This is a genomic window from Caballeronia sordidicola (assembly GCF_000729995.1).
GTDB classification, from domain to species: Bacteria; Pseudomonadota; Gammaproteobacteria; order Burkholderiales; family Burkholderiaceae; genus Caballeronia; species Caballeronia sordidicola_A.
This window is the reverse complement of sequence record NZ_JNFG01000006.1, coordinates 173,014-230,684: the sequence shown is the minus strand read 5'-3', so window position 1 is coordinate 230,684 and position 57,671 is coordinate 173,014. Positions and strand designations below refer to the sequence as shown.

Here is a 57,671-nt window from a genome sequence, read left to right as displayed (position 1 = left end):
GCTGGCTGATCGTGCATCTCGGCATGACGGGGACGCTGCGGGTATTGCGGAACGTGCCGCGTCCGCCGGATGCCGCGAAGCATGATCATATAGACCTGATCTTCGATGACTTTATTCTGCGCTTTCGCGACCCGCGGCGTTTTGGCGCGGTGCTCTGGCACGCGCGGGCAGACGGTGACGTGCTCGACCATCCGCTGCTGGCAGGCCTGGGCGTGGAGCCATTTACCGCTGAGTTTTCCGGCGCGCTGATGTTCCGTCAGACGCGCGGGCGCAAAGTGTCGGTCAAGCAGGCTTTGCTGGCTGGCACGATGGTCGTCGGCGTGGGCAACATTTATGCGTCCGAGAGCCTGTTTCGCGCGGGTATCCGGCCGACCGTCGCCGCCGGGCGCGTCTCGCTCGTGCGCTACGATCTTCTCGCCGACGCCGTGCGCACAACGCTTGCCGCAGCGATCGAAAAAGGCGGCAGCACGTTGCGCGATTTCGTGGGAAGCAACGGCGAGTCGGGCTATTTCCAACTCGATTATTTCGTCTACGATCGCGCGGGTTTGCCGTGCCACGTCTGCGGAACGGCCATCAAACAAATCGTGCAAGGCCAGCGATCCACGTACTTTTGCCCGCGCTGCCAGCGCTAGCCCCATGCTCCAGCTCACCGACTTCTCCACGCGCCTGATCGCATGGCAACGCGTTCACGGCCGTCATGACCTGCCATGGCAAAACACGCGCGATGCCTACCGGATCTGGTTGTCAGAAATCATGTTGCAGCAGACGCAGGTATCGACGGTGATTCCGTACTACGCGCGTTTTCTCGACCGTTTCCCCGATGTAAACGCGCTCGCTTTCGCCCCGCTCGATGACGTCATGGCGCTCTGGGCCGGACTCGGCTACTACTCGCGCGCGCGGAATCTGCATCGATGCGCGTTTGTGGTGTCGACAGAGCTCGGCTGCGAATTTCCCCGCAGCGTAGATGAGTTGGCCGAACTGCCGGGTATCGGGCGGTCGACGGCGGCGGCCATCGCGTCGTTCGCGTTCGGCGCACGCGCGACCATTCTCGATGGCAACGTGAAGCGGGTGCTCGCGCGGGTGTTCGGCATCGAAGGATTTCCGGGCGAAAAGCGCGTGGAAAACACGATGTGGACGCTCGCCGAATCGCTGCTTCCGGACGCCGCGCACAAGGACGAAGTCACCGCCTACACGCAGGGTTTGATGGATCTCGGCGCAACGTTGTGCGTGCGTGGCAAGCCGGATTGCGCGCGCTGCCCGTTTGCTGCCGACTGCGTAGCCAACGTGACCGGACGGCAAAAGGAGCTGCCTGCTTCGCGCCCGAAGAAGACCGTGCCGACACGCAAGACCTGGATGCTGGTGCTGCAGGACGGCGATAGCGTCCTGCTGGAAAAGCGCCCTCCGACGGGCATCTGGGGCGGTCTATGGAGCCTGCCGGAAGCAGGGGATGAAGACGCGCTCGCGGCAGTCTCACACAGCTTCGGCGGCTCGGCCGAGCTTCAGCGGCTCACTCCGTTCACGCATACGTTCACGCATTTCAAACTGGATATCGAGCCGCGTCTTGGGCAGGCGAACGGAGTGCCCGACGCTGCAGATAACCGGACCGTGTGGGCGCCGCTTGCGAATATCGATGCGTATGGGGTGCCTGCCCCAGTGCGCAAACTGCTTGATGCGCTGCAGGGTTCGCTGATTTGATATCAGGGGCTGCCAAGCGGCTTCAAAGCAATTGATGCTGCTGCATATAGTGATGCACGACATCGATTCGCGCGGCCGCGTCCTCAAGCTCCATCAGCTTTTGCCGGGCGCGCATGGGGATCGGCAGGATCTCGGATAACCGGTTGGATACCCACGTCGGATCGTCGAGAAGGAAGGGCTCGGTGAACGGCAGATCCTTCGGCTCGCGCGCCTTGATTGCATCGATGATCCGCTCCAGCACCTCCGCGCACGCACCAAACTTTATTAACGCTTGCGCGTCGTCCATCGGCGTGTCGTCGCCAATGGTTTCCGCTACGCCCACGAGCAAATTGCTCGGCCCCACACGATGCGACAACAGCCGAAAACGCGTCGTGCCGCGTGCCTGGACCAGCAGCATGCCAAACGTGTCCACGTCGCATTGCGTGATCTCGGCCAGGCAGCCAATGCTCTCGGGCACCGACGGTGCCCCCGGCGACGCAATCTCATTACCGCTTTTCAACAGGCACACGCCGAACGGCGTGCCTTCGCGCAAACACGCACGCGCCATGTCCAGATAGCGGGCTTCGAAGATTTTCAGGGGAAGATGGCCGCCCGGAAACAACACGGTGTGCAGCGGAAACAGCGGCAGGTCGGCGAGCAGGGGATTAGTGGACATCGCGCGCTTCTTTTAAAAGGCCGCCCGAAGGCGATCAGGTTTGCAAGGACGCGACGTGTCCATCCAGAGCGATGGGTGCGTCGCGATGCCGCACAATCACATTGGCCTTGTCACCGAAGCGCGCGGCGAGCGCCTGGGCGATGAATACCGAACGATGCTGGCCACCCGTGCAGCCGATCGCCACTGTCAGGTAACTACGATTATCGTCACGAAATTGCGGCAGCCATTTGGCGATGAACGTGCCCACGTCATCAATCATCTGGTGGACCATCGGCTGGGCGGACAAAAAGTCGATAACCGGCTTGTCCAGCCCCGTCAGCGGCCGCAGTTCGTGGTCGTAATAGGGATTCGGGAGCGTGCGGACATCGAAGACAAAATCGGCGTCGAGCGGCACGCCGCGCTTGAACCCAAACGATTCGAACATCAGCGTCAGCCCGGCCGTTTCCTGCTCGATGAAACTCTTCACCCACGCGCGCAATACGTTCGCCCGCAGATTGCTGGTGTCGATCTGATGGCCGAATTCGGCGAGTCCCGAGACAAGCTCGCGTTCACGTTCGATCGCTTCGCCGAGCGAGGTGAGCAGCCCGACGTCGGCGTCGTGACCCGGCGAACCCGACAACGGATGCCGGCGGCGGGTCTCGGAAAAGCGCTGGATCAGCGACTGCGTACTGGCGTTGAGAAACAGCACGCGCAGGTCGAACGCTTGCGACAGGTCTTTAATGATGGCGGGCACTTCGTCGAGCGAGCGGCTCGAGCGTGCGTCGATTGCAACAGCCAGACGCGGCTGCCCCTGACTGTTGAGGTACGCGGCGAGTTCGGGCAGGAAGCGCGGCGGGAGGTTGTCGACGCAATAGTAGCCGGCGTCTTCGAGCGCGTTCAGGGCAACCGATTTGCCGGAGCCGGAAATACCCGTAATCAGAATAATGCGCATGAATAAGGACTCGTTCGCTCGATGTAAAAGCACGCAAAAATTCGGGTCCGGGCGGCGGCTCAGTGCTCGTTGCCGCCGGTCTTGCCTGCTTAGTTCGTCAAATCAGCTTGCCGGGGAACTGGCTCTCGGGGTCCTGCATCGCAAGGCGTTGACGGTCCATGAAGTCGCGCAAGGTGTCGATACCCCGTAATTGCAGGATCGTGTTGCGCACCGCAGCTTCGACCAGTACAGCGAGGTTTCGGCCGGCAGCCACCTGGATAGTGACCTTGCTGATCGGCAGGCCGAGCACGTCGACCGCCTGGCTTTCGAGCGGCAGCCGCTGAAATTCACCGTCTGGACGACGCACCAGTTGAACGATCAACTTGAGCTTCATTTTCCGCCGAACGGCGGTTTCCCCAAAGATGGTCTTGATATCAAGCAGACCGAGGCCGCGGACTTCAAGCAGGTTCTGCAGCAGCGGCGGGCATCTGCCTTCGACAAAATCCGGACCGAGGCGCACGAAGTCTACGGCGTCGTCAGCGACAAGACCGTGACCGCGGCTGATCAACTCGAGTCCGAGTTCGCTTTTGCCGAGACCGGAGTCACCGGTCAGTAGCACACCCATGCCGAGGATGTCGAGGAACACGCCATGCAGCGTGGCGCGGGGAGCCAAAATCCGCGACATGTAGAGCCGCAGGCTGTCGATCACCGCCGCCGCGGACATGCGCGTGGTAAAAAGCGGCGTGGACGAGCGGGTGCAGCGTAGAACCAGTTCAGGCGGTGCGCCGACTTCGCCGGCAACCACCAGGAAGGGTGGTTCAAGCGCGATCAGTTCGGCCATGTTGCGCGACCGGTCTTCGTCGGACTGACGCTGGTAGTAGGTGATTTCGGCGTCGCCGAGTACCTGGATACGGTTGGGGTGAATCAGGTTCAAGTGCCCGACGAGATCGGCGCTTGAGGTTGCATTGGCAACGGTTTCGGTCGAGAAGCCGCGCTCCCAGCCTTCGTGTCCCGTGAGCCAGCTCAGTTTCAGCGCGGCTGCGTTGTCGTCAAAAATGCTCTGGGCGTTGATGCTGGACGTATCCATGAGGGCCGGAACTCCGAGAGAGGCCGCGAGCATGGCGCAATTGGAGAGCCGGGTTTGGTCTCTTCAATGCTCCGCTCAATAGGACTGATTGTGCGCTAGAAGGGCCGCCGGCGCGAGAGGGCCGTTCGGCCTGGTCTTCGCGCCGGATCTGGCATCAAGTCCAGCACAAGACCTGGCTCGGGAGAGCTCAGGGCTGCCATTGCGTGAGCACCTGATACAGCGCTTCACGGTTTTCTTCAGTATTCAGGCGTTCGCGTGCATCCCGGTCGGACAGCAGCTGCGCTATTTCCGAGAGAATTTCGAGGTGCTGTTGCGTGGCCTGTTCGGGCACCAGCAGGAAGATCAGCAGCGATACGGGCTGCCCGTCCGGCGATTCGAAAGCGATCGGCTCAGCCAGGCGCACGAAGGCGGCGAGCGGATGCTTCAGGCCCTTGATGCGTCCGTGAGGAATGGCGACACCTTCACCGAGACCGGTCGAGCCAAGGCGCTCGCGCGCAAAGAGATTGTCGGTGACGATACTGCGGCCAATGCCGTTCTGGTTCTCGAAGATCAGGCCCGCTTGCTCGAATACACGTTTCTTGCTAGTGACGGACAGTCCGAGGACGACATTTTCGAGGGGAAGAAATTTGGCTAAACGATTCATGTTGGCAGGCAGATGCGTGGCCTGAATTCTCCTCGTCGTGGCGGTTGCAGAACCTGCACGAAACGCTCACGGCGATTTTGGTAAGGAATGCGCGGGAGACCAAAGTCTCGCTTCACTCCGATTAACAACCCCGGTACCCGGTACTAAGCTCGGTACTGACCGACTGACCGGACCATTATAGAACAGCGCAATCAAACGATGGTGCGGCGCGCCATACACTGAACGCGTTTGTTGCTCATAACACAACGCTTGCTGCTGCGCGCCAGTTGACCCGTATTGCAGCAAAAAACCGCCCGAAATCGGCGGCGACAAAAAAAGCCGCCTGCTTACAGGCGGCTCTTCCAGGCGGCTTCAAGCGGCTCCTTCGGGCGACTCGTGCCGGCTATCGGACCGATGGATTCCGGTCCACATTGCTCCGGAATCCGACGCATCGATAAAACCTCCAGCCGATGCGTCGTTCAACCCATTTGAATCGTTCCTCTAACCGTTCACGGACCCTACGGGAACCCTTACGGCGCCGGAACTTCGCTCTCCTGCGGTTCGTGCCCGTATTTCATCGTGGCGTGTGCATGGCCCTGGATCTTGTCCTTGTGGCGGAGCACTTGCCGGTCCAGCTTGTCGACCATCAGGTCGATGGCCGCGTACATATCAACGTCACAACTCTCGATGAAAATGTCCTTGCCCTTCAGGTGCAAGTTGATTTCGACCTTTTGCCGCTTGTCCTTTTCCCTATGATTATCGACCGAGAGGACCACACTGCCATCGATCACCTGATCGAAGTGCCGTAGCACTCTATCCAGTTTGGTGATCACATATTCTCGCAACGCAGGCGTCAATTCGAGATGGTGTCCACTGATCTGCAGATTCATAGTTGCTCTCCAAGCTAATGGCCGCCTGGACGCTATCACGCTGCTCAAACCGGTCGCTGCTTGCCCGTACGTGCCCATTCAGTTGAACGGTGGTACAGATCGGGAATCGCATCGGCCGGCTCGCTCGCGCTTTCGCGACGCGGCCGGTAAAGGCCCGCCGCAACATGCAGCGGGCTACAGAGACTTTCGCAAATTCACTGCCGGGATTCTCAGAGCTTCGCGATATTTGGCCACCGTGCGGCGCGCGACCACGAATCCCTGTTCTGCCAGCAACTCTGCGATGCGGCTGTCTGAAAGAGGAGATTTTGAGTCTTCGGCTCCTATCAGTTGCTTGATGAGTGCCCGGATCGCCGTAGACGATGCCGCGCCACCCGTGTCGGTTGAAACGTGCGATCCGAAGAAGTACTTAAATTCAAGCGTCCCGAATGGGGTCAGCATGTACTTACCGGTTGTCACACGTGAGACAGTGGATTCGTGTAAACCCAGCGTATCAGCAATCTCCCTCAAAACCAAGGGCCGCATTGCAATTTCGCCGTGCGCAAAAAAGTTCTTCTGACGCTCCACAATGGCTTGTGCAACGCGAAGAATCGTCTCGAATCTTTGTTGAATATTCTTGATCAGCCAGCGCGCTTCCTGAAGCTGCTGACGCAACGAACCACTGCCCGGATCGCCGCGATTGTTGCGCAAAATATTCGCATAGAGGTGATTGATGCGAAGCCGCGGCACGATTTCCGGATTCAATTCTGCCGTCCAGCCGCTGGACATCTTGCGCACCAGGATGTCAGGAACCACGTAATCGGCTTCGCTCTTCCCGAATGCGGCGCCCGGGAACGGTTCCAGTGAACGAATCAGCAAATGGGCATCGCGCAAGGCGTCGTCGGACGCCTTGAGCTGCTTGCGCAAACGCGTGAAATCGCGCGCCGCCAGCAGTTCCAGATGATGCATCACAATATCGAGCGCCAGCGTGCGGATGGGCGATGGCTCCAGGCGCAGCAACTGCAGCTTCAGGCATTCTGACGCCGAGCGGCCGCCCACTCCCGGTGGATCGAAACTCTGCAGCAGCGCGAGCGCCGCGCTCAGTTCGTCGACATCGACTTCCAACTCATCTGGCAAATCCGCCTTCACTTCCTCGAGCGATGACGTGAGGTACCCGTCTTCATCGAGCGATTCGATCAGGAATGTGATCAGCGCACGATCGCGCTGATTCGCCTTCGTCATGCGCAGTTGCGAAGTCAGGTGGTCGCGCAGCGTAGTCGTGGATTCGTGGATCTGCAGCGGTGGCAGGTCGTCGTCGTCCGAACCGCTGTTCGAGCGGCCGTAATCTTCCAGGTTCCACGAACTCGAATCCGGTCCGTTGTCCGACGAACTCATGCCGTTGTATTCGTCTACACCCTGAGGCTCGCCGTTTTCGGAGCGGTCGGTAGTGGTCGTGCTGCTGCTACTGCTCGACGACGTGCCGTTGCTCATCATTGGATCGGGCGCGTTTACCGACGCCCCCGACGTGATCAGCGAGCCGTCCGCTGCCACGCGCAGCGGGCTGGTCGTCCAGTCGTCCTCGTTCTCGAGCAGCGGATTTTGCGCGACAGCCATCGCGACCTCCTGCTGCAGTTCAAGCGTCGACAGCTGTAGCAGCCGGATGGACTGCTGCAGTTGTGGGGTCAGCGCAAGATGCTGCGACAGGCGGAGTTGGAGGCTGGCTTTCATGGCAAGGTTTTAATCATTGTAGAGAGTTTGCCACGGGCGCGACACCTCGCGGGGATCGACCAAAAACAAGTGCCGCCTCGCGGGCGGCACGTAAGATTTGCTGGCGGCGCGGGACGCCGTCCACAACGGTGTTGCAAGGGACGGACGCCTTACCCCCGCGCTCACATGCGGAAATGTTCGCCGAGATAAACGCGCCGCACGCTCTCATTTTCGATGATATCGCTTGGCGCGCCTGCTGCGAGCACGCTGCCGTCGCTGATGATGTAAGCATGATCGCAGATGCCGAGCGTCTCGCGCACGTTGTGGTCCGTGATCAGCACGCCAATGTTGCGCTGCTTCAGGAACTTCACGATCTTCTGGATTTCGAGCACGGCGATCGGGTCGACGCCGGCGAAGGGTTCATCCAGCAGGATAAACGCCGGATTAGTCGCGAGCGCACGGGCGATTTCCACCCGCCGCCGTTCGCCGCCCGATAGCGACAACGCCGGGTTTTCACGTAGATGTGCGATCTGAAGTTCGTCCAGCAACGCTTCCGCGCGGTCCGTAATGGCCTGCTTGGAGAGCGGTTTTTCGCTTTCGTCCGTCTGCAGTTCAAGCACCGCACGAATGTTCTGCTCGACGGTGAGCTTGCGGAACACGGACGCTTCCTGCGGCAGATACGATAGCCCGAGGCGCGCACGCTTGTGAATGGGCAGCAGGCTGATCGACGTGCCATCGAGCAGGATTTCGCCTGCATCCAGCGGCACCAGCCCGACGATCATATAAAAGGACGTCGTCTTGCCCGCGCCGTTCGGCCCGAGCAGCCCGACCACTTCGCCGCTTTTTACATCGAGCGAGACGTCTTTCACGACCGTGCGCGAGCCGTAGCGTTTCTTCAGGTTGCGGACGGTGAGCGAACTGCTCGTGCCGGCCGGCTTACGGTGAGGCATGGCGGGCGAATTCACGGCTGCTGCGTTCCTTGCATCTTGGTGGACGGCGTCAAGGTGGCCGGCGCGCCGGTCAGCGGCGCGGCGCCGCCGTTACGCGGGGCGAGCATGGCCCGTACGCGGCCGGTCGGGTTACCCGGGCCGGCGACGTCAGGTCCGGCTTTCGCCGTGTAGAAGTCTTTCTGGCCGTCGTAGGTAATCACACTGCCGTGTACTTCGTCCTGGATTTTTGTGAGGCCCACGAGACGGCGCACCACGGCGCGCGTGGTCAGCGTGGTGAGATCCTGCTTGCCGTCGTAGTCGATCCGCACCGCATTACCTTCGATATATTCGTCAAGGCCATCGCGTTTCTGGCGGAAATAGGACAGGTTGCCGCCGGTGGACGTGCCGGTCGCGTACTGATACCCCTGCGGATCCTGCGTTACGTCGACACGGTCGGCCTTGATGATGATCGTGCCTTTGGTCGCGACAACGTGCCCGGTGAAAATGTTGACCTGCTTCAGGTCGTCATAGGTCATGTTGTCCGCTTCAATGTTCAGCGGCTTGTCGTTGTCGGCGCGTTCGGCGTGCGCGGCCGGGGCAAATATCGCCACGGGCAGCGCCACGCTTATTGCCGCGATCCCGAATTGCACGATACGTGCGGCGCGGCGCAAAAAAGCAGCGCGCGCTGCGCACAGACGGCCGGATTCGGGTCGGAGAAACGGTTTGTTCATGCAGTCACACTTGAATGGATTAAGCGCAATTCGTCGGAACTGCCGGGGTTATTTGGATGAGGTGCCGAGGGTATCGGAGGCGGCGATCTGGCCGCGTACCGTCCCAAACAGCTTCATTACCCGGGTCGCGTTGTTGTAGTTCATGCCGTCGCCCGTCATCACGGACGGACCGCGCTGAAGTTTAACCGGCTTTTCCGTTTCGATGACATCGTCGTTCACAAGGATGCGAAAGTGCACCGAATCCGCCGTCATCTGCGGGTCGCCGTAGCCCGCCACGCGCAAAATGTGGGCGTTCTCGTACAAGTCGACAATCGAGACATCGCCGTTCACCGTGCCGCGCTCGGACGTTGCCGTCACCGTGGGCCGCAGCGGCTGGAACATGCGCATCGCGGGTTTCGTGAGGTCGCTGACTTCATCGTCCTCGTAATGCACCATCGAAGTCGCGGTCAGCCGATATTGCGTCGTGCCGGTGGTGTCGAGTTCCGACACCGAAAAATTGGTCGCGAAATAGTCGGGCGCGTGTTCCTTCGGGCGCTCGGGTTCCTGGGGCTTGGGCATCGTAGCCTGCATCAGCCAGTAGGTAATGCCCGCGAGTACTGCCACCGCGACCACGGGCAGCGCCGACGTCAGTTTCTTGGGTCGTTGCATGGGATTCAGGTTCCGATAGCCGCGGCAAGCAGGCCGTCGTAGCGATTCTGCGCGCGCAGGATGGCGTCGCACACTTCGCGCACCGCGCCTTCGCCGCCGCGCTTTGAGGTGGCGAAATGTACGCGGTTCAGCACTTCTCCATGCGCGTTGGCGGGCGCCGCTGTGAAACCGCACAGCCGCATCACGGCGAGATCGGGCCAGTCGTCGCCCATGTAGCCGCATTCGGTTGCCGGGATACCGGTGGTTTGCAGCAATTCGGCGAGTGCAATGGTTTTGTCGGTGACGCCTTGATGCAGGTGAGTTAGCCCCAACTCGCGCGCCCGTGCCGCCACAATGCCGGAGTTGCGCCCGGTGATGATCGCCGTCTGCACGCCTGCCGACTGCAGCAGTTTCACGCCGTGGCCGTCGAGGGAATTGAAGGATTTCATGGCGTCGCCGTCGGCGTTGAAAAACAGGCTGCCGTCGGTGAATACGCCATCGATGTCGAAAATCATCAGCTTCACGCGGCTCGCGCGGTCGTGCGCGTTTTCCGTCACAGCAATATCCGGCGTGAAAGACAAGGTCGACATCAGATTACCTTCTTGGAAAAGAGGTCATGCATGTTCAGGGCGCCGATCAGGATCGCGTTTTCATCGACGACCAGCATCTGATTGATGCGATAACGCTCCATCAGTTCCACCGCTTCCACCGCGAGATGGTCCGGACCGATCGTGCGCGGATTACGTGTCATGACGTCGATCAACGGCAACGCGCGGAAATCGCCGTCGCGCTGAAGGATCCTGCGCAGGTCGCCATCGGTGAAGATGCCTTCCACGTGACGCTTTTCGTTGACCACGGCCGTCATGCCCATGCGCTTGGCGGTGATCTGGAAGAGGGCGTCGGAGACCGTGGCGTCCAGCGGCACTTCCGGCACTTCCGGCCCGACGCGCATCACGTCGCGCACGTAAGTGAGTAGCCGCCGGCCGAGTGCGCCGCCCGGATGCGAGCGCGCGAAGTCCTCGGGGCCGAAACCGCGGGCGTCGAGCACGGCGACCGCGAGCGCGTCGCTTAACGCGAGCACGGCGGTCGTGCTCGCGGTCGGCGACAGATTCATCGGGCAGGCTTCTTTATCGACGTGCGCATTCAGGTGCACGTCGGCCAGTTTCGCGAGGCTTGATTCCGGCCGCCCGGTGATGGCGATCAATTTTGCCCCGAGGCGCTTGATGATGGGCAAAATGGCAACGAGTTCGGAGGTTTCGCCCGAGTTCGACAGGGCGATAAACACGTCGTCGGCGGTGACCATGCCGAGGTCGCCGTGGCTCGCTTCGGCCGGATGAACGAAGAAGCCGGGCGTGCCAGTGCTTGCGAGCGTAGCCGCGAATTTGCGGGCGATATGCCCGGATTTGCCGATACCCGATACCACCACGCGGCCCTTGCATCCGAGCAGGAATTCGACGGCGCCGGTGAAGTTGTCGTCGAGATGGGCGGACAGGCCGCGCACAGCGTCGGCTTCAATTTCGAGCACGGTGCGAGCCAGCGCGAGTGCCCTGTCGCCATTGATTTTCGCTATCATGCGCGGAGTATAACAAAGGCATCTTTGCGCCGCGCCGGACACCGGGCGGCTTTCAGCCGCTCATCCGCCCCCGAAAGGCCGTGTGTTTTGTTGCGTGCATCGCTCGCACGCGTTAAAAAAACACAAGATCCGGATGTGCTCATCGAGCCGCCATCCGCCGACAAACGAGGACGCTAGACGGATGACTTCCCCGCTTGAAATGACGTTGCTATTGCTGCTGTGTTCAGTGGCAGGGGTCGTCGTATTCCGCTTTTTCAACCTGCCGCCCATGTTGGGTTACCTGGCGGTTGGGATCATCGTCGGACCGCACGCCGCGGGCATCGCCCCGGATAGCGATCGCGCGCAGCATCTGGCCGAATTCGGTGTGGTGTTCCTGATGTTCTCGATCGGGCTCGAGTTCTCGTTATCGAAATTGCGTTCAATGCGCCGGATCGTGTTCGGCCTCGGCGCTAGCCAGGTCGCCGGGACGATCGCGCTGGCGCTGTTGTTCGGGTGGATCGCCAACTTCTGGACGGACATGTCGTGGGAGGCGAGCATCGCGCTGGGCGGCGCATTGTCGATGTCGTCTACCGCCATCGTTTCAAAAATGCTCGCCGAGCGGCTCGAACTGGAATCCGAGCATGGCCGGAACATCTTCGGCGTGCTGCTGTTCCAGGATCTGGCCGTGGTGCCGCTGCTGATCATCATTGCCGCGTTTGGCAACGGGAATTCGAAGGAGCTGGCGTTCTGGCTCATGCTCGCGGCTGTCAAGATCGTGGTCGCGTTGACGGTGCTGCTGTTCATCGGCCAGAAGTTCATGACGCGCTGGTTCAATATAGTCGCGCGTCGGCGCTCCCAAGAATTGTTCATGCTGAACCTGCTGCTGGTCACGCTGGGCGCGGCGTTCATCACCGATAAATTCGGCCTTTCGCTCGCGCTCGGCGCGTTCATCGCGGGCATGCTGATCGCGGAAACGCCTTACCGGCATCAGGTGGAAGAGGACATCAAGCCGTTCCGCGACGTGCTGCTCGGGCTGTTTTTTGTCACCACGGGCATGCTGCTCAATCCGCGCGTGATCTGGGAACACCCGTTTCTGGTGGCGTCGTTTTTTGTGCTGCCGATCCTTCTGAAAGCCGTAATGATCACCGGCCTCGCGCGGCTGTTCGGTTCGCCGCCGGGCGTGGCGATGCGCACTGGCCTCAACCTCGCGCAGGCCGGCGAGTTCGGTTTTGTGCTGCTGAACCTGATCCTCGATAAACACCTGGTCGAGCCGGTGCTGCTGCAAGCCATCCTGTCGTCGATGCTGCTTTCCATGCTGGCCGCGCCGTTCATCATCCAGAACGCCGACCGGATCGTGCTCCGGTTGTCATCCACTGAATGGTTGCGGCAGTCGCTGCAAATGACGCGTATTGCAACGCAAAGCATCAAGCAGAGTGGCCACGTGATCATCTGCGGCTACGGTCGCGCGGGGCAGAATCTGGCGCGGATGCTGGAACACGAGGGGTTGTCGTACGTCGCGCTCGACCTGGACCCGGATCGGGTTTCAGCGGCGGCCGCAGCTGGCGAAAGCGTGGTGTACGGCGATGCCGGGCGGCGCGAGGCGCTGGTCGCAGCCGGCATACATCGCGCGGCGACCATCGCGATCACCTTCGCGAACACACCGTCCGCGTTGCGCGTGCTGCACAGCATCCACGAACTGGAGCCCACGTTGCCCACTATCGTGCGTACCGTCGATGACGCCGATCTGGAAAAGCTGATTGCATCGGGCGCGACGGAAGTGATTCCGGAAATCGTGGAAGGCAGCTTGATGCTGGCGTCGCATACGCTGGTGCTGATGGGCGTGCCGATGCGGCGCGTGGTCCGACGGGTGGAAGAAATGCGCGACGAGCGTTACAGCTTGCTACGCGGATATTTTCACGGCGCGGATGAAGACGACGATGAGCGGCGCGAGCAGGTCCGGCTACAATCGGTTCCCGTCGATGAAAACGCCGACGCGGTCGGCCGGACGCTCGACGAGCTTGGGCTGGTGGGCGACGGCGTGGAAGTGACAGCCATTCGCCGGCACGGCATTCGCGGCGTGGCGCCGGACCCTGACACCAAGCTGCGGGCGAGCGACATCGTTGTGCTGCGCGGTTTGCCCGAAGCGCTGCAGCAGGCGGAAGAACGGTTGTCGCGCAATCGCCGCGCGGGCGCGGTAGCCTGACGTTTTCCGGAGACATCAAACATGCCTGAGTTCGCAGCGCCCTTGGTGCCCAATCCTGCCGCGTTTATCCGTGAACGGATTCGCACGGTGCCGGACTGGCCGCAGCCCGGTGTGCAGTTCCGCGATATCACGCCGGTTTTGCAGGATCGACGCGCGTTGCGCACGCTGATCGACATGCTGGTACAGCGCTATATAGATGCAGGAATCGATACGATTGCCGGGCTTGATGCGCGTGGTTTTATCATCGGGCCGATTCTCGCTTATGAATTGAGCCTGGGATTCGTGCCGATCCGCAAAAAGGGCAAGTTGCCGTTCAGGACCTTGTCGCAATCGTATGAACTTGAATATGGCAGCGCGACCGTCGAAATCCACGAAGATGCGTGCAAGCCGGGCGAGCGGGTGGTGCTGGTCGACGACCTGATCGCAACCGGCGGCACGATGATGGCCGGCAAGATGCTGCTCGAACGGCTTGGCGCGGTGGTGGTCGAGGGGGCCGCGATTATCGATTTGCCGGAGCTTGGCGGGTCGACACTCTTGCGTGAGGCAGGTTTGCCTCTATATACGGTCTGCGAATTCAGCGGCCACTAATTTTCTGAACCATGCCTAATTTCCTTCTCTTTCTCGCGGCTTCCGTTGCTATTACCATGGCGCCGGGTCCTGACAACCTCCAGGTTCTCGCGCGCGGCATTTCGCAGGGGCGTGCGGCTGGGCTGGTTGCCGCGCTTGGATTTGCCGCTGGCATTTCGTTTCACACGACACTTGCGGCGCTTGGGGTGGCAGCGTTGCTCAAGTCTTCCCCTATGGCGTTCGAAGCGGTCAAGCTGGCCGGCGCTGCGTATCTGGTCTGGATTGGCATCAAGGCGATTCGTACCAAGGGTTTGTCGAGCGCGCACGAGCGGCCTAGCCAGCCGTTAGCGGTGGTGTTTCGGCAAAGCGTGATCGGCAATTTGCTGAATCCGAAAGTGACGCTGTTTTTTATCGTATTCCTGCCGCAGTTCGTGAATCCGCATGGCGCGCAGAGCGTCATGTTGCAAATGTTCGAGCTTGGCGGCGTGTTCATGTTGCAAACCGTGGCGGTGTTCTCGGTTTTTGGCGTTGCCGCCGGGATGATCGGGGCCTATTTGAAGCGGCGTCCGAAGGTCGGGGTTTGGCTCGACCGGCTGGCCGGGGCGACGTTTATCGGGCTGGGGATTCGCGTGGCGTTGAAGAATTGAGAGAGGCTTCATTCTCGCTTGGGCAAGGGATTGCTTTAGCGGGTTCGGGGCATTGAACGCGCTTCCCAAGCCTGGCCTGCGGCGAACGAAACCCCCTGTACAATTTCCGGCTTTGCGTCGCCGGAGCCCATCATGAGCTTGCCTGCCATTGCCGCCGCGCGTCGTTTCGATGCTTCGGCGCACCTCCCGTTTTACATCGACCGTGAGCGGGTCGGCTGGATTCGCCGCACCGACGCGCCCGCGCTGCACGCATGGCCGGACGTGTTTCATATCGATGAAACATCGATATGCCTCGCCGATACCTTTCACGATCTCAACTCACGCAGCGCCGCGCTCGGCGCAGTCATCGGCATGCTGGCAGCCGACGGCCGCATCCCCGGCTGGCGCAACGAAACCTACGCCATCCGTAATGCCTTCGACGCCGAGCCGCTTGCGTTCATCGAACGGGCTGCGTCGCGATTCTTCGGCACAATGACGTACGCTGTCCATCTGAACGGTATCGTGGAAGAGCGTGGCCGTGCGCCGGAGCTCTGGATCGCCCGGCGCAGCGAAACAAAAGCGACCGATCCAGGCATGCTCGATAACGTGGTGGCAGGCGGTATCGGTTGGGGGATGGGGATTGAGGAAACGCTCGTGAAGGAGTGCTGGGAAGAAGCGGGCATGCAGCCGCAGCTTGCTGCCAAGGCCGTGCGCGGGCGCGAGTTCTACGTGCTGCAATCGCTCTTCGAAGGCACCCAGGCAGAGCTGATTTACGTTTTCGACCTGAGCTTGCCCGCCGATTTCGCGCCGCGCAATCAGGACGGCGAAGTGGGCGAACACCGGCTCGCGCGCATTGATGAAGTCGCGCGATGGATTGAAGAAGGTGCAATGACGGTCGATGCCAGTCTGGCCACGCTGGATTGCCTGCTGCGCCGCAAGTGGATAGACGAAGAAGCGTGCGAGGGTATGGCGGCGATTTATTCACCGCCGGTAGATTGAACACCCGGTGAACACGCTATGAACACGCGTTGAATGTGCTTTGAAACATCTCTAAGGAGTATCGGTTCATGTCGACCGAACATAGTTTTATCTTGAAGTTGTCGTGTCCGGATCGTCCCGGCATTGTGCATGCCGTGTCTGGATTCCTGTTCGATCTCGGCAGCAATATTCTCGATTCCGCGCAATTCGGCGACAGCCACACTGGCGAATTTTTCATGCGCGTGCATTTCCAGCAGGTCGGCGGCGACCCCGGTCTCGCTGCGTTGCGCACATCGTTCAGCACGCTCGCCGACGGCTTCGGCATGCACTGGGAACTGCACGATGCATCGGTGAAACCGCGCGTGATGATCATGGTGTCGAAGATCGGACATTGCCTGAACGACTTGCTGTTTCGATATCGCACCGGCCAACTTGGGATCGAGATTCCGGCGATCGTTTCGAATCATCGGGATTTCTATCAGCTTGCGGCCAGTTATGACGTGCCGTTTCATCATCTGCCGTTGATTGCGTCCACGCCGGAAGGGAAGGCTGCGCAGGAAGCGCGGGTGCTGGAGATCGTCGATCAGCACAAGATCGATCTCGTCGTGCTCGCGCGTTATATGCAGATTCTGTCGCCGGGAATGTGCGGGGCGCTCAATGGCCGGGCGATCAATATTCACCACTCGTTCTTGCCGAGCTTCAAGGGCGCTAAGCCTTATTACCAGGCGTTCGATCGCGGCGTTAAGTTGATTGGTGCTACTGCGCATTACGTGACGACGGATCTTGATGAAGGGCCGATCATCGAGCAAGGCGTGGAGCGCGTGGACCACAGCATGACGCCGGATCAGTTGACGGCAATCGGGCGGGATGTGGAATGCGTGACGCTCGCGCGCGCGGTGCGGTGGCACGTGGAGCACAGGATCTTGCTGAATGGGAGTAAGACGGTGGTGTTCAAGTAGGGGTGTCAGGGCTTGGGGTTTTTGCCGCTGACCTCCGAGCCCTGAACCACTTGCTCCGCCGTCCACTCGGGTGAGCAAAACACCTCGATTAAACCAGCCTCAAATAAACCAGTTCGCGCTTGAGATAAGCATAAAAAATCGGCGCAGCAATGACCCCGGGCAGTCCAAAAGCGGCTTCCATCGCGAGCATGGCCAGCAGCAATTCCCAGGCGCGCGCCTCGATCTGCCCACCAATGATCCGCGCATTCAAAAAGTATTCGAGCTTGTGAATGATGATCAGGAAGGCCAGCGACGCCACAGCGGTCCCAAACGACACCGACAATGAAATCCCAACAATGATCGCGTTCGAGACCAGGTTACCGATCACCGGCAACAACCCGACAATAAACGTCACCATCACCAGCGTCTTAGAAAGCGGCAGCCGTTCATGAAACACCGGCAGCGCAACCAGCAAGTACAACGCCGTGAACGTCGCGTTGATCGCGGAAATCTTGACCTGCGCGAAAACGATCCGGCGAAACGCCTCTGAGAAACGCGTCACGCGCGTCACGAGCGCCGTAGAAAGTGGCAGGCGATGCGTCGTCCGCGGCACGCCCACCGCGATAACCGCGCCCACGATCATGCCGATCAGCACATGCCCGAAACCACGCGCCGCATCTTTCCCGCCCTGCTGCAACATGGCGGCATGCGTTTGCATCAGCTCGGTCGCCTTGTCCTTCATCTGCTCTGCATCGACAGGAAGGTAGTTCGCGATCCAGTCGGGCACCTGCAGGCGAGCATGCGACGTAAGCTTCATCAACTGATCGAGAAGCTTCTGGACGCTCGGGACATCGCGCTGAAAATGATCGATGAGCAAGATCGTCCCGCCCGCCAGCCCTCCCACGATCACCGCCGCCACGATCACGACCGCGACCCAGCGCGCCCGGCCGCTCGTCATGGTCTTTTCGATCAGCGGTGCAATGGCGTGCACGAGCTGAAACACGAGCATTCCCGCCAGCAACGCGCCGAGCAACTGCAAATGCAGCACGAAGAACAAACCGGCGAACGCGGCGATATAGCTGCCAATCTCGACCGCCGACAACTTCGGCATGCTCATATCGCTTGTCAGCCGGACGGGCCGGACAGCGGGCCTGCTTTCGGCCGCTTCGTTGCGCTTTGCCATGAATCCTTCTGTCTCCTGCCGCTAACGGGCTATGGACTGCCGCGGCCCGGACGGCGCGCGGCTCCTTGTTGCGGTGTGGGTGAATCTGTCATGCGGCCGATCTCGGCCTTTGCAGCAAAGGCGCAAGATACCGGCCCGTAAAACTGGCCTTCGATTGTGCGACATGCTCCGGCGTCCCCTGCGCGATGATCTGGCCGCCGCCGGCGCCACCCTCCGGACCCAGGTCGATGACCCAGTCCGCGGTTTTTATTACATCCAGATTATGCTCGATGATTACGACAGTATTACCCTGATCTCGCAGCCGATGAATCACTTCGAGCAACAGCGAGATATCGTGGAAGTGCAGGCCGGTGGTCGGTTCGTCGAGAATGTATAGAGTCCGACCTGTATCGCGCTTGCTCAGTTCCAACGAAAGCTTGACGCGCTGCGCTTCGCCGCCCGACAAAGTGGTTGCTGACTGACCTAGCCGGATATACCCGAGACCCACGTCGAGCAAGGTTTTCAGCTTGCGCGCGACGATCGGCACGGGCTTGAAGAACTCGTACGCGGCTTCCACTGTGAGGTCGAGCACCTCGTGGATATTCTTGCCCTTGTACTGGACGTCGAGCGTTTCGCGGTTATAGCGCTTGCCGTGACAGACGTCGCATGGGACGTAGACATCGGGCAAAAAGTGCATTTCGACCTTGAGCACGCCGTCGCCCTGGCACGCTTCGCAGCGCCCGCCCTTTACGTTGAACGAGAAACGGCCGGGATCGTAGCCCCGTTCCTTCGATGCCGGCACACCCGCGAACAACTCGCGGATCGGCGTGAAAAGGCCGGTATAGGTCGCCGGATTCGAGCGCGGTGTACGGCCGATCGGCGATTGATCGACGTTGATCACCTTGTCGAAGTGTTCCAGCCCTTCAATCGCCTCGTAAGGTGCGGGTTCGGCGGACGAACCGTACAGATGCTGGGAGACCGCGTGGTAGAGCGTGTCGTTGATGAGCGTGGACTTGCCCGAGCCGGACACCCCCGTCACGCAGGTCAGCAGTCCGACCGGCAGATCGAGCGACACGTGCTTCAGGTTGTTGCCGTACGCCTCGATGATCCGCAGCCGCCGTTCGTCAGGCGGCGTGCGGTCGGTCGAATAGCTGATGCTCCGTTTGCCCGACAAATACTGCCCGGTCATCGAATTCGGGTCGTTCTCGACGTGCTTCGCCGTCCCTTGCGAGACAATCTCTCCGCCGTGCACGCCCGCGCCCGGCCCCATGTCGACCACGTAGTCGGCCATGCGGATCATGTCTTCGTCGTGTTCGACCACGATCACCGAATTGCCGATATCGCGTAAGTGCTTGAGCGTGGCGATGAGCCGGTCGTTGTCACGCTGATGCAAGCCGATGGACGGTTCGTCGAGCACGTACATCACGCCTGTCAAGCCCGAACCAATCTGCGATGCCAGCCGGATACGCTGCGCCTCGCCACCGGAGAGCGTTTCGGCGCTGCGTTCCAGCGACAAATAATCCAGCCCGACGTTATTCAGGAACGTGAGCCGCGCGACGATTTCCTTGATGACCCGATCGGCGATCTCGCCCTTCGCGCCCTCAAGGTGCAGCGTGTGAAAATAACCGAGCGTCTCGCGCAGCGGCCAGCCGCTCACTTCATAAATGGCTCGCGCATTTTCGCCCGTGCCGAGCTTGACGTTGCGCGCCTCGGTCCGCAGCCGCGTGCCTTCGCACGCCGGGCAAGCCTGGTTATTCTGATACTTCGCCAGTTCCTCGCGGACCGCCGCCGAATCGGTTTCTTTGTAGCGGCGCTCCAGACTCGGGATGATCCCTTCGAACGCATGCTCGCGGACCGTCGTGCGGCCGCGCTCGTTGATGTACGAGAACGGAATGACCTGCTTGCCGGAACCAAACAGCAAGATTTTGCGGACATCTTCGGGCAGATCCTCGAAGGCCGCGTCTATATCGAAGTCGAAAAACGACGCCAGGCTCTGCAGCATCTGGAAATAAAACTGGTTGCGCCGGTCCCATCCCTTCACCGCGCCCGCCGCGAGCGACAGCGACGGATGAGCGACCACCCGCTTCGGGTCGAAGAACGTGATCTGGCCGAGGCCGTCGCATTCGGGGCATGCGCCCATGGGGTTGTTGAACGAGAACAGGCGTGGCTCGAGTTCCTGCAGCGAATACGAGCAGATCGGACAGGCGAACTTCGAGCTGTACAGATGCTCTTTCTCTGAATCCATTTCGAGCGCGATCGCGCGGCCATCGGCGAGACGCAGTGCCGTTTCGAAGGATTCTGCGAGCCGTTGCTTCATGTCCGGCCGCACTTTCAACCGGTCGATAACGACATCGATAGTGTGTTTGTCGTTCTTCTTCAGCTTGGGCAGCGACTCGATTTCGTAGATCTTCGCGACGCCTTCGTTTGCCGTTCCCCCGCCCGAACGCACGCGAAACCGGATGAAACCCTGCGCCTGCATCGCCTCGAACAATTCGAGGTGTTCACCCTTGCGATCGGCCACCACGGGCGCGAGGATCATCAGCTTTGTTTCCTCGGGCATGGCGAGCGCGGCGTCGACCATTTGCGACACGCTTTGCGCCTGCAGCGGAATGTGGTGGTCAGGGCAGTGCGGCGTACCGACGCGGGCAAACAGCAAGCGCAGATAGTCGTGAATCTCCGTGACCGTACCGACGGTCGAACGCGGATTATGGGAAGTCGCCTTCTGCTCGATCGAGATAGCCGGCGACAATCCTTCGATCAGGTCGACGTCCGGTTTCTCCATCAACTGCAGGAATTGACGCGCGTAGGCGGACAAACTTTCGACGTAGCGGCGCTGGCCTTCGGCATAGAGCGTGTCGAACGCAAGCGAAGATTTCCCCGAACCCGACAAGCCCGTAATCACGATCAGCTTGTGACGCGGCAAGTCGAGATTGATGTTCTTAAGGTTGTGGGTACGAGCCCCACGAATACGAATTTCTTCCATGAACCGGGCGGAAAGTAAGGGGGCTAAACCTGCTACTATAACGACTTTTCGAGGGCGCGTTGCCCGCGCTCATCGGCGTCAATCAAGCGTGCGGCGGGGTTGCGAAGGGTGTTGGCTGATTACTGATGGTCCACTAAAGGTCCATTTCAGCAGCGCTCGGGCGACAATCGAGCGACTTTTGCGTGCGGCCCTGACGCTAAGTTGAAGCAGGTCCAGACGCTTCAGCCACCCGTCTCATATAGTGCCGTTCCGGGCAACCACAAGGCGGCCGTGCTTGAGTTCCGCGTCCGCGCGCACGGCCAGACGCGTTTCCACATTACCTCGTCCCGATGTCCAATCCGTCTGCTACGTCCACACGTTTGAGCGCGCCTGAGTTGCGTGCGACCGTGTCGCTTGCCGCGATCTTCGCGCTGCGCATGCTCGGTCTCTTCATGATCATGCCGGTGTTTTCCATTTACGCGAAAACCCTTCCCGGCGGCGACAATGTGCTGCTGGTCGGCATTGCGCTCGGCGCTTACGGCGTGACGCAATCGCTGCTGTACATTTTTTATGGCTGGGTGTCCGACAAGCTCGGGCGCAAGCCGGTTATCGCGTTCGGACTGGTTGTGTTCGCCATCGGCAGCTTCGTGGCGGCGATCGGCCATTCCATGACGTGGATCATCGTTGGCCGCGTGATCCAGGGCATGGGAGCGGTATCGTCGGCGGTGCTTGCGTTTATTGCCGACCTGACGTCGGAAGAAAACCGCACCAAAGCCATGGCCATGGTGGGCGCGAGCATTGGTGTCTCGTTCGCGGTGGCCATTGTCGGCGCGCCGATCGTGTTCCAGTGGGTCGGCATGAGCGGCCTGTTCACGCTGATCGGCTTTTTATCGATACTCGCAGTCGGCGTCGTGATCTGGGTCGTGCCGGACGCGCCTAAGCCGCCCGTGCACGTGAAAGCGCCGTTCGCCGAAGTGCTGCACAACGTGGAATTGCTGCGCCTGAACTTCGGTGTGCTTGTGTTGCACGCTACGCAAACCGCGCTGTTTCTCGTCGTGCCGCGGATTCTGGAAGCGGGCGGCTTGCCGGTCGCAGCCCATTGGAAAGTCTATTTGCCCGTGATGGGCCTCGCGTTCGTCCTGATGGTGCCGGCCATTATTGCCGCGGAAAAACGCGGAAAAATGAAGGCTGTGATGGTCAGCGCCATAGGTCTTATCCTGATTGGCCAGTTGTTACTCGGCGCCGCTCCGCATACCCTGTGGTCAGTGGCCGCGGTTTTGTTCGTGTACTTCCTGGGCTTCAACGTACTGGAAGCGTCGCAGCCGTCGCTCGTCTCCAAACTCGCGCCTGGCACGAGAAAGGGGGCGGCGGCAGGCGTCTACAACACAACGCAGTCCATCGGCCTGGCCATTGGCGGGGTGATCGGTGGCTGGCTGCTGAAGGTAGACGGGCAAAGCGCAGTATTTTTCGCGTGCTCAGGGTTGGTTTTTGCATGGCTGATCGTGGCGGCGAACATGAAGCCGCCGCCGCAAAAAGTCCGGCGCACGGTTTAAACGGGTTTAGTTAATAGGTTTTGAGTTTTAGTTTCGAGTCGGGCGTGTTTCGCCGTGCTGGCGAAACTTTGCTGCAGCGTGGTGCATGAGGTTTGCTGGTTTGCAGGTCTTGCTGAACAGGTCGACTGCCACCGCGTGTCGCGTTGCGAGCGCACCGCATCAGATCAAATTGAATTGAATCAACTGGAGAAATCATGGCATCCGTCAATAAAGTCATTCTCGTCGGCAATCTGGGAGCCGATCCGGAAACTCGCTATCTGCCGAGCGGCGACGCCGTGGCCAACATCCGCCTTGCGACCACCGATCGCTTCAAGGACAAGACGTCCGGCGAGATGAAGGAGCTGACGGAATGGCATCGCGTGTCGTTTTTCGGCCGGCTGGCCGAGATCGTGAACGAATATCTGAAGAAGGGCTCATCGGTGTATATCGAGGGCCGGATCCGTACCCGCAAGTACACCGATCAAGCCGGCGTGGAAAAGTACGCGACGGAGATTGTCGCTGAGCAAATGCAAATGCTGGGTGGACGCAGCGGCGCAGGCGGCGGTGGTGGAGATGAAGGCTACAGCAGCCGTGCGCCGGCCGAGCGCAGCGGTGGCGGCGGCGGTGCTAGCCGAGGTGCCGCAGCGGGTGGACGTCCGGCGGGCGGCGGTAACGCTGGCGGCGCAAGCCGTCCGAGCGCGCCCGCAGGCGGTGGTTTCGACGAAATGGACGACGATATTCCGTTCTGATCTGCGTATCCGCAGTTTTTGCTGTGTTTGACAAAAAAGCCCGCCTCGTGCGGGCTTTTGCGTTGTGCGCATGTCGATGTGATGAACAATCGGTCGCTGGCGCTCAACGCACCTTGTCGGCGCCGATGCAGTTCGGCTGTGATATCCGGAAGATAAGCGTTGCAATCGCGCCACGTACCGACGCGCCAGCACGCGATGGCCGAGAAATGTAAAAGCAAGGAAAAAATGCCCGATCTGAAACGGAGGATGCCTCCCCGTTCACTTCGCTTGCTCCGGCGTATGGTCTCGGGATGAACGCTCTTCCAAGTTCTATTCATCGCCAGAATGAAAGGCGGCCGGGCAGTGATCGCACCACTCGGTGACGAATCGCGACAAAGCCCGGTTTTCGTCTACCGACTCGCCGGCAGGTACATATTGCAGTCTTCCATGTGATCGTTGAATTGCAGATTCAGACACGAATTCGAGCATTGTTTCTAAACCGGGTGGATTAGGATAATTCGTATAGAAGTGTCGGCTGTTTGAAAACTACTCTGATGCACGTCGAATCGTGCAACGCTGCATGCCGGTCACAAGCCGCCAAAGCGAGCAAAAGCTACGCAAAGGCGCGCGCCGACCCGCGCTGCAATAGGACGAATCTCGTAAACGACGTGCTGCATAGCGAGAACATTGAGAGTGTTCCTATATAGAGCGGTCGATCGCCGTGTTCTCATGTGCAACGGCGCATTACCAAATCGATCGTTGCCAGTCGGCGCGGATTCAACCCGAAGTGCATACAAAAAAACTGAGAGGCAGCATTGAAACTGCGAATCGTTTTGGCGGACGATCATCCGTTCGTTTTGCTTGGCATTCGAGCCACGTTCAGCATGGATGAAAATCTGGACGTCGTGGCCGAGGCTGCAAGCGCTGCAGAACTACTGAGGCTGCTGGCGTACACCCCGTGTGACGTGCTGGTGACCGACTTCGCCATGCCCGAGCAAGGCTTGCAGGCGGAAGACGGCCTGCGGCTCATCAAGCGTTTGCGGCGAGACTGGCCGGCCATCAGTATTGTGGTGCTGACCAGCATGAGCAACGTTGCCATCCTCCGGTCAATCCTTGCCGCTGGTGCAATGAGCTTGCTCAACAAGGTCGAGTCCATGGACGAGCTTGCAGCGGCAGTGCGCTCTGCAGGCGTCGGACGCCGTTACCTGAGCACATCGATCGTATCAGCGCTGGCGGTAGCGGGAGCAGAAACCGACGCGCTAGGAGAAGGACCGCGCCTGTCGCCGCGGGAGATTGAAGTCGTGCGGATGTTCGCGAGTGGTTTGTCGATCACCGAGATCGCGCGCTTCATGCAACGCGATGTCCGCACGATTAGCCGACAGAAGCGCGACGCCATGGGCAAGCTGGGGGTCCAGAACGATCCGGGATTGTTCGCGTTTGCGCGCGCGCATGGGCTGACGTGATGCTGCGGATTGCGAAAGGCTTTCGGACCCATCTTATGTCGATCATGACGCGGATCAACGATCCTTCAGCGGACCGGGCGAGCACCGGCAAATTGAAACCGCCCCGAGCGGACGCATCACCTGGGCGAATTTCAGGTTAAAAAGAGGTTAGTAAATGATTGCGTTCACTCAACGAATCAGATTGGCGGTAGCGGACGATCATCCATTAGTTGTTCTTGCCATCGAGCGCCTGATCGCCAATGTGCAAAACATTGAAATTGTATGTCGTGCACAGGATTCAACCGGGCTGGTTGAAGCACTCGAGAAGCAGGAGTGCGACGTCGTCATCATGGATTTCTACATGCCGGGCGGCGAGTATGGCGATGGTATCGACTTGATCAAATACATCGTCGAACATCATCCGGAATCGGCAATCGTCGTTTTATCGATGACAAGGGATGCGGACCTGATCGCACGTGCGCTCGACGCGGGCGCCAACGCAGTAGTCAGCAAGCAGGACCGGCTCGAGCTTATCTACGTTGCGATCGTGACGGTGCTCGCGCACGAGGATTATCCTGGACCGTCTGTGCGCATACTGCTTGCGGACGCGAATTCGGCAAATCGGGTGGATCTCATTCGACAAAAACTCACGCGCCGCGAACTCGATGTTATTGCCCGCTATGCACGCGGTGGCAACGTCACCGAAATCGCGCGCGAACTCGGGCGCAGCGTCAAGACAATCAGCGCGCAAAAATGCGCCGCCATGCGCAAGCTCGATTTATCGACGGATGCCGAGCTCTACCGGTTTGCATTTGACAGCGGGCTGGTCCAGGCACAAATGCTGGGGGCTTAGCCAGCGGCATTAAAAAGTCTTCGCGATGCAAGTACAACTTGTATCCATCGGGCCCAGGAGACACGTGGGCCATCACGTACCAGGCGTATAAAACAAAAATGGATTCCAAAATCCGGATTATCGTGGCAGACGATCATGCTGCTGTGCGAGAGGGCATCCGCATCTGGCTTGAGCGAGACCCGCGAGTAAACGTAGTGGCTACGGCTGTAGACACTGAATCGCTCGCAGACCGGATCGACAATTTTCCATGCGATGTCGTGATATCCGACATTGGCATGCGAGGCATTAATGGCGAAAACAACGCCATAGCGTTTCTACGGCGTTTCCTGAGGCAGGTGCAGCGGCCGCGCGTGATCATCGTAACCATGATCGCGCAGCCCCAAATGCTGACGGGGTTGCTGGAACTGGGCGTGGACGGTCTGGTCGACAAGCGCGATTGCATGGATGCGCTGAATCAGGCGGTTATCGAGGTGATCGACGGCGGACGTTTCGTCTCGAAGCACGCAGGGGCGCTCCTGGGCAACGAACTCGTCAATACAGGCGGTCGCGCCGGCGTACTGAGCGCCCGTGAATGGCAGGTTTTCCAGTTGTACGCGAGCGGCTTATCGCTACTCAGCATTGCGCAACGTCTGAAGCGCAGCGTGAAAACCATTGGTACGCAAAAACGCAGCGCGATGCGTAAGCTTGGGCTGAAAAACGAGACCGAACTGATCGATTATTTGAGACAAATCGGGCTAGCGTAACGCTGAAACTACGTCGGGATTCCTTTTCCAATCGACACCACCAGAATCGGATAGCCAACAAATCAACGCGCATTGTTTCTCAGAAATATTTAGGAATGCTCCGATTAAATCGAGATGCCTTTCGCTCCAGACTTGAACGCTTTACTTCGCCAATACGTGTGGTCCAGACGAACTTCCTGTTCGGTCGGGCGTGTGTCGGCCGAGGGCGAATTTCAGACGGGGTGACGGCATGTTCAAGAAACTGATGGGCGAGTGCGTGGGAAGCTTTTCGCTTGTCTTCTTCGGCTGCGGCAGCACCGCGCTAACGAGTGGTTATTTTCGCCCTGACATGGGCCTCGTTTGCCAAGCTGTGGCCTTCGGCCTTGCGGCAACCACGCTTGTCTATGTTCTACGTCCCGTTTGCGCCGCTCATTTCAATCCCGCGGTCACGGTCGGCTTCGCGATCGCCAACCGGTTTCCCGTGCGGGACCTCCTACCGACCATAGCCGCTCAGCTGAGTGGAGCGACCGCCGGCGCTTGGCTCTTATATATCGTTGCGAGCGCACGCCCAGGAATCCCGCCCAATCTCATCGCGTTCGGCGCCAATGGTTACGGGGCTCATTCGCCGGCCGGGTATCAGATGCACGCCGCGCTGATCGTCGAGGCGCTGATGACCTTCGTGTTCGTCCTCGTGACTCTCTCGGTCGCGTCCGGCAGACACGCGCGTTTCAACACCGCGGTGCTGATCGGGCTGTCGCTGACGTTGTGTTCGCTGCTCGCCATTCCGGTGACAAACGCGTCGATGAATCCCGCCCGGTCCACGGGCGTTGCGCTCGTGGTCGGTGGTTGGGCACTCGATCAGCTCTGGCTTTTCTGGGCGGCGCCGCTCGCGGGCGGCGTGCTGGCCGGTCTCTTCCATCCCATTCTCCAGCGCAGCGCAACGAGCAAGAGCGAGCCGCTTACGTGCGTCGGCCGTATCGACGGCGGGCTGGACAAGCAGGTGTCGTAAGGAGTGAAAATCATGTTCCCTCCCTCCATCCTCCGCCTGGTTCGCCTGATGACGCTGTTTATGCTCGTGTGCGCAGCATCGAGCGTTTCGGCTGATCCTATGCGTGTCGAAACCGCGAAGCAAATCGAGCAAGACTATTCGGCCCCGATCCGCGTCGAATCCCGGGTTCGCCGCTCAGAACCCATGCACGAAGGCGCGGGTACCGAACAGTCGCAGACGCTGAGCCTGAGCGTCGACGAACGCGCCTATTTGCACTCGCTGCCGCGTCTTACTGTGGGCGTCGACACTAGTTGGGCGCCGTTCACCTATGTGGATTCCACTGGCGAGCCGAGTGGAATCGCAATGGCATACACGACGTATTTATCGAAGGCGCTCCATATCGATTTCGAGCGGCGTGTGTATTCGAATTGGGCCGATGCGCTGCATGCCTTTGCTCGCGGCCAGGTCGACATGGTCACTACGACCGAGCGCGAGACGCCGCGTCTTGCCGGAGGGATTTCGACCGGATCGGTAGCGGACTTTCCGTTGGTGGTTGTCGGGCGGCTGGATGAGCCGGCGATGAAGGATCTCGGAGAGGCGTCGGCGCGGCGTATCGTAGTGACGGCGCGTCTGGCGGCTAGCGGGCGGCCTGGCAATGTGCCGCGGGACGCGACGCTTATCGTTGCGCCGAACCTGAATGCCGCCCTCGACCGGGTGGCTCGAGGCGAGGCCGATTTGCTCGTCGGCGATCTCGTCGCCGTGGATATCGCGCTCTCCGCGCGTTATGAAGACGACCTGAAGATCGTCGGAATGGCCGGCGAGTTCGAACACTTGAGTTTTGCGTTGCGTCCGGAGTTCAGCCAGCTTGTGCCGCTGATCGACCGTGCGTTGCGCGCCATGCCGGCTGCCGATAAACAGCGCATCCGCGCCGCACGTCAGGCCGCGTTCGACCCGCCGCCGGGCGGCTGGAGCGTCACCGCCATGCGGCTGTTGCCAGCATTGATTGCTATTGGCGTGGTGCTGGCTGTCACGTTGCGCGCGTTCATCCTCCTCCAGCGCGAAATGGCAAAGCGCGTGGAAACGGAGCAGCGCCTCGCTACGCAACTCAGTTTCCAGCAGACCATGATGGAGGTCGTGCCGTATCCGCTGGTCGCGAAAGATCGTGAGAACCGGTATATAGCGGTGAATCGTGCGTTCGAAAAGACGCTCGGGCTGAGGCGCGAGGACATCATAGGACGCACGGCGCTCGAGGTTCAATCCTGGGGACCCGATAACAGCCGGCGCCTGCATGATCTCGCCGGCATGAGCATCACGCATGGTCGGCGCGAGCAGGTCGAAATCGACTTTCGCGATCGCGACGGCATGCCGCGCCACGGGCTCTTCTGGACCGGCGCATTTACGTCGGCGAATGGGGCAATGGCGGGTGTTGTCGGCACCATGATCGACATCACGGATATCCGCGACGCTGAAATGCGGGCGCGCGAAAACGAACGCCGCCTGCACGACGTCACGCGCTCGCTGCCGGCAGTCGTGTTTCAGTTGCGGCGCGCGAAGGATGGGTCGTACAGCTTCCCGTACATCGGCGGCGATACACGTCATTTATTCGGCGTCGATCTCGCGACGCTTGGCAACGACCTGGCGGCGGGCTTATCGCTGATTCACGCGGACGACAAGCGCAGTGTGCTCGACTCGATCGAACGTTCGGCGCTCACGCTCGAGCCGGTTCACAAGGAGTTTCGCTCGATTGTCGACGAGGGCCGCCGCTGGATTCGTGCGGAACTCGTGGCGCACCGCGAGGCGGATGACGTGGTGGTCTGGAATGGCTATTGGGTCGACGCCAGTGTTGAGCGTGCACGAGCTGACGAACTCGCCGCGGCGCGCGATGCCGCCGAAGCGGCCTCACGCGCCAAGGACGATTTTCTTGCAATGATGAGCCACGAGATTCGTACGCCCATGAACGGCGTGCTCGGATTGGTGGAAGTCTTCGAGAACACGCCGCTCAATCCCGACCAGTCGCAGATGCTCGGCATGATCCAGGATTCGGCGAGCGCGTTGCTGCAGATTCTCGACGACCTGCTCGACTATTCGAAGATCGAGGCCGGGCGTCTCACCATCGAGTCGATGCCGATCGACCTGCGTGAATTGGTCGATAACGCCGTCGGTTTGCTTGCAGGACGAGCGCATGAAAAAGGCTTGCGGGTGCGGGTGGACGTTTCGCCGGACATTGCGGCGAGCTTGCGTGGCGATAGCGTGCGACTGCGGCAAGTGCTGTTCAATCTGCTAAGCAATGCCATCAAGTTCACGATGAAAGGCGAAGTCGCCCTCTCGGTGAATCTGGTGAATGGCGCGCATGGCAAGCATAACGCGCACGGTGTGCAGACCGTGGAACTGGTCGTGGAAGATACCGGCATTGGCATTGCCGCCGACGCGCATGCGAGCCTGTTCGAGCCGTTCGTGCAGGCGGAATCATCCACTACACGCCGCTTCGGCGGTACGGGCCTCGGCTTGACAATCTGTCACAAGCTGGTCGAGTTGATGAGCGGAACGCTGGAACTGAAAAGCCAGGTGGGTGTCGGCACGCGAATGATCGTGCGGCTCGACATGCCGGTGGAAACGGCGAACTATCAGATCGATGGCTTGCGGGGCAAGAGCGGGATTATTGCTATCGACGATCAGCGCGTGGCGCGCGCGCTGGTCGATTATGGTCAGGCGCTCGGCCTCAATCTGATAATCCGGTCTCGCGAAGACGCCGCGCTGCGTGATCCGCGTACCTTCGACGGCGTCGATCTCGTGTTTCTCAGCGAAACTCATCCGGAAGCGCTGCCGCTGAAAACGCGTGTCATTCACGTCACGGAAAAGCCGAAACCTACGGGTTATCGCATTCTCGACAACGACATTCGCGTAAGCGTCAATCCGATCTCCTGGCGCGGCCTGGGTGCTGCTTGCGTGGCCGCGTTGACGGGGTTGCCGCAGCTTGTGTCGCGTGCGACGCGGGGTATCGATACGAACAGCGAGCCTCCCGACCGCGAGCGCGCACTCCGCATGGGACGGCTTGTGCTGGTCGCGGAAGATCATCCGGTGAACCAGGCGCTGATCCGGCATCAACTGGCGCTGCTTGGCTTCGCGTGCGACGTGGTGCCGGATGGCGTCGAAGCGCTCGCCGCACTCAAGCACACGCACTATGGTTTTCTCATCACGGACTGCCATATGCCGAACATGACCGGCTATGAACTCGCACGGCGCGTGCGCGCGAGCGAGCTGGGGTTGTCGAAGAGATTGCCGATCCTGGGCATTACCGCGAGCACCGCGCCCGAGGAGCCCTCCATGTGCCGCGAAGCCGGCATGGACGACTGCTTCGTCAAGCCCACGCGGCTCGTCACGTTGCGTGACCATTTGAATCGATGGCGTGCCATGGACAGCGGACCGGCGGCGCCGGAACCGGTTGTTGTCGAGGAACAGGATATTGAGACCTTCGACGCAGAAACCGATGAGATCGATCTGGGCTACATGACGCAACTCTGGGGCAGTGAGACCACGGTCAAGGCGTTGCTCGACGCATTCGTGTCGTCGTTCCGCGATGATCTCGACACGCTCAGAGCCCTGCTCGACGGCGGCAGCGTGGCGCAGTTGCGCGAGTGGCACCATCGAGTGATCGGAGCGGCTAGCGTGTTGCAGTATCGGCCGTTGCAGATTGCGCTCGATAACTTTCGGCACGATCTCGTCGATAAACCCGATGCCCTTCGACGCGAAGATGGCGCGGCGCTGATCGTGCGCTGCGAGGTATTGCTTGAGCGCATTAAGGCGCAATGCTCGGAAATGGCATGATGTTGGCGGACTAAGACACAGCCAACAAAACGGGCCGATTCCAACGCAGGTTGGATCGGCCCGATTGTTCGTCGTGCCGGTGCTTTCAAGCCCTTTAAAACAGTGCGTTCATCGCCGAGTCCCTCCTGAAGTGCGCGAGCGCGAAATCAACAAACGAACGAGTTTTCGCGGACACGTGACGGCGCCCTGGATACACCAGCGACACTTCCTTGTCCGCGTTACTGACCGTGTAGTCAGTGAGCAAACGCACGAGCGCACCGTGCTGAAGGTCGTCCGCGACATGGCTTTCCGGCAGGGCGGTGACGCCCATTCCCGACAGCGCGGCTTGTTGAAGCATTTGCGAATTGTTGACCGTGTAATCCGGATCGATGACGATATCTTCGTCCTCGCCTGCTGGGCCCGTGAACGACCACGTGGACCCGTGTATATCTGCTGACGGTGACAGGAACGCGTGAGCGGCAAGATCCGCGGGCCTCAGCGGGACGCCGTGTTTCGCGAGGTAATCCGGTGCAGCCACAATAACCGGCGTCACCTTGAACAAAGGCCGATTGATCAACGTGCCGCTATTCACCATGCGCGGCACGACAATCCCGACATCGAAACCCTCATCCACGAGATCCACCGGCCGATGCAGCAGCGTGAGACGTAACTTCACGTTGGGAAACGCCTCGCGATACTCACACAGCAGCGGCGTAAGTCCGAATAATGAGAACGACGCCGATGCCACGAGCTTCAGCGTGCCGGAGGGATCGAACGATGTTTGCGACACGGTCGACTCAATCGACTCGACCTGTTCTATCACTGCGCGGCAGCCTTCGGCGTACGACGCGCCGGCTTCGGTGAGCGACACGCTTCGCGTCGTGCGGTTGAGCAGTCGCGTATTGAGATGCGCCTCGAGCAACGCGACGTAACGTGTAATGACAGCGTTCGATAACTCTAGCGCAGCCGCGGCCCGGCCGAACGACCCGGTTTCAGCGACCTTCACGAAAACGCGCATGGCTTGAAGATGATTCATTGACCGACCGATGAACAAGGAGTCGCCCCGTATATGTCACGCCTCGGGGCCGAAAAAGACGCAAGTAAGATCTGTCTTTCTCAAGCCTCTCACTCGCGTGCGCGATGCTAAGCGGGTGGGGCTATCGATGAAATAGGAATAGGACGAAAGCCGACCAAAGTACGCTTGTGTCGTGCGGTTGCGACTGTCGCAACTCTGCAACGCGTACAACTAATTAGGTATCCAGAGGTTAATTCGAGATAGTCAGAATGCCTGACGGAACAAGCGTTTGAGCGAAAGGAAACCCTATTTTTCGACTTATTCAAAAAGCCTTTTGTGTGTGCCTTGATGGTTTGGTTAAAAGCCAGCGCCCTAAACTTTGTTTCAGCCGAATCACGGTGTCCGGTGAAGACCGGAAACGAGTCGCCTTGATGTCACGCAGGAAGGCGTCGCGTTATGCAACCAGTCGAGTCGTCAGACTCATTAAAGGGATCACACATGAAAAAGACTCTGATCGTCGCGGCCGTTGCCGCTTCTTTTGCGACCGCCGCAAATGCGCAGAGCAGCGTTACGCTGTACGGCCTTATCGATGCTGGCTTCACCTATGTGAACAACGAAGCTGCTAGCAATGTTGCCAAGGGCAGCGCTGCAGCATTCCGCCTGTCGAGCGGCAACATCAACGGTAGCCGTTGGGGCCTGAGGGGCACGGAAGACCTCGGCGGCGGCATGAAGGCAATCTTCACGTTGGAAAGCGGTTTCAGCATGGGCGATGGTTCGGCAGGTCAAGGTCCGGCCAAGACGGTCGCGAATCCGAACCCGAGCGGCCGTGAGTTTGGTCGTCAGGCATTTGCTGGTATCTCGACGGCGCAGTTCGGCACCGTAACGCTTGGTCGCCAGTATGACTCCGTGGTCGACTATCTCGCGCCGATGACAGCTACCGGTAGCTGGGGTGGTACGTACTTCGCGCATCCGTTCGACAACGACAATGCCGACAACTCGTTCCGCGTCAATAACTCGGTCAAGTACCAGAGCGCGAATTACTCTGGCTTCACGTTCGGCGGCTTGTATGGCTTCTCCAATCAGGCTGGTGGATTCGGTAACAACCGTGCTTACAGCGCTGGCGCACAATATGCGAACGGCCCGTTCAAGATTGCAGCGGCGTACCTGCAGCTGCAAAATCCGACCACCAACGCTGGCGGTGCGGTAAACGACGAGGCCGGCGCAGCGAATACGGTGTCGAATCTGGTGCAGAATCCGGTTCAGACGCAACGTACGTACGGTGTCGGCGCGAACTACGCGATCGGTCCTGTAACGGTTGGCGGTGCCTGGACGCAAAGCCGCTTCCAGTTCGCGGTGGGCGATTCCACAGCGCGCTTCAACAACTATGAAGTGAATGCACGTTACGCATTGACGCCGGCATTGGCTCTTGGCGCCGCGTACACGTACACCGATGTGAAGGGTTACACCACGGGCTCGAACAACAACGACCACATGAAGTTCCATCAGTTCGGTTTGCAGACGGACTACTCGTTGTCCAAGCGTACGGACATCTATGCGGAAGGCATCGTTCAGCTGGGTAAGCAGGGTGCTGAAGCGCAAGTGTATGGTACGAACGCCAACTCGGTTCACGGCAACCAAGTTGTGGTTACGACGGGTATTCGTCACCGCTTCTGATTTGCTGAAAGTTTGACGTAGTAACGAAAAGGCGCCGCGAGGTGCCTTTTCGCGTTTCCAGCCTGGTATCGGCTACCCGGGTTCATGGGCAACGGCGCAACACGCAAAATGCACTACTATGGCGCGACGATGAGCAGACGACTCGTCCACTCGTCAGTCACCCAGGGGAGAGCAAACATGTTCACGAGATTCAGTCTGCGTAACAGTGTGTTGGGTTTGAGCGTTGTGTTGATGTCGTCCGTTGCGTCAATAGCGTCGAGTCCGGCTTTCGCCGACACCGTCGCTTTGCAAGCGAACCTGCAACCGTCGAGTGAAGTGCCACCGCGCGTGAGCAAGGGGCACGGCGCGCTGAAAGCCACCTTCGACACGACGTCCAAGACACTGCAGTGGACCGTGACGTACGCCGAATTGTCGGGTCCCGCGACCATGGCCCATTTCCACGGCCCCGCGCCTGTCGGACAGAACGCAAAGGTACAGGTTGCTATCGACAAGAACGCGCTGCCCAGTCCTATCAGCGGACAGGCCACGCTTTCTGAGCAACAGGCGACCGACCTGCTGGCCGGCCAGTACTACTTCAATATCCATACCGAGCAGAACCCGACTGGGGAAATTCGCGGGCAAGTCATGCCGGCGAACTGAATCTATCGGCCAATGGTGCAGCTTCCGCAAGACGCGGCTCGATACACAGCCTCACGGGCGATCGTATGATCGGCGTTTGCCCGAACAGGAGTCGCGATGAGTTGGCAAAGTACGCTGGCGTGCTGGGCTTTACGGCGCTGGACCCGTCCAGAGACGGCGAAGCCCGGAATTGATGTCGCACGCGCACGCGCGATGACGTCAAAACGCATGTGGTTACCGAAGGTCCCCGCCGGCTGGCATCTCGTAGAACAGTACGGCGAGCACGACGCGCCGTTTCGCGGCGAGTGGCTAACGCCTGACACGCCATCCGATATGACGATCCTCTATCTGCACGGCGGCGGGTATTACTTCTGTTCGCCCGCTACGCATCGCGGGATCGTTTTCCCTTTCGCCACGCGCTCAGGCGCACGCACTTTTTCCCTCGAATACCGGCTGGCGCCTGAACACCCGTTTCCCGCGGCGCTGGATGACACGCTGGCTGCCTATCGAAGGCTGTTGGCCGATGGCGTATCGCCAGCGTGTTTGGTCATTGCCGGAGATTCAGCAGGCGGTGGGCTCGCACTGGCCACGCTGCTCGCTTTACGCGATGCCGGCGATCCGCTTCCCGCGGGCGCCGTGATGTTTTCACCATGGACGGACCTCGCGGCGACCGGCGCGTCGATCACGACCAACGAGGGCCGCGATCCCATGTTCCACGGCAGGGCGTTTGCGCCGGCGGGGAGGCTTTATGCGGGAGAAACCGACGTGCGTCACCCGTACGTGTCGCCGCTATATGGTCGGTTCGACGGACTGCCACCGCTATTTTTCCAGATTGGCGATACCGAAGTGTTGTTCGACGATTCCACGCGCGCAGCAGAGAAAGCTCGCGCGGCGGGTGTGAGCGTGGAGCTCAACGTCTGGCCGAAGATGCCGCACGTCTTCCAGATGTTCGCGCCGTTCATGCCGGAGGCAAACCGCGCGTTGGAAGAAGCGGCGGCGTTCGTGCGCCGGGTCACGGCTGCGCAAGCCGTGGAAACACCGCAAACAAGCTAGCGGTTCACTTCCCGCTCGCTATATCGATGGTCTGAAAAGCGCGCTCGACCGCCAGTTGCCCGTATTGGCGCTCCAGCCGGCGCACGGTGAAATGCCCGTGCGCCATCTGCTGGAAGTGATCCATGAAGACCGTGTTGACCATGGCGCCGAGCACTGCGCCGATCGCCGGAATCGACTTGGCGGCGACTTGTTCGCTCACCTGCACCGAAAACCGCGACGCCACTGTCTGCAAGAACTTGAGGAGTGCGGTCGACCCGTGTCCGCTCAAACCCTTCGACGCAATCTCGCTCGTCGCCTTCGACACCGACTGCGCCAAGGTCCCACGCACGATGAAATAGCCGATATCCGCGTTGTCGTCGCTGGAACTCGGGCCGCCCATGCCGAGCACCATCAGGCATTGCAACTGCGTATCGATCAGATGCACGTCTTCGCCCTCGCTACGCGCAATGTCGCAAATCGAGCGAAACATCAGCGTGGTGGTGACAGGCAATTCCACCGGCAGCGCGAACAGTCCAAACGCGCCGCCAGCCGCGCCAGTAGTCGCGACGGCCAGCTTGTGCATCAGGTTGTGCGGCTTTTCGGGCGGCAGCACCACGCCGTCGATGGTGCTTTTACTCAGCGTGCGCAACGCGAGTTGCAGGCATTTCTTCAGTGCGGCCTGAGTCGCATCGTCGATTTTTTCCTGCGCGACAGTCGGCATTTTCGCCATCAGCTTCTCGATGGGCGAGCCGACCAGGCTCGCCAGTTTCATCGTGAGCGACGGGCTTTCCAGCGCTTCCTTGGCGCGGCGCAATGAAGCAAGATCTCCCTGCGATAGGGGCGAAGCGGCGATTGGCGTCGGTTCCATGGCGGATTTCTAAAGGGTTGAGAAGGCGTCTGGCCTGGGATTACAGCCTTTCACCGTGCTATGATTCGCGTTCTGTTGACAAGTCAATCATTGCGGTATCAAAAAATGGCCGTTCATACTGCCGAGCATCACTCCGCAGGACAAGTGCTCCCGTTTCGCGAATCGCTGATGGCGATGCTGGGCGTCTGCTTCGTGACCATGCTGGTCGCGCTCGATCAAACCGTGGTCGGGACGGCGTTGCCGACCATCGTCGCAGAACTCAGGGGTTTTGACCTCTACGCCTGGGTCGCCACTTCATACTTGCTCACGTCCGTCATCACCGTGCCAATTTTCGGGCGGCTCGGCGACTATTACGGGCGCAAGCCGTTCGTGATCGCGTCAATCGTCGTGTTCACCGTTGCATCCGCGCTTTGCGGCCTCGCCAACAACATGCTCTTCCTCGTGCTTGCGCGCGGCCTTCAGGGCATTGGCGGCGGCATGCTGGTCGGCACTGCGTTTGCCTGCATCGCCGATCTCTTTCCTGACTCCGTCGTGCGCCTTCGCTGGCAAGTGATGATGAGTTCGGCGTTCGGTATTGCGAACGCGGTCGGTCCGTCGCTTGGCGGGATTCTGACTCAATACTACGGTTGGCGCTCCGTGTTCTACGTGAATCTGCCCGTGGGCCTGCTATCGGTCTTTTTCGTCTGGCGTTTCCTGCCGCATCTTCGGCACGTCAAGCATGAAGGCAAGATGCGTCTGGACTGGCAAGGCGCGGGCCTGATCGCGATTGCGCTCGGTTCGCTGCAATTGTTCGTCGAAATGTTGCCGAAGCACGGCTTATCGGCGGAGTCACTGATTTTGCTGGTTGTGAGCGTTGCGTCCGGTTTCGCGCTCTGGAAGTGGGAACGGCGCTGCGATTACGCCATTCTTCCCGTCGATATGTTCCGCAACAAGAGCCTGTCCGCGCTCTTCACACTGGCAATTCTCGGCGGTTTCTCGATGTTTTCGCTGCTGTTTTACGCGCCGCTGCTGTTCCAGGGTGGTTTTGGGATGTCGCCGAAAGACGCCGGGCTGATGATCACGCCGCTGGTGGTGTTCATTACGATCGGCAGTATCGTGAATGGCCGGATCGTGACCCGTGTGAAGAATCCCAACGCCATGTTGTTCGTCGGTTTCGCGCTGCTCGCGGTGGCGTGTCTCGGCGTGGTGATCGCCACGCGCTCAATGCCGCGTCCGCTGTTGATGGCGTTCATGGTGCTGGGCGGAATGGGGCTGGGTTTTGTCATGCCGAACCTCACCGTGTTCGCGCAGTTGACTGCGGGAAGAGAACATCTGGGAATTGCGACGGCGCTGCTGCAGTCGCTGCGAATGATTGGCGGGATGATCGGCACGGCGCTGACCGGCACGCTGATCGGCCATCTGTATGCGAGCGGCGTGCAGCTCGCACTCGATAAAGACAACGCCACCCACTGGCTCAGCGACCTGAGCGATCCGCAGATCCTGATCAACCATGACGCGCAGACCACGTTGCTCTCGCAGCTCGCGAACGCCGGTCATAACGGCGCGATGTTGCTTGAATCGGCGCGCGAATCCCTGGTTGCGGCCATTCACATCGGTTTGGCGGTGGCGGCGGTTGTGGCGGTAGTGGCTGTGTGGCAATCGCGTCGCGTACCGACGGTGCGTTTGAAGGGCGCGAAAATCGAACCGTCGATCGTGGCCGAATGAGCTCGATATCCGAAACCAGGCGTGCCAAGGGCACTACGGGCGCGAACGACACGCAAACGCGCAACGCTGAAGCAACCAGCATCAAAGCGGTTAGCCGGGAATCAACCAGCATGGACGAAACGGAACGTATTGCCTTCATACACCAGTTCGGACGCACTTATCGTGTGTTCATGCAGGCGTTCGAATCGCAGGTCGGTCATCCGATGCCGCGCTGGCGCATCCTGCTCGCGCTGCACGAGCACGCGGGCGAGTTGTCGCAGAAGCGGCTGGTGGAGCGGTTGCGCGTGGACCCGGGCGCGCTCACGCGGCAGTTGAAGACGCTGGAGACGCTGGGCTGGATTACGCGCAGTGTCGATCAGCGGGACAACCGGGTATCGAACGTAATTCTCACCGATGCCGGCCGCGCCGTGACTGAAGCCGGGATGCCGCGCCGCAATGAGTTCCTTCACGAAACGCTGTCGACGCTTCCCGATGACGCCGTCACGGCGCTCTCCGACGCGTTGCGCACGCTGGAGCAACGGATTCAAGAAGTGGCCGCGGGAACGGCCGAGGTGAGCGGCACAGACAGCGCCGCCCTTCCCGACGAAGCCTAGAACGACGTTTCGATCACTTCCTTCACGCGGTATTTTGTATCGAGGACCAAAATCTGGCGCCATTTGTCGAACGTCAGGCAGGGGTGAGAGATGTCAAACGCGATCATGTCGCCGACCTTGATGTCATCGCCCGGCTTGATTCGCAAATACGCGTGCTGATCCATCATGCCGAAAATCTCCCAGCCTTCATCCGTTTGGATATCGCGCGGCCATTGCGTGCCGGGACGGAAGTGGCGCGCGGGTTCGGGCATCCCGGAGTCGAACGCGGCATCGCGTTTTCCCAGGCCGATGATCACGCGATCCGGCTCCGGAATCGACTGCACGTAGGCCCACAATTGCAGCGCCGGTTTCAACCCTTCGCCCATTTTCTTCGCGATCGGATTGCGCGCGAAAATCTCGTTCTGCGCTTTCTTATAGACACCCACGTCGTGCGTCAGATAACAGCCCGGACGCAGGATGACTTCGATTGCGTCGCTATTCGCTTTCGCGAATTCATCGGCGACAACGTCGTACCACGCCGATCCCGCACCCGACAGAATGGCCGGCTTGCGTTCGATCTTGCCGTCGGCGACCAGCTTGCGCGTGACGTCGACCGCGTTCTGTAAAAACGCGCGGACCTTCGATTCGTCCTGCAGTACACCTTCATAGATTTCGACGCCCGTGAGCTTCACGGCATCGGGCCAGCGTGCAATGGCGGCCAGCACCGCGTCGCGCTGCGCGTCGTCGCGAATACCGGTCCGGCCGCCCGCCACGCCGAGTTCGAGCAGCACGTTCACGTGCTTGTTCACATCGCTGAAATACGCGCCGAGCTGGTCGACGTTGTCCGCAGAATCCACCAGGCAATGGAACTCGAAGCCCGGGTCCGTGAGCAGCTCCGCGATCATGCCCATGTTGCGTTTGCCGACCAATTGGTTCGCCATCAGCACACGATGCACACCGCCGCGATACGCCGCGCGCACTTGATGCGCGGTGGCAAGCGTGATGCCCCACGCGCCGGCTTCCAGCTGGCGGCGAAACAATTGCGGCGCCATGGTTGTCTTGCCGTGCGGCGCGAGTTTGACGCCGTATTCGGCCACGAAGGCCTGCATCCACTTCAGGTTGTGCTCGATCCGGTCCGCGTACAGCACGGCGGCCGGCAGGCTCACGTCTTCGTCAAGCAGATTCCAGTCAAGGCGCGCGGCATCCACGAGATGCACGCTGACGCCCGGCACCATGCCCAGACCCTTGCCGAAAGGGTCGATTGTCGCGCTTTGATAGTTTGTAACTTTCATGTGCTGCTACTCCATCGTTCGTTTGTATAGAGTTGGGGGCTTATACCGATGTGTTCGATTCAATATCGGGATTGACGTGAATATGGTACAGAAAGTACGATGCCCGAGACATTGTTATTTAGTACCACGCCTGGATAAAAGGGTCTCAATGAACGTTTCGTCTGAACCGCTCGCCTTCGATATCGTCGCCCGGATTGCCGAGCGCGCGCCCGAATTGCGTTCGGCGGAACGGAAGGTCGCGGCGCTCATTCTCGACGATTTGACCGGTGCATCGCGTGCCAGCATTGGCGCGCTCGCAAAAAAAGCCGAGGTCAGCATTGCGACCGTGACGCGCTTTGCCAAGGCGGTCGGATGCCAGGACGTGCGCGAGCTTAAATTGCGGCTGGCTCAGGCGGCGGCGGTCGGACAACGGTTCTTGCGCGGTGCTTCGTATGATGAAACCGACGCCGATGACCCCGCTGATTCACTCGCCGCCCGTATTTTCGACGATATCCATACTACGCTCGCTCACAATCGCGGCGCGCTGCGAGCGGCGCCGATTGCCGCTGCCGCCGACGCGCTCGCCGATGCGCAGATGATCTACGTCTTCGGCATGGGCGGCGGATCGACCGCTTTAGCCGATGAAATGCGCTTCCGACTGGTCCGGCTGGGGCGGCCGGTGGCGTCGTATCAGGATGGATTGCTGCAGCGGATGGTCGCCGCCACGCTTTCGCGCGAGCATGTAGTGGTGGCTTTATCGGTGACGGGGCAGACGCCTGAAATGGTGGAGAGCTGCAGGATCGCGCGGGAATATGGCGCGCGCGTGATTGCGCTGACCGCGCCCGCGTCGCCGCTCGCGCAATTGGCCAACTGGCTGATTCCGATCATCGCGAACGAAACTGATTTCATCTACAAGCCGTCGACGTCCCGCTACGCCATGTTGATGGCGCTTGACCTGCTCGTCACCGAACTTGCCGTGAAGCAGGGGGAGACGAGCCGCGAGCTTTTGCGGCGCATGAAACACGCGCTGGACGCTTATCGGGGTGGTGGTGTGGACGAGCGCCAGCCTTTGGGCGATTGAACTGCGCTCAAGCAAGCGCGCGAATTTTCGGGAGATAAAGCATGGCATCGGATGGAGAACACGTCGATACGCTGATCAAAGGCGCGCGGGTGATCGACGGAACGGGCGTACCGGCGGTTCGGGGCGATGTGGCCGTGAAGTATGGCCGGATTGTCGCGATCGGCGAGCTGACGGGGTGGACGGCAGAGGATGTCGTGGAGGCTGAGGGGCGCGTCCTGGCGCCGGGTTTTATCGATGTCCATACGCACGACGATACTCACGTCATTCGATCGCCGCAGATGCTGCCGAAGATATCGCAGGGTGTGACGACGGTGATTGTCGGCAATTGCGGGATCAGCGCGTCGCCGGTGACGCTGAAGGGCGAGCCGCCCGATCCGATGAACCTGCTCGGTGCACAGGGTGACTTTCAGTATCCGACGTTCGCCGCTTATATCGACGCGGTGAATGAGGCGCGGCCGGCCGTGAACGTGGGCGCGTTGATCGGGCACACGGCGTTGCGCAACAACCATATGGATCGGCTGGATCGCGGGGCATCGGCTGAGGAAATCGATGGCATGCGGGCTCAGCTGGAAGAAGCGCTGGCGAATGGCGCGCTTGGGTTGAGCAGCGGTCTTGCCTATGGTTCGGCATTCAGCGCGCCGCCGGAAGAAGTGATGGCGCTGGCCGAGCCCTTGGCCAACTCGGGCGCGTTGTACACCACGCACATGCGCACCGAATTCGATGCGATTCTCGATGCAATGGACGAGGCGTATCGCGTGGGCAAACACGCGCGTATTCCCGTCGTGATTTCGCATTTGAAGTGCGCGGGGCCATCGAATTGGGGGCGCAGCGTCGAGGTCTTGAAGTCGCTCGAAAACACGCGCGAGGGCCAGCCGGTGGGATGCGATTGTTATCCGTACAACCGGAGTTCATCGACGCTCGATTTGAAGCAGGTCACCGGCGATATCGACATCACGATCACGTGGTCGGAACCGCATCCGGAGATGGCTGGCAAGTTGATTTCGGCGATTGCCGCCGAGTGGAACGTGACGCAGCAGGAGGCGGGGAAGCGCTTGCAGCCGGCGGGCGCGGTGTATCACAACATGTCGGAGGACGATGTGCGGCGGATCCTGTCGCATCCTGCGACGATGGTTGGCTCCGACGGTTTGCCGAACGACCCGCTGCCGCATCCGCGCTTATGGGGCGCGTTCCCGCGGGTGCTCGGGCATTACGCGCGCGATACGTCGCTGGTGCCGCTCGAGGAAGCGGTGCGGAAGATGACGGGGTTATCAGCGCGACGGTTTGGGTTGTCGGAGCGCGGTCAGATTCAGGTGGGCTATCACGCGGACCTGGTGCTCTTCGATGCCGACAAGGTCCGCGATACCGCGACGTTCGCTGAACCTCGGCAAGAGGCTGACGGGATTGATGCGGTTTGGGTGAATGGGGTGCTGTCGTATCTCGACGGCGCCGTGACGGGATTGCGTGCGGGACATTTTGTGGCGCGTGGCGAGGGTTCCAGACTCGATGCGCATGGGCACTTTTGATTAACGTTGAGGATAGGCAATGAAACGATATGGCGTAGAAGGCGGAAAGGGACAGGGCGGCGCGGTGATGCCGTTTTCTCGGGCTGTTGAAGCGGATGGATGGTTGTTTGTTTCAGGCCAGACGCCGATGGAAAATGGCGAAGTGATCGAGGGCGGGATTGTGGCCCAATCACATAAGGCGATTCAAAATGTTTTCGCGATTTTGAAGGAAGCCGGGTATGGCGCGGAGCATGTAGTTCGGTGCGGCGTATGGCTTGATGATCCGCGCGACTTCGCTTCGTTTAACAAGGTCTTCAAAGAGTACTTCGGTGAACATCCGCCGGCGCGCGCTTGCGTGGTTTCATCGATGGTGATCGATTGCAAGGTTGAAGTGGATTGCGTGGCTTATAAGAAGGCTTAACGGGTGGTTTGTTCGCGCCGGTTGCCGGTTAATGCCAACCCGGCGCGAATTCCTTTATTGCCGCGCCAGTCGCGCGTTATCCGGCAACGGCAGATTGAAGTTGGTCCTGAACGGATTGATATCCAGTCCGCCGCGCCGTGTATATCGCGCATAAACGGCGAGACGTTCCGGTTTGCATTCACGCATCACATCCAGGAATATCTGTTCAACGCATTGCTCGTGAAACCCGGTGTGTTCGCGATAAGAAATGATATATCGCAGCAATCCTGCATGATCGATGGGCACACCAACATAACGAATCTGCACGCTGCCCCAATCCGGTTGCCCGGTCACCGGACAATTCGATTTCAGCAAGTTCGAAAACAGCGTCTCATCGACCGGCGATTCGCCAAAAGAGGCACGCAGTAACGAAGGATCGGGGGCATAAACATCGGCATCCAGATCGAGCCGATCCAGCGATAACCCTTCAAACTCTTCCATCTTGAGCTTTACGCCAAACTCATACGGCGGGACAAGCTGCACAGACACATTCGCACCGCAAACCGCGGAAACGTCCTTGCGAATCGCCGCACGAACCTCATCGATAGACTCAAACGCCGTCTGCGAGAAAGATCCCAGATACAGCTTGAACGACTTCGACTCAACGATATTCGGTGAATCAGCCGGCACGATGAACGTCGCCACCGCGATCTGCGGTTTGCCTTTCTTGTTCAGCCACGAAAGCTCGTAGGCATTCCAGATATCGGTGCCGAAAAATGGCAGCGGACCCGTCTGCCCGAGCGCGTCGCGTCCCGGCCTGCGGCCGATAGGAAAAAGCAGCGCCGGATCGTACCGTTCGCTGTAGTGGACCGGCTTGCCAAGGGAAGACTGTTCGGGCGTATTCATGATGATGCGTTCGATATGCCACTCGGAACGTGCCCCGTCGCTGTCACGACACGAGCCGACTCGCAATGGCCAATTTGGTCGTCGAAGAAAAAGTCGGGTTCGAACTGGCCGAGAAACGGGCCTTTGTTCAATCCACCGAGGAACATCGCTTCGTCGATTTCGATGTTCCAGGCCATCAACGTCCGGATCGCCCGCTCATGAGCCGGCGCCGATCGCGCCGTGACAAGCGCCGTGCGAATGCGCATCCGCGTGGTGTCGTGGCTAAGTTTTTGCAGCTTATGAAGCGCTTCCAGCAACGGTTTCAACGGGCCGTTCATCAACGGCAATTCCTTCTTGCCGACTTCATGTTCCACAAAGGCCGGCAAACCCCGCGCCTGGAACACTTGCTCAGCTTCGTCGGAGAAAAGCACGGCATCACCGTCGAAAGCAATCCGAATTTCGTCAGGATACCGGCTCGCGGCAAGCGGCGCTCGCGGCACGACCGTCGCGGCGGGAAAGCCGGCGGCGAGAGCATCGCGGACATCGGCGGAATTCGCCGATAGAAACAGCGACGCCCGAAACGGCTCCAGATAACCGAACGGCGACCCGCCGCGCGTGAACACGCCGCGCTCGATCGCCAAGCCGTGTTCCTTGCACGAACTGAACGCGCGTAAGCCGCTGATGGGATCGCTGCGCGACAGGATCACGACTTCCACGCGCCGTTCGCCATCCACATTCAATGCGAGCAATTTCTCGATCAGCGAGAACGCGATGCCGGGTTTGGCCGGCACATGAAGCCGCGAACGCTGCAGCGCTTCGTATTCACGCAAGTCGCCGGCTTCGTAGACTTCGTTTTCTTCTTCGAAGTCGAACAGCGCCCGCGATGAAATCGCGACGACCAGCTTGTCGTCCAGCGTGAACGCCATTCGCGCGTCAGGCCAGGAACAGCTTGTAGACGGGGTTCGCGCCTTCGTCCCACCACTGATAACCCAAGGTGGCGAGGAATTGCCCGAACTCAACGTTCTCCGATGCCGGCACTTGAACGCCAACGAGAATCGAGCTGGTATCCGCGCCCTGGTTCCGATAATGGAACAGGCTGATATTCCAGTTCGGCGCCATCGACGACAGGAATTTCATCAGCGCGCCCGGGCGCTCCGGAAACTCGAAACGCAGCAGGCGTTCGTCTTGCGCGAGCGGCGAATGGCCGCCCACCATGTAGCGGATATGTTGCTTCGAAAGCTCGTCGTGGCTGAGATCGACCGTAGCAAATCCGTGTTCGATAAACGCGTTCGCCATCTGCACCGCTTCGCCGCGCGTCTTGATCTGCACGCCGACGAAGATATGCGCGGCGTGGGCATCCGCAATCCGGTAATTGAACTCGGTCACGCTGCGCGTGCCGACAAGTTCGCAGAACCGCTTGAAACTGCCGCGTTCTTCCGGAATGGTCACCGCGAACACCGCTTCGCGCGCTTCACCGACTTCAGCGCGCTCGGCGACAAAACGCATGCGGTCGAAGTTCATGTTCGCACCGGACGTCACGGCGACAAGCGTCTTCGCTTCCAGTCCATCGCGTTCCGCGTATAGCTTTGCACCGGCAACCGCGAGCGCTCCCGACGGTTCCAGCACGCTGCGCGTGTCCTGGAAGACGTCCTTGATCGCGGCGCAGAGGGCGTCGGTGTCGACGGTAATAACCTCGTCGAGCAGCTCGCGGCACAGCCGGAACGTTTCTTCGCCAACGAGTTTTACCGCCGTGCCGTCGGCAAACAGTCCGACTTCGGCCAGCGTGACGCGCTCGCCTGCCTCGATGGATTGCTTCATCGCGCACGAGTCGATGGCTTGTACGCCAATCACGCGGATTTCCGGGCGCACCGCTTTCACGTAAGCCGCGACGCCCGCCGCGAGGCCGCCGCCGCCGATCGGGACGAAGATGGCGTGAATCGGGCCTTGATGCTGGCGCAGGATTTCCATCGCGACAGTGCCCTGGCCGGCGATGACATCCGGATCATCGAAAGGATGAACAAAGGTCAGGCCGCGCTCTGCCTGCAACTTCACGGCGTGGCCGTACGCGTCACTATAGGATTCACCATGCTGGACGATCTCCACGGTCGGGCCGCCGAACGCGCGCATGGCGTCGATCTTGACCTGCGGCGTGGTGACCGGCACGACGATGACGGCTTTGCAGCCAAGCCGCGTGGCTGAATACGCGACGCCCTGAGCATGATTTCCCGCCGATGCCGTAATCACGCCGCGTGCGAGCACGTCTGCGGAAAGCTGCACCATCTTGTTGTACGCGCCGCGAATCTTGAACGAGAACACCGGCTGGTTGTCTTCGCGCTTCAGATAGACCGAGTTGTGCAGCCGCGCGGACAAATTGCGGGCGGGTTCGAGCTCGCTTTCGCGGGCGACATCGTAGACGCGCGCGGTCAGGACTTTCTTGAGGTAATCGGGGTGTGTCATTCCGGAGCCGTTCGCGCGGTCGGGTGCGCGCCATTTTGAGAGCGAAAACGTCAATGATAGCGCCATCGACGCTCGAAACCCCTTCAATGCGCGCTGAACGCGCCGCTTTATGTTGACTTTGAGTGTTATTAACCGTCCGTCCGGTCGATGCGAAAAATGTCAGAAAAACGTCCAAAACCGGCATGAACAAAGCCCTTCAACCCGCTACCGGCTGCGAACGGCGAACATCGCGATGGGTTAGAATTCCCTTTTCGATACAGGATCGGAAGATGCAACGGCAGTCCCGGACCGGCTTTTTGACGCATGTTCCACGCGGCGCTCTACGCGAGTGCTGCGCGCTCTGCTGCGCTATCCACGCGGCTTCGGAACGGCATGCGCGTCATCAGCGATCGTGGCGCTGATTCCGGTACCCCCGAAGGCTTTGCATCGCTCGCCAACCCCTGGCGGTGAGCACCTTCACAAAAAAGTATCACTCGAAAATCTGCGCCTCCCCGCGCAATGCCGGCTATCGCGCTGCTCGTGATCTCATTGTCAGCAAGCGCCGGCTCACCGAACTGTCGAATATGAACGCACCCCAAGCCTTCGATCCGAACGGCGCCGCGCATGCCGTGGCCCTGGATACCGAGCCGCGCCTGCGCGAGATTCCCTATAACTACACGTCGTTTTCCGATCGCGAAATCGTCATTCGCCTGCTGGGCGAGGAAGCCTGGGCCGCGTTGGCCATCCTGCGCAGCGAACGCCGCACGGGCCGCTCGGCACGCATGTTGTATGAAGTGCTCGGCGATATCTGGGTGGTGCGTCGCAATCCGTATCTGCAGGACGATTTGCTGGACAATCCGAAACGGCGCGCCTTGTTGATCGAAGCGTTGAATCACCGTCTGGGCGATATCGAAAAGCGTCGTAAAGCGGATTTATCGCAGCATCAGGACGATGCCGGCAGGGATCGCGCAGCACGCGTGGAAATACTGATCAGCGCCGCCTGCCGCGCGGTCGAAGATTTCAAGAAAGAGTTCGAGCAAACCTACGATCTGCGCAAAAAAGCGTCGAAGGTTTTCAGCAAGGTCACCGAGAAAGACAACATCAAGTTCGACGGCCTGTCGCGCGTATCCCACGTGACGGATGCTACGGACTGGCGCGTCGAATACCCGTTTGTCGTGCTGACGCCGGATACCGAAGCGGAAATTGCCGGCTTGATCAAGGCGTGCTTCGAACTAGGCCTCACCGTGATTCCGCGCGGAGGCGGCACGGGCTACACCGGCGGCGCGATTCCTTTGACGCCGTTCGCGGCCGTCATCAATACCGAGAAGCTCGAACAGCTCGGACCCGTCGAAATGACGGATCTGCCGGGCGTAGACCATAAAGTCGCGACCATTTTCTCGGGTGCGGGCGTGGTCACGCGCCGCGTAACGGAAGCGGCGGAACACGCCGGTTTCGTCTTCGCCGTCGATCCGACCTCCCTGGACGCATCGTGCGTTGGAGGCAATGTCGCGATGAACGCCGGCGGCAAAAAGGCCGTGCTCTGGGGCACGGCGCTCGACAATCTGGCCTGGTGGCGCATGGTCGATCCGCAGGGCAACTGGCTTGAAGTCACGCGCCTGGATCACAACTGCGGCAAGATTCACGACATTCCCGTGGCGCGTTTCCGGCTCGACTGGTTCGACGGATCGCGTGCGCCGGGTGAGAAATTACTGCGCACGGAATCGCTCGATATTGCCGGCAGCAAGTTCCGCAAGGAAGGGCTTGGCAAGGACGTGACGGATAAATTCCTGTCGGGTCTGCCGGGTGTGCAGAAGGAAGGTTGCGACGGCCTGATTACATCGGCGCGCTGGATCCTGCACAAGATGCCCGCGCATACGCGCACCGTCTGCCTCGAATTCTTCGGCCAGGCACGCGACGCGATTCCGAGCATCGTGGAAATTAAGGACTATCTGTTCGAGACATCGAAGAAGGGCGGCGCGATTCTCGCCGGTCTCGAACATCTCGACGAACGTTATCTGCGCGCTGTCGGTTACGCGACCAAGAGCAAGCGCAACGCGTTTCCGAAGATGGTGCTGATTGGCGATATCGTCGGTGACGATCCGGATGCTGTGGCTCAGGCCACGTCCGAAGTCGTCCGCATGGCGAACGGCAAGAGCGGCGAAGGGTTTGTCGCGGTGAACGCCGAAGCGCGCAAACGCTTCTGGCTCGATCGCTCGCGCACGGCCGCTATCGCGAAGCATACGAACGCGTTCAAGATCAATGAAGATGTGGTGATCCCGCTGAACCGCATGGGCGAGTACACGGACGGGATCGAGCGGATCAACATCGAGTTGTCGATCAAGAACAAGCTGCAACTCGTCGATGCCCTCGAAACGTTCTTCAAGACGGGCAAGCTGCCGCTCGGAAAGAGCGACGACGCGAACGAGATTCCGAGCGCTGAGTTGCTCGAAGACCGCGTGCAGCAAGCGCTCGATCTGCTTAAGCGCGTGCGTGAGCGCTGGACGTTCGTCGGCGAAAAGCTGGACCTGCCGTTGCGCGAAGCGCAGCACTATATGGTTCAACTCGGCTACGAAGGGCTGGCCGAGAAGCTCGCGGATCGCGTGGATTCGCAGCCGGGCGTCCGCGTATTCGACGTGGCGCAAGACCGCACGATTCGTGTTTCCTGGAAGCAGGAAATCCGCGCTGAATTGCGCCATATCTTCAATGGCGGCGAGTTCAAGCCCATCCTTGAAGAAGCGCAGAACATTCACAAAGCGGTTCTGCGTGGCCGCGTATTCGTCGCGCTCCACATGCACGCGGGTGACGGCAACGTCCACACCAACATCCCCGTCAACTCCGACAACTACGAGATGCTGCAGGACGCGCACGTCGCGGTCGCACGCATCATGAAGCTGGCGCGCGATCTGGATGGCGTGATTTCGGGCGAACACGGCATCGGCATTACGAAGCTGGAATTCCTGACCGAAGACGAAATCGCGGAGTTCCGCGAGTACAAGCAACGCGTTGATCCGGAAGGCCGTTTCAACGCGGGCAAGCTGTTAGCGGGCGCCGATCTGCGCAATGCCTACACACCCAGCTTCGGCTTGATGGGCTACGAATCGCTGATCATGCAGCAGTCGGATATTGGCGCGATCGCGGACTCCATCAAGGACTGCCTGCGTTGCGGCAAATGCAAGCCGGTCTGCGCTACCCACGTGCCGAGGGCCAATCTGCTTTATAGCCCCCGCAACAAGATCCTCGCGACATCGCTGCTGGTCGAGGCGTTCTTATATGAGGAGCAGACGCGCCGCGGGGTATCGATAAAACATTGGGACGAGTTCAACGACGTCGCCGATCACTGCACCGTCTGTCACAAGTGCGTGACGCCGTGCCCGGTGAAGATCGATTTCGGCGATGTCACCATGAACATGCGCAACCTGCTGCGCAAGATGGGCAAGAAGAAGTTCAACGCGGGCAATGCGGCTGGCATGTTCTTCCTCAACGCCACGAATCCGCAGACCATCAACCTCGCCCGCACGGCGATGATGGGCGTCGGTTACAAGGCGCAGCGCCTCGGCAACGAAGTGCTGAAGAAGTTCGCGAAGAAGCAGACAGCGAAACCCCCGGCAACAGTCGGCAAGCCGGCGGTGACGCAGCAAGTCATCCACTTCATGAACAAGAAGATGCCGGGCAACTTGCCGAAGAAAACGGCGCGGGCGCTGCTGGACATTGAAGACAACAAGATTGTCCCGATTATCCGCAACCCGAAGACGACGACATCGGATACGGAAGCGGTCTTCTACTTCCCGGGTTGCGGGTCGGAGCGTTTGTTCTCGCAAGTCGGTCTCGCCACGCAAGCCATGTTGTGGGAAGCCGGCGTGCAGACGGTGTTGCCGCCGGGTTACCTGTGCTGTGGGTATCCGCAACGCGGTTCAGGTCAGTTCGACAAAGCCGAGAAGATCGTCACGGATAACCGTGTGTTGTTCCACCGCGTGGCCAATACGCTGAACTATCTGGACATCAAGACGGTGGTGGTGTCGTGCGGGACTTGCTACGACCAGCTGGCCGGATATGAATTCGAGAAGATTTTCCCGGGCTGCCGGATTATCGATATCCACGAATTCCTGCTCGAAAAGAACATCAGGCTGGAAGGCGTGACGGGCACGCGCTACATGTATCACGACCCCTGCCACTCACCGATCAAGACGATGGACCCGGTCAAGCTCGTGAATGAACTCATGGGTTCGGCGCATGACGGCTACAAGATCGAGAAGAACGACCGGTGCTGTGGCGAATCGGGCACGCTCGCGGTCACGCGGCCGGACATTTCGACGCAAGTGCGCTTTCGCAAGGAAGAAGAAATCCGCAAGGGCGCGGCCAAGCTGCGCGACATTCCGCTGCTGGCTGAAGCGGGCGCGGACGGCATCAATCTGGCGAACGCGTCGGCGGGAACGGCGGGTGCTGCACCGGCTTCAGTGCTAAAAGCAGGCGATGGCGCTCAATCAACCGGAACCGACGTCAAGATCCTCACGAGCTGCCCGTCCTGCCTGCAGGGTTTGTCGCGTTATAACGAGGACGCGAACATCGAGGCGGATTACATCGTCGTGGAAATTGCCCGCAAGGTGCTCGGCGCGAGCTGGATGGAAGACTACGTGGCGCGCGCTAACGATGGCGGTATCGAGCGCGTGCTGGTGTAATAGCGGAATCGGGGTTGTTTCGCTAGAGGAAAATGATGGACTGTGTCTTTTGCCGTGAAGACGGCGGCGAGGTCTTGTGGTCGGACGACGCAGTGCGCGTCGTCCTCGCCGATGAGCCCGAGTGGCCGGGTTTTTGCCGCGTGATCTGGCATGCGCACGTGGCGGAGATGTCCGATCTCGACAACGCCGCCCGCCTCAAGGTGATGACGGCGGTGAACGGCGTGGAGCGCGCCATCCGACGCGTGATCGCGCCGGCGAAGATCAATCTGGCGAGCCTCGGCAACCAGGTTCCTCATGTTCACTGGCACGTCATTCCGCGCCATTCCAACGATTCCCGTTTCCCGCTGCCGGTCTGGGCGCCGCGCCAGCGCACTGTGTCCCAGGCGCTATTGTCGAATCGCCGGGCGCAGGCCACGCTGCTGCGCGAAGCAGTGCGCGCCGAGATGGCGCTGGCGTTCGGCTGACCCGCTGACCCGGGCTAACTGACCACCTGATTCATAAAGGCTCACCATGAGCGGACTGACCAAACAAACGCCGATTCCGACGGGGATCGTCGTGCATTCGAAAACGCGCGCCCTCGAACTGCAGTATGCGAATGATCAGACATATCGAATACCGTTCGAGCTATTGCGCGTATATTCGCCCTCGGCGGAGGTTCAGGGTCACGGTCCCGGGCAAGAAACGCTGCAAACGGGCAAGCGCGACGTGCTAATTGTCGCGATCGAGCCGGTCGGCCACTACGCGCTGCAGCTCAATTTTTCCGATGGCCACAACACTGGTCTCTATTCTTGGGACATCCTGCATGACCTCGCGGTCCGCCAGGATGAACTCTGGGCAGACTATCTCGCCAAACTGGAAGCGGCAGGGATCGACCGCGATATGCCAATGACGCCAAAACCGTCCGGCGGCCATCGCCACTAACAGTTTTTTACCTTGCAGCGGCAATTTGCCGCTGCAATCGGCCGAAAGCCCGTGTCAGGGCGCAGCCAAACAACACGAACAAGATAAGGACGAACGCGATGAGCAAGACCCACTTCGGTTTTGAAACGGTCGACGAACAGGAAAAAGCGAAGAAGGTGGCGGGCGTTTTCGATTCGGTCGCAAGCAATTACGACTTGATGAACGACCTGATGTCGGGCGGGCTGCATCGCGCGTGGAAGTTCTTTGCGATCGGCCAGGCTAAGGTTCGTCCAGGCTACAAAGTTCTCGACCTGGCTGGCGGGACGGGGGATCTGGCAAAGGCGTTCGCGAAACAAGCGGGCGAAAAAGGCGAGGTCTGGCACACGGATATCAATGAATCGATGCTGCGCGTCGGGCGCGATCGGCTGATCGACCGGGGTGTGATCACGCCCACCCTGATCTGCGACGCGGAGAAGATTCCGTTCCCGGATAATTATTTCGATATTATTACAGTTGCCTTTGGGCTTCGTAATATGACGCACAAAGATGGTGCTTTGGCCGAAATGTATCGGGTATTGAAGCCGGGTGGCCGAGTCCTCGTTCTGGAGTTCTCGAAGGTATGGGAGCCGTTAAAGAAAGCGTACGATCTCTACAGTTTCAAGTTTTTGCCGTGGCTTGGCGACAAATTTGCGAAAGATGCGGATAGCTATCGGTACCTCGCCGAGTCGATCCGGATGCATCCGGATCAGGAAACGCTAAAAATAATGATGGAACGCGCGGGATTGGATCGAGTCGAATATTACAATTTGTCAGGTGGCGTGGTAGCGTTACACGTCGGGACCAAATTTTAGTGTTCCACTTTTAGAAGGATTCGAAATGTCCGATTCGCGCTTACCCCAAACTCGGGGTTTCCTGAAGTCGTTATTCAGGAAAGCCGGGGTTGTTGCGCTGGCTGGCGTAATCATGGCCGGTGCTTTGATCGCTGAAGATGCAGAGGCACGCCGCATGGGCGGCGGCCGCAGCTTGGGTAAACAATCAACAAGCGCCGCTCAACAGAATCAAGCTACGCCGCCCTCGCAGTCCATGCAGTCAAGCCAGGCGGCCAACGCCCAGCGTGCAGCACCTGCAGCGGCGCCTGCCGCGGCGGCCGCGCAACCCGCGCGTAACCGCTGGATGGGGCCGCTCGCCGGTCTCGCAGCAGGTCTTGGCATAGCCGCGCTGCTGTCGCACTTCGGTCTTGGCGGCGCGTTCGCCGGCGCAATGGCAAACATGATCATGATCGCGTTGATCGTCATGGCCGCTGTGATGGTGTTCCGCTTCATCATGAACCGCAGGAAAAACGCCAATACGCCGGCGTATGCGGCTGCCGGCGCGGGTTCGCCGTTCGGCGGATCAGCACGTACCGGGCAGGAACCCAGCTATGTGCCGCAGTCGGCGCCCGGTGGTTATGGTCCGTCCGCCGCTGCGCTGAGCAGCGCTAATACGGCCGAGGCGGCACCTCAGGTCGACGTGCCTGCGGGCTTTGACAGCGAAGCATTCGTGCGTAACGCGAAGGTTTATTTCGTGCGCTTGCAGGATGCATGGGATCGCGGCAACTCCAACGACATCCGCGAATTCACCACGCCGGAAATGTTCGCGGAAGTGAAGCTGGACATCGATTCACGCGGTACGCAGCCGAACCGCACCGACGTCGTGCAACTCAACGCCGACATCCTGGGCGTCGAGGAGCGCGGCACGGAAAGCCTTGCCAGCGTGCGTTTCCACGGCCTGATTCGTGAAACGGAAGGCGCTGCTGCCGAGCCGTTCATCGAGATCTGGAACCTGTCGAAACAGAAATACGGCAACGAAGGCTGGTTGCTGGCCGGGATTCAGCAGGTCAGCTAATGGGTCGCATGGCGGGCTGAAAAGCCGGTCATCCGGGCGTTGGAGGGTAGGCCTTACGGCTAACGCGATGTTTGCGGTGCCCGGGGCCAAACGATAACGCCAGTTGCAAAGGTAGAATAGAAACCCGCGCGAGTGACCGCTTGCGCGGGTTTTTTCATCTCAGAGCCGATGACGCACGCAGACGAATTCGCCCCCCCAGCAGCACCTTCTGCCACTCAGGCCGCAGCCAGGACCGCGTCGAAAGCGTTCGCGGCTGCTGTGAACCACGTGCTCGCGCGCGAATCCTGGGCCCGCGAGCGTCTTACGCCTTACGCCGGCAAGACCGCGCGGCTGGCACTCTCGCCGTTTTCGCTGCTGCTGATGGTCCAGCCGGACGGGCTGATTGCCGCCGTCGACGAAACCGAAGCGCGTACCTTCGACGTGACCCTCTCCATTCCCGCCGACGCCGTTCCGGCGTTCCTGCAAGGGGGACAGGCCGCTGTGATGAAACACGTCCGCATAGAAGGCGATGCGGAGTTCGCGACCACGATCGCGAAGCTGGCCGAACATCTGCGCTGGGAGCCCGAAGAAGATCTGGCCCGCGTGATTGGCGACGGTCCGGCTCATCGCATAGGCTCGACTGTGCGCAAGGTGGGTGAACAGGCGCGCCGCTCGGGTCGAAACCTGCTTGAATCGGTGACCGAATACCTGCTCGACGAACAACCTCAACTCGTGCGCCGCAGCGCCCTCGACACGTTCAATGCCGAACTGTCGGTAGCCCGGGATGCGCTCGCGCGCGTCGAAAAGCGCATCGAGCGACTCGAACAAAAAGCCGAAGCCCGAGGCGCGTCAGCGTCCGGCGCCGCGTCAGCGCGCGGCACGAGCAAGTAATGGGCTGAACCATGCGTCTTCTGCGTTTCCTCAAGATCTTTTTTACCGTAGTGCGATTCGGGCTCGACGAACTGGTGATGAGCGGCATCCAGGACCGGCGTGTCCGCCTGCTCATGCGCGTCACCACGTTCGGCCGCAAGTTCGACGTCCCACGCGGGGTGCGGTTGCGCCTCGCGCTCGAAAGCCTCGGGCCAATTTTCGTCAAGTTCGGGCAGGTGCTGTCTACGCGGCGCGATCTGCTCCCTGTCGATATAGCGAACGAACTCGCCAAGCTTCAGGATCAAGTGCCGCCGTTCGATTCGGACGTCGCTATCGCCATCGTGGAGAAGTCGCTGGGCTCGCCCATCGACGTCTTGTTCGACGACTTCGAGCGTGTGCCGGTGGCGAGCGCATCAATCGCGCAGGTGCACTTCGCCAAGATCAAGACTGGCGGCCATGCGGGCAAAGCAGTGGCGGTGAAGGTGTTGCGGCCGAACATGCTGCCGGTGATCGACTCGGATCTCGCGTTGCTACGCGACATTGCGTACTGGACCGAGCGGCTTTGGGCGGACGGCAAGCGGCTGAAGCCGCGCGAAGTGGTCGCCGAGTTCGATAAATATCTTCACGACGAACTCGACCTGATGCGCGAGGCTGCGAACGGCAGCCAGTTGCGGCGCAATTTCGCGGGCCTCGATTTGCTGATGGTGCCCGAGATGTATTGGGACTATTCAGCGCCCTCCGTGCTGGTCATGGAGCGCATGGTCGGCGTGCCGATCAGCCAGGTGGAAGTGCTGCGAGCGGCTGGCGTCGATATCCCGAAGCTGGCGCAGGAAGGTGTCGAGATATTCTTCACGCAAGTATTCCGCGACGGGTTTTTCCACGCTGACATGCATCCCGGCAACATCCAGGTGAGTCTCGCGGAAGAGACATTCGGGCGGTATATCGCGCTGGACTTCGGGATTGTCGGCGCGTTGTCCGACTTCGATAAAAACTATCTGGCGCAGAATTTCCTGGCGTTCTTCAAGCGCGACTATCACCGTGTGGCCACGCTGCATCTGGAGTCGGGCTGGGTGCCGCCGAGCACGCGTGTCGAAGAGCTGGAAAGTGCTATCCGCGCTGTTTGCGAACCGTACTTCGACCGGGCCTTGAAGGATATTTCGCTGGGCCAGGTGCTGATGCGGCTCTTTTCCACTTCGCGCCGCTTCAACGTTGAGATTCAGCCGCAACTCGTCCTCCTGCAGAAAACCATGTTGAACGTGGAAGGACTCGGCCGGTCGCTCGATCCCGAACTCGACCTATGGAAGACGGCCAAGCCGTATCTCGAACGCTGGATGAACGAGCAGGTCGGCTGGCGCGGCTGGTACGAAAGACTCAAACTGGAAGCGCCGCAATGGAGTAAGACGTTGCCGCAGCTGCCGCGCCTGATCCATCAGGTGCTGGCTGATCGTCACGATCAGCCAGGCGGCAGTAACGACGAACTCATGCGCATGATCCTGCTCGAGCAGAAACGCACGAATCGTTTGTTGCAGGCGTTGCTGATATTCGGGCTGGCGGTGGGCGCGGGCGCGGTGATTGCCCAGTTCTGGCAAGTGTTGGCATACGGAGGTTGAGGGCGCCATGATCGACACTCGCAAACCAGACTCGGTGCCTCCCAGCTTCGATACGCGTGACCCGAATTCCCCCGAGTTCTGGAATGAGCGCTTCGACCAGCGCTTTACACCTTGGGATCAGGCCGGCGTGCCTGAGGCGTTCAAGGCGTTTGCACTCAAGCATCGGAACCCCTCGGCAAACGTCCTGATTCCCGGCTGCGGCAGCGCGTACGAAGCGCTATGGCTTGCCGAGGAAAACTGGTCGGTCAGGGCGATCGATTTCTCACCAAGCGCCGTTGCAGCGGCGCGTGGGCAACTGGGCGAACACGCCGACGTGGTTGAGCAAGCCGATTTCTTTGCGTACAAGCCGCCGTTTGAAACGAGCTGGATTTATGAGCGCGCGTTCCTGTGCGCTTTGCCGCGCGACCGATGGCAGGACTACTCTTTTCGCATGGCCGAATTGCTCCGGCCCGGCGCGCTGCTGGCGGGTTTCTATTTCCTCGGCGAGACGCCCAAGGGGCCGCCGTTCGGCATTGAGCGGGGCGCGCTCGATGCCTTGCTGACGCCGTATTTTGAACTCGTGGAAGAGCATGAGGTAATCGGATCCATCGACGTCTTCGCCGGACGCGAACGCTGGCTTACCTGGCGTCGGCGCGCACCGGAAGCTAACCCTGTTACCTGAATCCACCGTATCCAGGGCGTCGCCTGCAGCGGCTGACACCTCGTTGACATACTCCGTGTCCGCATTAATCGGCCGCGCATGCATACCTTGAATTTCGACAAAAGAAACCTGCGCAAACCTGCTGCATCCCCTTGAAACCTGGGCCTGCGGGCCCAAAATTAAGGGTTGGCCGATGGTTTGAGGCTATAATTCAAGGCTTTGCAAGCGCCGAAACGTTAATCGTAGGAAGAGTGACATGCCGATCTACGCGTACCGCTGCGAGTCCTGCGGCTTCGAAAAAGACGCGCTCCAGAAAATGAGCGATGCACCGCTCACCCAGTGCCCGCAGTGCGGGAAGGAAACATTCGCCAAGCAGGTTACGGCGGCCGGCTTCCAGTTGAAGGGTTCCGGCTGGTACGTAACCGACTTCCGCGGTGGCAACAACGGCGCCGCTGCTGCCAAGAAAGACGAGGGTGGCAAGAAGGAAGAGGGCGCCAAAGCCGAAACGAAAAGCGACGGCGGATCGGATTCGAGCAATTCGAGTAAAGAGTCGAGCAAGGATTCGGGCAATCAATCGTCGAAGACCGATTCGGCCACGGCAAGCGCGCCAGCGGCAGGTAGCACGACGTCGGCTGCGGCGTCATCGAGCAAACCGGCGTCGCCTGCATCGAATTGACGCTCGTCGCTTGTGCGTCATGCGAAGCCTGGAAGCAATCTTGTCCGACCCATGCCGCAAGCGCGCTCAGTTGCACGATCTGCTCGATCTGTCCGATCGCACGCAAGAAGATGACCGCCCGAAGCCATGAATGTGTGCCGGGCGGCGAACCAGCCAAACCGTGAAAGCCCAAGCGGGGCGGCCTTCCGGCTGTGTAAATGACGACCAAAAAGACTACGTTGAAATCCGTGTTCGCAACCGGCCTGCTGGTGCTGGTTCCGCTCGCCATCACGCTGTGGGTGATCGGGCTCGTGATTGGGACCATGGACCAGACGCTCCTGCTGTTGCCGGAATCCTGGCAACCCGAGCGGGTCTTCGGCTTTCATCTGCCGGGCCTCGGCGCCGTGCTGACGCTCGCCTTCATTTTCGTCGTGGGCTTGCTCACGCAGAACTTCGTCGGCCAGAAACTGGTCGAGTGGTGGAATGTGATCGTGCGTCACATTCCCGTGGTCG

At 60.1% G+C, this 57,671-nt stretch carries 51 protein-coding genes (2 of these 51 only partly in view); 32 read left to right on the top strand and 19 right to left on the bottom strand.

Annotation, left to right across the window (positions count from 1 at the left end; genetic code table 11):
• Both mutM and mutY read left to right on the top strand, forming a co-directional pair.
• Positions 1-632: the 3' portion of a bifunctional DNA-formamidopyrimidine glycosylase/DNA-(apurinic or apyrimidinic site) lyase gene (gene mutM, locus FH08_RS0106785; protein ID WP_031357604.1), read on the top strand. Its footprint begins 199 nt before the window's first position; the window shows 632 of its 831 coding nt (coding positions 200-831); the start codon falls outside the window, past its left edge; its stop codon occupies positions 630-632.
• Between the two features lie 4 nt (positions 633-636).
• Positions 637-1,695 carry an A/G-specific adenine glycosylase gene (gene mutY / locus FH08_RS0106780; RefSeq protein WP_031357603.1) on the top strand — a complete coding sequence of 353 codons (1,059 nt, stop codon included), beginning with the start codon at positions 637-639 and terminating at the stop codon, positions 1,693-1,695.
• 22 nt (positions 1,696-1,717) lie between these two features.
• On the opposite strand, the gene FH08_RS0106775 is transcribed toward mutY, so the two are convergent.
• The 11 genes from FH08_RS0106775 to kdsD form a co-directional block, all read right to left on the bottom strand.
• Positions 1,718-2,350, bottom strand: a complete 633-nt coding sequence (locus tag FH08_RS0106775) for an LON peptidase substrate-binding domain-containing protein (protein ID WP_031357602.1) — start codon at positions 2,348-2,350, stop codon at positions 1,718-1,720.
• 34 nt (positions 2,351-2,384) lie between these two features.
• Complete coding sequence (gene rapZ / locus FH08_RS0106770) at positions 2,385-3,281, bottom strand: RNase adapter RapZ (protein WP_031357601.1); 897 nt, start codon at positions 3,279-3,281, stop codon at positions 2,385-2,387.
• A gap of 97 nt (positions 3,282-3,378) precedes the next feature.
• Positions 3,379-4,347, bottom strand: coding sequence for an HPr(Ser) kinase/phosphatase (gene hprK / locus FH08_RS0106765; RefSeq protein WP_031357600.1), 969 nt, complete (start codon positions 4,345-4,347; stop codon positions 3,379-3,381).
• Between the two features lie 187 nt (positions 4,348-4,534).
• Positions 4,535-4,990, bottom strand: a complete 456-nt coding sequence (ptsN, locus tag FH08_RS0106760; RefSeq protein WP_031357599.1) for a PTS IIA-like nitrogen regulatory protein PtsN — start codon at positions 4,988-4,990, stop codon at positions 4,535-4,537.
• A gap of 509 nt (positions 4,991-5,499) precedes the next feature.
• Positions 5,500-5,859 (bottom strand): ribosome hibernation-promoting factor, HPF/YfiA family, encoded by a 360-nt coding sequence (gene hpf, locus FH08_RS0106755; protein WP_031357598.1) that lies wholly within the window; start codon positions 5,857-5,859, stop codon positions 5,500-5,502.
• 174 nt (positions 5,860-6,033) lie between these two features.
• The gene (locus FH08_RS0106750) at positions 6,034-7,563 is read right to left on the bottom strand and encodes an RNA polymerase factor sigma-54 (protein WP_031357597.1); all 1,530 of its coding nucleotides are present in this window, start codon (positions 7,561-7,563) and stop codon (positions 6,034-6,036) included.
• 161 nt (positions 7,564-7,724) lie between these two features.
• Positions 7,725-8,492: an LPS export ABC transporter ATP-binding protein gene (gene lptB, locus FH08_RS0106745; protein WP_031357596.1), complete on the bottom strand. Its 768-nt coding sequence runs from the start codon at positions 8,490-8,492 to the stop codon at positions 7,725-7,727.
• 11 nt (positions 8,493-8,503) lie between these two features.
• Positions 8,504-9,202: a lipopolysaccharide transport periplasmic protein LptA gene (gene lptA, locus FH08_RS0106740; RefSeq protein WP_031357595.1), complete on the bottom strand. Its 699-nt coding sequence runs from the start codon at positions 9,200-9,202 to the stop codon at positions 8,504-8,506.
• 48 nt (positions 9,203-9,250) lie between these two features.
• The gene (lptC, locus tag FH08_RS0106735; protein ID WP_031357594.1) at positions 9,251-9,850 is read right to left on the bottom strand and encodes an LPS export ABC transporter periplasmic protein LptC; all 600 of its coding nucleotides are present in this window, start codon (positions 9,848-9,850) and stop codon (positions 9,251-9,253) included.
• 5 nt (positions 9,851-9,855) lie between these two features.
• Positions 9,856-10,419: a KdsC family phosphatase gene (locus FH08_RS0106730; RefSeq protein WP_051887825.1), complete on the bottom strand. Its 564-nt coding sequence runs from the start codon at positions 10,417-10,419 to the stop codon at positions 9,856-9,858.
• Positions 10,419-11,402 carry an arabinose 5-phosphate isomerase KdsD gene (gene kdsD / locus FH08_RS0106725; protein ID WP_031357592.1) on the bottom strand — a complete coding sequence of 328 codons (984 nt, stop codon included), beginning with the start codon at positions 11,400-11,402 and terminating at the stop codon, positions 10,419-10,421. Before kdsD ends, FH08_RS0106730 begins: the two co-directional genes overlap by 1 nt.
• Positions 11,403-11,583: 181 nt before the next feature.
• Here kdsD and FH08_RS0106720 point away from each other — a divergent pair, with 181 nt between their 5' ends.
• From FH08_RS0106720 to purU, 5 genes are all read left to right on the top strand, one after another.
• Entirely contained in the window at positions 11,584-13,584 is a 2,001-nt protein-coding gene (locus FH08_RS0106720) for a monovalent cation:proton antiporter family protein (RefSeq protein WP_031357591.1), read from the top strand.
• A gap of 21 nt (positions 13,585-13,605) precedes the next feature.
• Positions 13,606-14,172 carry an adenine phosphoribosyltransferase gene (locus FH08_RS0106715; RefSeq protein ID WP_031357590.1) on the top strand — a complete coding sequence of 189 codons (567 nt, stop codon included), beginning with the start codon at positions 13,606-13,608 and terminating at the stop codon, positions 14,170-14,172.
• A gap of 11 nt (positions 14,173-14,183) precedes the next feature.
• Positions 14,184-14,798 (top strand): LysE family translocator, encoded by a 615-nt coding sequence (locus FH08_RS0106710; protein ID WP_031357589.1) that lies wholly within the window; start codon positions 14,184-14,186, stop codon positions 14,796-14,798.
• 132 nt (positions 14,799-14,930) lie between these two features.
• Complete coding sequence (locus FH08_RS0106705; protein WP_031357588.1) at positions 14,931-15,776, top strand: NUDIX hydrolase; 846 nt, start codon at positions 14,931-14,933, stop codon at positions 15,774-15,776.
• 68 nt (positions 15,777-15,844) lie between these two features.
• Positions 15,845-16,714, top strand: coding sequence for a formyltetrahydrofolate deformylase (purU, locus tag FH08_RS0106700; protein WP_031357587.1), 870 nt, complete (start codon positions 15,845-15,847; stop codon positions 16,712-16,714).
• An 88-nt stretch (positions 16,715-16,802) separates the two neighbouring features.
• On the opposite strand, the gene FH08_RS0106695 is transcribed toward purU, so the two are convergent.
• Together FH08_RS0106695 and uvrA are read right to left on the bottom strand one after the other, a co-directional pair.
• Positions 16,803-17,876: an AI-2E family transporter gene (locus FH08_RS0106695; RefSeq protein WP_031357586.1), complete on the bottom strand. Its 1,074-nt coding sequence runs from the start codon at positions 17,874-17,876 to the stop codon at positions 16,803-16,805.
• Between the two features lie 88 nt (positions 17,877-17,964).
• Positions 17,965-20,838, bottom strand: a complete 2,874-nt coding sequence (uvrA, locus tag FH08_RS0106690; RefSeq protein ID WP_031357585.1) for an excinuclease ABC subunit UvrA — start codon at positions 20,836-20,838, stop codon at positions 17,965-17,967.
• Positions 20,839-21,167: 329 nt separating this feature from the next.
• On the opposite strand from uvrA, the gene FH08_RS0106685 reads away from it, so the two are divergent.
• The 7 genes from FH08_RS0106685 to FH08_RS0106655 all read left to right on the top strand — a co-directional run bounded on the left by FH08_RS0106685 (position 21,168) and on the right by FH08_RS0106655 (position 30,907).
• Entirely contained in the window at positions 21,168-22,370 is a 1,203-nt protein-coding gene (locus FH08_RS0106685) for an MFS transporter (RefSeq protein WP_075583298.1), read from the top strand.
• 194 nt (positions 22,371-22,564) lie between these two features.
• Positions 22,565-23,098, top strand: coding sequence for a single-stranded DNA-binding protein (locus FH08_RS0106680; RefSeq protein WP_031357583.1), 534 nt, complete (start codon positions 22,565-22,567; stop codon positions 23,096-23,098).
• Positions 23,099-23,892: 794 nt separating this feature from the next.
• A complete protein-coding gene (locus FH08_RS0106675) occupies positions 23,893-24,540 on the top strand; it encodes a response regulator transcription factor (protein ID WP_031357582.1) in 648 nt (215 codons plus the stop codon).
• 154 nt (positions 24,541-24,694) lie between these two features.
• On the top strand, positions 24,695-25,372 hold the full coding sequence (locus FH08_RS0106670) for a response regulator transcription factor (protein ID WP_031357581.1): 678 nt from the start codon (positions 24,695-24,697) through the stop codon (positions 25,370-25,372).
• A 98-nt stretch (positions 25,373-25,470) separates the two neighbouring features.
• Positions 25,471-26,115, top strand: a complete 645-nt coding sequence (locus FH08_RS0106665) for a response regulator transcription factor (RefSeq protein WP_031357580.1) — start codon at positions 25,471-25,473, stop codon at positions 26,113-26,115.
• A 229-nt stretch (positions 26,116-26,344) separates the two neighbouring features.
• Positions 26,345-27,103, top strand: coding sequence for an aquaporin (locus FH08_RS0106660; protein ID WP_063771168.1), 759 nt, complete (start codon positions 26,345-26,347; stop codon positions 27,101-27,103).
• Positions 27,104-27,115: 12 nt separating this feature from the next.
• On the top strand, positions 27,116-30,907 hold the full coding sequence (locus FH08_RS0106655) for an ATP-binding protein (protein ID WP_051887824.1): 3,792 nt from the start codon (positions 27,116-27,118) through the stop codon (positions 30,905-30,907).
• A gap of 94 nt (positions 30,908-31,001) precedes the next feature.
• On the opposite strand, the gene FH08_RS0106650 is transcribed toward FH08_RS0106655, so the two are convergent.
• Entirely contained in the window at positions 31,002-31,922 is a 921-nt protein-coding gene (locus tag FH08_RS0106650; protein ID WP_031357577.1) for a LysR family transcriptional regulator, read from the bottom strand.
• Positions 31,923-32,399: 477 nt separating this feature from the next.
• Between FH08_RS0106650 and FH08_RS0106645 the strand changes: the two genes are divergently transcribed.
• The 3 genes from FH08_RS0106645 to FH08_RS0106635 all read left to right on the top strand — a co-directional run bounded on the left by FH08_RS0106645 (position 32,400) and on the right by FH08_RS0106635 (position 35,246).
• Positions 32,400-33,575, top strand: a complete 1,176-nt coding sequence (locus FH08_RS0106645) for a porin (RefSeq protein WP_031357576.1) — start codon at positions 32,400-32,402, stop codon at positions 33,573-33,575.
• A gap of 231 nt (positions 33,576-33,806) precedes the next feature.
• Positions 33,807-34,214: a CHRD domain-containing protein gene (locus FH08_RS0106640; protein WP_419177986.1), complete on the top strand. Its 408-nt coding sequence runs from the start codon at positions 33,807-33,809 to the stop codon at positions 34,212-34,214.
• Positions 34,215-34,310: 96 nt separating this feature from the next.
• Positions 34,311-35,246: an alpha/beta hydrolase gene (locus FH08_RS0106635; RefSeq protein WP_031357574.1), complete on the top strand. Its 936-nt coding sequence runs from the start codon at positions 34,311-34,313 to the stop codon at positions 35,244-35,246.
• A gap of 4 nt (positions 35,247-35,250) precedes the next feature.
• Here FH08_RS0106635 and FH08_RS0106630 read toward each other — a convergent pair whose 3' ends face one another.
• On the bottom strand, positions 35,251-36,093 hold the full coding sequence (locus FH08_RS0106630; RefSeq protein WP_031357573.1) for an EcsC family protein: 843 nt from the start codon (positions 36,091-36,093) through the stop codon (positions 35,251-35,253).
• A 105-nt stretch (positions 36,094-36,198) separates the two neighbouring features.
• Between FH08_RS0106630 and FH08_RS0106625 the strand changes: the two genes are divergently transcribed.
• Both FH08_RS0106625 and FH08_RS0106620 read left to right on the top strand, forming a co-directional pair.
• Positions 36,199-37,797 carry an MDR family MFS transporter gene (locus FH08_RS0106625; protein WP_031357572.1) on the top strand — a complete coding sequence of 533 codons (1,599 nt, stop codon included), beginning with the start codon at positions 36,199-36,201 and terminating at the stop codon, positions 37,795-37,797.
• A gap of 110 nt (positions 37,798-37,907) precedes the next feature.
• Entirely contained in the window at positions 37,908-38,390 is a 483-nt protein-coding gene (locus tag FH08_RS0106620) for a MarR family winged helix-turn-helix transcriptional regulator (RefSeq protein WP_031357571.1), read from the top strand.
• Here FH08_RS0106620 and FH08_RS0106615 read toward each other — a convergent pair.
• Positions 38,387-39,661 carry an amino acid deaminase gene (locus tag FH08_RS0106615; RefSeq protein WP_031357570.1) on the bottom strand — a complete coding sequence of 425 codons (1,275 nt, stop codon included), beginning with the start codon at positions 39,659-39,661 and terminating at the stop codon, positions 38,387-38,389. The two genes, FH08_RS0106620 and FH08_RS0106615, sit on opposite strands and share 4 nt — an antisense overlap.
• A 148-nt stretch (positions 39,662-39,809) precedes the next feature.
• Between FH08_RS0106615 and FH08_RS0106610 the strand changes: the two genes are divergently transcribed.
• From FH08_RS0106610 to FH08_RS0106600, 3 genes are read left to right on the top strand one after another with little or no spacing between them, the layout of a single operon-like run.
• Entirely contained in the window at positions 39,810-40,721 is a 912-nt protein-coding gene (locus tag FH08_RS0106610; RefSeq protein WP_031357569.1) for a MurR/RpiR family transcriptional regulator, read from the top strand.
• Positions 40,722-40,762: 41 nt separating this feature from the next.
• Positions 40,763-42,244, top strand: coding sequence for an N-acyl-D-amino-acid deacylase family protein (locus FH08_RS0106605; RefSeq protein WP_031357568.1), 1,482 nt, complete (start codon positions 40,763-40,765; stop codon positions 42,242-42,244).
• Between the two features lie 19 nt (positions 42,245-42,263).
• Positions 42,264-42,644 (top strand): RidA family protein, encoded by a 381-nt coding sequence (locus FH08_RS0106600; RefSeq protein WP_031357567.1) that lies wholly within the window; start codon positions 42,264-42,266, stop codon positions 42,642-42,644.
• 54 nt (positions 42,645-42,698) lie between these two features.
• Here the strand turns inward: FH08_RS0106600 and queF are convergent, their stop codons facing one another.
• The 3 genes from queF to ilvA are packed head-to-tail and all read right to left on the bottom strand — an operon-like array spanning position 42,699 to position 45,965.
• Positions 42,699-43,529 carry an NADPH-dependent 7-cyano-7-deazaguanine reductase QueF gene (gene queF, locus FH08_RS0106595; RefSeq protein ID WP_031357566.1) on the bottom strand — a complete coding sequence of 277 codons (831 nt, stop codon included), beginning with the start codon at positions 43,527-43,529 and terminating at the stop codon, positions 42,699-42,701.
• A complete protein-coding gene (locus FH08_RS0106590; protein ID WP_031357565.1) occupies positions 43,526-44,434 on the bottom strand; it encodes a 5'-nucleotidase in 909 nt (302 codons plus the stop codon). Before FH08_RS0106590 ends, queF begins: the two co-directional genes overlap by 4 nt.
• Positions 44,435-44,441: 7 nt before the next feature.
• Positions 44,442-45,965, bottom strand: a complete 1,524-nt coding sequence (gene ilvA, locus FH08_RS0106585; protein WP_031357564.1) for a threonine ammonia-lyase, biosynthetic — start codon at positions 45,963-45,965, stop codon at positions 44,442-44,444.
• 563 nt (positions 45,966-46,528) lie between these two features.
• On the opposite strand from ilvA, the gene FH08_RS0106570 reads away from it, so the two are divergent.
• From FH08_RS0106570 to FH08_RS0106520, 10 genes are all read left to right on the top strand, one after another.
• A complete protein-coding gene (locus tag FH08_RS0106570) occupies positions 46,529-50,620 on the top strand; it encodes a DUF3683 domain-containing protein (protein WP_031357563.1) in 4,092 nt (1,363 codons plus the stop codon).
• A gap of 35 nt (positions 50,621-50,655) precedes the next feature.
• Positions 50,656-51,084, top strand: coding sequence for an HIT family protein (locus FH08_RS0106565; protein WP_031357562.1), 429 nt, complete (start codon positions 50,656-50,658; stop codon positions 51,082-51,084).
• 46 nt (positions 51,085-51,130) lie between these two features.
• Entirely contained in the window at positions 51,131-51,541 is a 411-nt protein-coding gene (locus FH08_RS0106560) for a gamma-butyrobetaine hydroxylase-like domain-containing protein (protein ID WP_031357561.1), read from the top strand.
• 98 nt (positions 51,542-51,639) lie between these two features.
• The gene (gene ubiE, locus FH08_RS0106555) at positions 51,640-52,371 is read left to right on the top strand and encodes a bifunctional demethylmenaquinone methyltransferase/2-methoxy-6-polyprenyl-1,4-benzoquinol methylase UbiE (RefSeq protein WP_031357560.1); all 732 of its coding nucleotides are present in this window, start codon (positions 51,640-51,642) and stop codon (positions 52,369-52,371) included.
• A 25-nt stretch (positions 52,372-52,396) separates the two neighbouring features.
• Entirely contained in the window at positions 52,397-53,404 is a 1,008-nt protein-coding gene (locus FH08_RS0106550; protein WP_031357559.1) for a Tim44 domain-containing protein, read from the top strand.
• A 168-nt stretch (positions 53,405-53,572) separates the two neighbouring features.
• A complete protein-coding gene (locus tag FH08_RS0106545; RefSeq protein WP_081889375.1) occupies positions 53,573-54,274 on the top strand; it encodes a ubiquinone biosynthesis accessory factor UbiJ in 702 nt (233 codons plus the stop codon).
• A gap of 11 nt (positions 54,275-54,285) precedes the next feature.
• Positions 54,286-55,863 carry a ubiquinone biosynthesis regulatory protein kinase UbiB gene (gene ubiB, locus FH08_RS0106540; RefSeq protein WP_031357557.1) on the top strand — a complete coding sequence of 526 codons (1,578 nt, stop codon included), beginning with the start codon at positions 54,286-54,288 and terminating at the stop codon, positions 55,861-55,863.
• Between the two features lie 7 nt (positions 55,864-55,870).
• Positions 55,871-56,524 (top strand): methyltransferase domain-containing protein, encoded by a 654-nt coding sequence (locus tag FH08_RS0106535; protein ID WP_031357556.1) that lies wholly within the window; start codon positions 55,871-55,873, stop codon positions 56,522-56,524.
• A gap of 235 nt (positions 56,525-56,759) precedes the next feature.
• Entirely contained in the window at positions 56,760-57,179 is a 420-nt protein-coding gene (locus FH08_RS0106530) for an FmdB family zinc ribbon protein (protein WP_031357555.1), read from the top strand.
• Positions 57,180-57,376: 197 nt separating this feature from the next.
• Positions 57,377-57,671, top strand: partial view of a DUF502 domain-containing protein gene (locus tag FH08_RS0106520; protein WP_031357554.1) — the 5' end (the start) only. The gene runs 362 nt beyond the window's last position; 295 of the gene's 657 nt are visible here — the first part of the coding sequence; its start codon is at positions 57,377-57,379; the stop codon falls past the right edge of the window.

Coding starts and splice junctions, on each gene's coding strand:
- FH08_RS0106640 (WP_419177986.1), top strand. CDS start 33,807: ATGTCGTCCGTTGCGTCAATAGCGTCGAGTCCGGCTTTCGCCGACACC.
- lptC (WP_031357594.1), bottom strand. CDS start 9,850: ATGCAACGACCCAAGAAACTGACGTCGGCGCTGCCCGTGGTCGCGGTG.
- FH08_RS0106630 (WP_031357573.1), bottom strand. CDS start 36,093: ATGGAACCGACGCCAATCGCCGCTTCGCCCCTATCGCAGGGAGATCTT.
- FH08_RS0106615 (WP_031357570.1), bottom strand. CDS start 39,661: ATGAAAGTTACAAACTATCAAAGCGCGACAATCGACCCTTTCGGCAAG.
- FH08_RS0106535 (WP_031357556.1), top strand. CDS start 55,871: ATGATCGACACTCGCAAACCAGACTCGGTGCCTCCCAGCTTCGATACG.
- FH08_RS0106605 (WP_031357568.1), top strand. CDS start 40,763: ATGGCATCGGATGGAGAACACGTCGATACGCTGATCAAAGGCGCGCGG.
- FH08_RS0106775 (WP_031357602.1), bottom strand. CDS start 2,350: ATGTCCACTAATCCCCTGCTCGCCGACCTGCCGCTGTTTCCGCTGCAC.
- FH08_RS0106695 (WP_031357586.1), bottom strand. CDS start 17,876: ATGGCAAAGCGCAACGAAGCGGCCGAAAGCAGGCCCGCTGTCCGGCCC.
- FH08_RS0106530 (WP_031357555.1), top strand. CDS start 56,760: ATGCCGATCTACGCGTACCGCTGCGAGTCCTGCGGCTTCGAAAAAGAC.
- ilvA (WP_031357564.1), bottom strand. CDS start 45,965: ATGACACACCCCGATTACCTCAAGAAAGTCCTGACCGCGCGCGTCTAC.
- FH08_RS0106565 (WP_031357562.1), top strand. CDS start 50,656: ATGGACTGTGTCTTTTGCCGTGAAGACGGCGGCGAGGTCTTGTGGTCG.
- FH08_RS0106705 (WP_031357588.1), top strand. CDS start 14,931: ATGAGCTTGCCTGCCATTGCCGCCGCGCGTCGTTTCGATGCTTCGGCG.
- hprK (WP_031357600.1), bottom strand. CDS start 4,347: ATGGATACGTCCAGCATCAACGCCCAGAGCATTTTTGACGACAACGCA.
- FH08_RS0106545 (WP_081889375.1), top strand. CDS start 53,573: ATGACGCACGCAGACGAATTCGCCCCCCCAGCAGCACCTTCTGCCACT.
- FH08_RS0106550 (WP_031357559.1), top strand. CDS start 52,397: ATGTCCGATTCGCGCTTACCCCAAACTCGGGGTTTCCTGAAGTCGTTA.
- ubiB (WP_031357557.1), top strand. CDS start 54,286: ATGCGTCTTCTGCGTTTCCTCAAGATCTTTTTTACCGTAGTGCGATTC.
- FH08_RS0106600 (WP_031357567.1), top strand. CDS start 42,264: ATGAAACGATATGGCGTAGAAGGCGGAAAGGGACAGGGCGGCGCGGTG.
- FH08_RS0106670 (WP_031357581.1), top strand. CDS start 24,695: ATGATTGCGTTCACTCAACGAATCAGATTGGCGGTAGCGGACGATCAT.
- lptA (WP_031357595.1), bottom strand. CDS start 9,202: ATGAACAAACCGTTTCTCCGACCCGAATCCGGCCGTCTGTGCGCAGCG.
- FH08_RS0106625 (WP_031357572.1), top strand. CDS start 36,199: ATGGCCGTTCATACTGCCGAGCATCACTCCGCAGGACAAGTGCTCCCG.
- FH08_RS0106620 (WP_031357571.1), top strand. CDS start 37,908: ATGGACGAAACGGAACGTATTGCCTTCATACACCAGTTCGGACGCACT.
- FH08_RS0106750 (WP_031357597.1), bottom strand. CDS start 7,563: ATGAAAGCCAGCCTCCAACTCCGCCTGTCGCAGCATCTTGCGCTGACC.
- FH08_RS0106635 (WP_031357574.1), top strand. CDS start 34,311: ATGAGTTGGCAAAGTACGCTGGCGTGCTGGGCTTTACGGCGCTGGACC.
- FH08_RS0106660 (WP_063771168.1), top strand. CDS start 26,345: ATGTTCAAGAAACTGATGGGCGAGTGCGTGGGAAGCTTTTCGCTTGTC.
- purU (WP_031357587.1), top strand. CDS start 15,845: ATGTCGACCGAACATAGTTTTATCTTGAAGTTGTCGTGTCCGGATCGT.
- kdsD (WP_031357592.1), bottom strand. CDS start 11,402: ATGATAGCGAAAATCAATGGCGACAGGGCACTCGCGCTGGCTCGCACC.
- FH08_RS0106645 (WP_031357576.1), top strand. CDS start 32,400: ATGAAAAAGACTCTGATCGTCGCGGCCGTTGCCGCTTCTTTTGCGACC.
- ubiE (WP_031357560.1), top strand. CDS start 51,640: ATGAGCAAGACCCACTTCGGTTTTGAAACGGTCGACGAACAGGAAAAA.
- FH08_RS0106720 (WP_031357591.1), top strand. CDS start 11,584: ATGACTTCCCCGCTTGAAATGACGTTGCTATTGCTGCTGTGTTCAGTG.
- hpf (WP_031357598.1), bottom strand. CDS start 5,859: ATGAATCTGCAGATCAGTGGACACCATCTCGAATTGACGCCTGCGTTG.
- FH08_RS0106685 (WP_075583298.1), top strand. CDS start 21,168: ATGTCCAATCCGTCTGCTACGTCCACACGTTTGAGCGCGCCTGAGTTG.
- FH08_RS0106665 (WP_031357580.1), top strand. CDS start 25,471: ATGGATTCCAAAATCCGGATTATCGTGGCAGACGATCATGCTGCTGTG.
- FH08_RS0106680 (WP_031357583.1), top strand. CDS start 22,565: ATGGCATCCGTCAATAAAGTCATTCTCGTCGGCAATCTGGGAGCCGAT.
- FH08_RS0106715 (WP_031357590.1), top strand. CDS start 13,606: ATGCCTGAGTTCGCAGCGCCCTTGGTGCCCAATCCTGCCGCGTTTATC.
- FH08_RS0106710 (WP_031357589.1), top strand. CDS start 14,184: ATGCCTAATTTCCTTCTCTTTCTCGCGGCTTCCGTTGCTATTACCATG.
- queF (WP_031357566.1), bottom strand. CDS start 43,529: ATGAATACGCCCGAACAGTCTTCCCTTGGCAAGCCGGTCCACTACAGC.
- mutY (WP_031357603.1), top strand. CDS start 637: ATGCTCCAGCTCACCGACTTCTCCACGCGCCTGATCGCATGGCAACGC.
- lptB (WP_031357596.1), bottom strand. CDS start 8,492: ATGCCTCACCGTAAGCCGGCCGGCACGAGCAGTTCGCTCACCGTCCGC.
- FH08_RS0106570 (WP_031357563.1), top strand. CDS start 46,529: ATGAACGCACCCCAAGCCTTCGATCCGAACGGCGCCGCGCATGCCGTG.
- rapZ (WP_031357601.1), bottom strand. CDS start 3,281: ATGCGCATTATTCTGATTACGGGTATTTCCGGCTCCGGCAAATCGGTT.
- FH08_RS0106730 (WP_051887825.1), bottom strand. CDS start 10,419: ATGTCGACCTTGTCTTTCACGCCGGATATTGCTGTGACGGAAAACGCG.
- FH08_RS0106655 (WP_051887824.1), top strand. CDS start 27,116: ATGTTCCCTCCCTCCATCCTCCGCCTGGTTCGCCTGATGACGCTGTTT.
- FH08_RS0106610 (WP_031357569.1), top strand. CDS start 39,810: ATGAACGTTTCGTCTGAACCGCTCGCCTTCGATATCGTCGCCCGGATT.
- FH08_RS0106650 (WP_031357577.1), bottom strand. CDS start 31,922: ATGAATCATCTTCAAGCCATGCGCGTTTTCGTGAAGGTCGCTGAAACC.
- ptsN (WP_031357599.1), bottom strand. CDS start 4,990: ATGAATCGTTTAGCCAAATTTCTTCCCCTCGAAAATGTCGTCCTCGGA.
- FH08_RS0106590 (WP_031357565.1), bottom strand. CDS start 44,434: ATGGCGTTCACGCTGGACGACAAGCTGGTCGTCGCGATTTCATCGCGG.
- uvrA (WP_031357585.1), bottom strand. CDS start 20,838: ATGGAAGAAATTCGTATTCGTGGGGCTCGTACCCACAACCTTAAGAAC.
- FH08_RS0106560 (WP_031357561.1), top strand. CDS start 51,131: ATGAGCGGACTGACCAAACAAACGCCGATTCCGACGGGGATCGTCGTG.